General features: G+C 35.6%; 52 protein-coding genes and 4 tRNA genes (1 of these 56 only partly in view). 10 read left to right on the top strand and 46 right to left on the bottom strand.

From position 1 onward, the window contains the following. Positions 1-19: 19 nt before the first annotated feature. Together AC1W31_RS01755 and AC1W31_RS01750 are read right to left on the bottom strand one after the other, a co-directional pair. A complete protein-coding gene (locus tag AC1W31_RS01755) occupies positions 20-652 on the bottom strand; it encodes a hypothetical protein (protein ID WP_481732673.1) in 633 nt (210 codons plus the stop codon). Positions 653-1,070: 418 nt separating this feature from the next. Further along, positions 1,071-1,301, bottom strand: a complete 231-nt coding sequence (locus AC1W31_RS01750; protein ID WP_481732672.1) for a hypothetical protein — start codon at positions 1,299-1,301, stop codon at positions 1,071-1,073. Between the two features lie 156 nt (positions 1,302-1,457). Between AC1W31_RS01750 and AC1W31_RS01745 the strand changes: the two genes are divergently transcribed. From AC1W31_RS01745 to AC1W31_RS01725, 5 genes are all read left to right on the top strand, one after another. Next, the gene (locus AC1W31_RS01745; protein WP_481732671.1) at positions 1,458-3,281 is read left to right on the top strand and encodes an FAD-dependent oxidoreductase; all 1,824 of its coding nucleotides are present in this window, start codon (positions 1,458-1,460) and stop codon (positions 3,279-3,281) included. 131 nt (positions 3,282-3,412) lie between these two features. Beyond that, positions 3,413-4,117, top strand: coding sequence for a lipoyl(octanoyl) transferase LipB (gene lipB, locus AC1W31_RS01740; protein ID WP_481732670.1), 705 nt, complete (start codon positions 3,413-3,415; stop codon positions 4,115-4,117). A 2-nt stretch (positions 4,118-4,119) separates the two neighbouring features. Beyond that, positions 4,120-4,527, top strand: a complete 408-nt coding sequence (locus AC1W31_RS01735; protein ID WP_481732669.1) for a hypothetical protein — start codon at positions 4,120-4,122, stop codon at positions 4,525-4,527. Positions 4,528-4,627: 100 nt separating this feature from the next. Next, positions 4,628-5,353: a 3'-5' exonuclease gene (locus AC1W31_RS01730; protein WP_481732668.1), complete on the top strand. Its 726-nt coding sequence runs from the start codon at positions 4,628-4,630 to the stop codon at positions 5,351-5,353. A gap of 114 nt (positions 5,354-5,467) precedes the next feature. Further along, positions 5,468-6,637 (top strand): hypothetical protein, encoded by a 1,170-nt coding sequence (locus AC1W31_RS01725; RefSeq protein ID WP_481732667.1) that lies wholly within the window; start codon positions 5,468-5,470, stop codon positions 6,635-6,637. 83 nt (positions 6,638-6,720) lie between these two features. Here AC1W31_RS01725 and AC1W31_RS01720 read toward each other — a convergent pair whose 3' ends face one another. Then, a complete protein-coding gene (locus tag AC1W31_RS01720) occupies positions 6,721-7,158 on the bottom strand; it encodes a sterol desaturase family protein (protein ID WP_481732666.1) in 438 nt (145 codons plus the stop codon). Positions 7,159-7,289: 131 nt separating this feature from the next. Between AC1W31_RS01720 and crcB the strand changes: the two genes are divergently transcribed. The 3 genes from crcB to AC1W31_RS01705 are packed head-to-tail and all read left to right on the top strand — an operon-like array spanning position 7,290 to position 9,574. After that, on the top strand, positions 7,290-7,661 hold the full coding sequence (crcB, locus tag AC1W31_RS01715) for a fluoride efflux transporter CrcB (RefSeq protein WP_481732665.1): 372 nt from the start codon (positions 7,290-7,292) through the stop codon (positions 7,659-7,661). Positions 7,662-7,690: 29 nt separating this feature from the next. Then, entirely contained in the window at positions 7,691-8,938 is a 1,248-nt protein-coding gene (locus AC1W31_RS01710; protein ID WP_481732664.1) for a M14 family zinc carboxypeptidase, read from the top strand. A 3-nt stretch (positions 8,939-8,941) separates the two neighbouring features. After that, positions 8,942-9,574: a NeuD/PglB/VioB family sugar acetyltransferase gene (locus tag AC1W31_RS01705; RefSeq protein WP_481732663.1), complete on the top strand. Its 633-nt coding sequence runs from the start codon at positions 8,942-8,944 to the stop codon at positions 9,572-9,574. 35 nt (positions 9,575-9,609) lie between these two features. Here the strand turns inward: AC1W31_RS01705 and recF are convergent, their stop codons facing one another. Then, complete coding sequence (gene recF, locus AC1W31_RS01700) at positions 9,610-10,704, bottom strand: DNA replication/repair protein RecF (RefSeq protein WP_481732662.1); 1,095 nt, start codon at positions 10,702-10,704, stop codon at positions 9,610-9,612. Positions 10,705-10,985: 281 nt separating this feature from the next. Here recF and pdhA point away from each other — a divergent pair, with 281 nt between their 5' ends. Further along, entirely contained in the window at positions 10,986-11,993 is a 1,008-nt protein-coding gene (gene pdhA, locus AC1W31_RS01695) for a pyruvate dehydrogenase (acetyl-transferring) E1 component subunit alpha (RefSeq protein WP_481732661.1), read from the top strand. Between the two features lie 122 nt (positions 11,994-12,115). Here the strand turns inward: pdhA and rplL are convergent, their stop codons facing one another. The 15 genes from rplL to AC1W31_RS01620 all read right to left on the bottom strand — a co-directional run bounded on the left by rplL (position 12,116) and on the right by AC1W31_RS01620 (position 21,521). Then, a complete protein-coding gene (gene rplL / locus AC1W31_RS01690) occupies positions 12,116-12,502 on the bottom strand; it encodes a 50S ribosomal protein L7/L12 (protein WP_481732660.1) in 387 nt (128 codons plus the stop codon). Between the two features lie 103 nt (positions 12,503-12,605). Then, entirely contained in the window at positions 12,606-13,139 is a 534-nt protein-coding gene (gene rplJ / locus AC1W31_RS01685; protein ID WP_481732659.1) for a 50S ribosomal protein L10, read from the bottom strand. 2 nt (positions 13,140-13,141) lie between these two features. Next, positions 13,142-13,840 carry a 50S ribosomal protein L1 gene (rplA, locus tag AC1W31_RS01680; protein ID WP_481732658.1) on the bottom strand — a complete coding sequence of 233 codons (699 nt, stop codon included), beginning with the start codon at positions 13,838-13,840 and terminating at the stop codon, positions 13,142-13,144. Between the two features lie 118 nt (positions 13,841-13,958). Next, positions 13,959-14,396, bottom strand: coding sequence for a 50S ribosomal protein L11 (gene rplK, locus AC1W31_RS01675; RefSeq protein WP_481732657.1), 438 nt, complete (start codon positions 14,394-14,396; stop codon positions 13,959-13,961). Between the two features lie 240 nt (positions 14,397-14,636). After that, positions 14,637-15,602, bottom strand: a complete 966-nt coding sequence (gene hemB / locus AC1W31_RS01670; protein WP_481732656.1) for a porphobilinogen synthase — start codon at positions 15,600-15,602, stop codon at positions 14,637-14,639. 109 nt (positions 15,603-15,711) lie between these two features. Next, positions 15,712-16,263 (bottom strand): transcription termination/antitermination protein NusG, encoded by a 552-nt coding sequence (gene nusG / locus AC1W31_RS01665; RefSeq protein ID WP_481732655.1) that lies wholly within the window; start codon positions 16,261-16,263, stop codon positions 15,712-15,714. Positions 16,264-16,309: 46 nt separating this feature from the next. Continuing rightward, on the bottom strand, positions 16,310-16,501 hold the full coding sequence (gene secE, locus AC1W31_RS01660) for a preprotein translocase subunit SecE (RefSeq protein ID WP_481732654.1): 192 nt from the start codon (positions 16,499-16,501) through the stop codon (positions 16,310-16,312). A 161-nt stretch (positions 16,502-16,662) separates the two neighbouring features. Next, a tRNA-Trp gene (locus tag AC1W31_RS01655) sits at positions 16,663-16,736 on the bottom strand. A gap of 147 nt (positions 16,737-16,883) precedes the next feature. Then, a complete protein-coding gene (gene tuf, locus AC1W31_RS01650; protein ID WP_481732653.1) occupies positions 16,884-18,071 on the bottom strand; it encodes an elongation factor Tu in 1,188 nt (395 codons plus the stop codon). A 131-nt stretch (positions 18,072-18,202) separates the two neighbouring features. Next, a tRNA-Thr gene (locus AC1W31_RS01645) sits at positions 18,203-18,274 on the bottom strand. Between the two features lie 99 nt (positions 18,275-18,373). After that, a tRNA-Gly gene (locus AC1W31_RS01640) sits at positions 18,374-18,449 on the bottom strand. Positions 18,450-18,545: 96 nt separating this feature from the next. Continuing rightward, positions 18,546-18,628, bottom strand: a tRNA-Tyr gene (locus tag AC1W31_RS01635). A 211-nt stretch (positions 18,629-18,839) separates the two neighbouring features. Continuing rightward, on the bottom strand, positions 18,840-20,033 hold the full coding sequence (locus tag AC1W31_RS01630) for an outer membrane beta-barrel protein (protein WP_481732652.1): 1,194 nt from the start codon (positions 20,031-20,033) through the stop codon (positions 18,840-18,842). Between the two features lie 121 nt (positions 20,034-20,154). Then, positions 20,155-20,916: a hypothetical protein gene (locus AC1W31_RS01625; protein WP_481732651.1), complete on the bottom strand. Its 762-nt coding sequence runs from the start codon at positions 20,914-20,916 to the stop codon at positions 20,155-20,157. A 59-nt stretch (positions 20,917-20,975) separates the two neighbouring features. Then, on the bottom strand, positions 20,976-21,521 hold the full coding sequence (locus AC1W31_RS01620; RefSeq protein WP_481732650.1) for an RNA polymerase sigma factor: 546 nt from the start codon (positions 21,519-21,521) through the stop codon (positions 20,976-20,978). Positions 21,522-21,734: 213 nt separating this feature from the next. On the opposite strand from AC1W31_RS01620, the gene murI reads away from it, so the two are divergent. Next, positions 21,735-22,538, top strand: coding sequence for a glutamate racemase (gene murI / locus AC1W31_RS01615; protein WP_481732649.1), 804 nt, complete (start codon positions 21,735-21,737; stop codon positions 22,536-22,538). A gap of 9 nt (positions 22,539-22,547) precedes the next feature. Here murI and AC1W31_RS01610 read toward each other — a convergent pair whose 3' ends face one another. The 27 genes from AC1W31_RS01610 to AC1W31_RS01480 all read right to left on the bottom strand — a co-directional run. Then, positions 22,548-22,835: a hypothetical protein gene (locus AC1W31_RS01610; RefSeq protein WP_481732648.1), complete on the bottom strand. Its 288-nt coding sequence runs from the start codon at positions 22,833-22,835 to the stop codon at positions 22,548-22,550. 71 nt (positions 22,836-22,906) lie between these two features. Further along, on the bottom strand, positions 22,907-23,446 hold the full coding sequence (locus AC1W31_RS01605; RefSeq protein WP_481732647.1) for a DUF420 domain-containing protein: 540 nt from the start codon (positions 23,444-23,446) through the stop codon (positions 22,907-22,909). Positions 23,447-23,452: 6 nt separating this feature from the next. Then, positions 23,453-24,181, bottom strand: coding sequence for an SCO family protein (locus tag AC1W31_RS01600; RefSeq protein ID WP_481732646.1), 729 nt, complete (start codon positions 24,179-24,181; stop codon positions 23,453-23,455). A gap of 97 nt (positions 24,182-24,278) precedes the next feature. After that, a complete protein-coding gene (locus tag AC1W31_RS01595) occupies positions 24,279-24,590 on the bottom strand; it encodes a cytochrome C oxidase subunit IV family protein (protein WP_481732645.1) in 312 nt (103 codons plus the stop codon). 70 nt (positions 24,591-24,660) lie between these two features. Next, a complete protein-coding gene (locus tag AC1W31_RS01590; RefSeq protein WP_481732644.1) occupies positions 24,661-25,413 on the bottom strand; it encodes a cytochrome c oxidase subunit 3 in 753 nt (250 codons plus the stop codon). 135 nt (positions 25,414-25,548) lie between these two features. Next, positions 25,549-26,142: a cytochrome c oxidase subunit 3 gene (locus AC1W31_RS01585; RefSeq protein WP_481732643.1), complete on the bottom strand. Its 594-nt coding sequence runs from the start codon at positions 26,140-26,142 to the stop codon at positions 25,549-25,551. 4 nt (positions 26,143-26,146) lie between these two features. After that, positions 26,147-27,034: a heme o synthase gene (gene cyoE, locus AC1W31_RS01580; RefSeq protein WP_481732642.1), complete on the bottom strand. Its 888-nt coding sequence runs from the start codon at positions 27,032-27,034 to the stop codon at positions 26,147-26,149. Positions 27,035-27,039: 5 nt separating this feature from the next. Beyond that, positions 27,040-28,002 (bottom strand): COX15/CtaA family protein, encoded by a 963-nt coding sequence (locus AC1W31_RS01575; protein ID WP_481732641.1) that lies wholly within the window; start codon positions 28,000-28,002, stop codon positions 27,040-27,042. 208 nt (positions 28,003-28,210) lie between these two features. Then, the gene (locus tag AC1W31_RS01570; RefSeq protein WP_481732640.1) at positions 28,211-30,097 is read right to left on the bottom strand and encodes a cytochrome c oxidase subunit I; all 1,887 of its coding nucleotides are present in this window, start codon (positions 30,095-30,097) and stop codon (positions 28,211-28,213) included. A 39-nt stretch (positions 30,098-30,136) separates the two neighbouring features. Continuing rightward, positions 30,137-31,246, bottom strand: a complete 1,110-nt coding sequence (locus AC1W31_RS01565; RefSeq protein ID WP_481732639.1) for a cytochrome c oxidase subunit II — start codon at positions 31,244-31,246, stop codon at positions 30,137-30,139. Between the two features lie 170 nt (positions 31,247-31,416). After that, positions 31,417-32,745: a quinol:cytochrome C oxidoreductase gene (locus AC1W31_RS01560; RefSeq protein WP_481732638.1), complete on the bottom strand. Its 1,329-nt coding sequence runs from the start codon at positions 32,743-32,745 to the stop codon at positions 31,417-31,419. 152 nt (positions 32,746-32,897) lie between these two features. Continuing rightward, positions 32,898-33,521 carry a c-type cytochrome gene (locus AC1W31_RS01555; protein ID WP_481732637.1) on the bottom strand — a complete coding sequence of 208 codons (624 nt, stop codon included), beginning with the start codon at positions 33,519-33,521 and terminating at the stop codon, positions 32,898-32,900. A gap of 115 nt (positions 33,522-33,636) precedes the next feature. Then, positions 33,637-34,161 (bottom strand): DUF3341 domain-containing protein, encoded by a 525-nt coding sequence (locus AC1W31_RS01550; RefSeq protein ID WP_481732636.1) that lies wholly within the window; start codon positions 34,159-34,161, stop codon positions 33,637-33,639. A 129-nt stretch (positions 34,162-34,290) separates the two neighbouring features. Continuing rightward, positions 34,291-35,700: an NrfD/PsrC family molybdoenzyme membrane anchor subunit gene (gene nrfD / locus AC1W31_RS01545; protein ID WP_481732635.1), complete on the bottom strand. Its 1,410-nt coding sequence runs from the start codon at positions 35,698-35,700 to the stop codon at positions 34,291-34,293. Positions 35,701-35,733: 33 nt separating this feature from the next. Beyond that, positions 35,734-38,856 (bottom strand): TAT-variant-translocated molybdopterin oxidoreductase, encoded by a 3,123-nt coding sequence (locus tag AC1W31_RS01540; RefSeq protein ID WP_481732634.1) that lies wholly within the window; start codon positions 38,854-38,856, stop codon positions 35,734-35,736. 127 nt (positions 38,857-38,983) lie between these two features. After that, positions 38,984-40,195: a cytochrome c3 family protein gene (locus AC1W31_RS01535; protein WP_481732633.1), complete on the bottom strand. Its 1,212-nt coding sequence runs from the start codon at positions 40,193-40,195 to the stop codon at positions 38,984-38,986. Positions 40,196-40,677: 482 nt separating this feature from the next. Next, positions 40,678-42,936: a TonB-dependent receptor gene (locus AC1W31_RS01530; RefSeq protein ID WP_481732632.1), complete on the bottom strand. Its 2,259-nt coding sequence runs from the start codon at positions 42,934-42,936 to the stop codon at positions 40,678-40,680. Positions 42,937-43,071: 135 nt separating this feature from the next. Continuing rightward, positions 43,072-44,370, bottom strand: a complete 1,299-nt coding sequence (locus AC1W31_RS01525; protein WP_481732631.1) for a tetratricopeptide repeat protein — start codon at positions 44,368-44,370, stop codon at positions 43,072-43,074. 162 nt (positions 44,371-44,532) lie between these two features. Then, the gene (locus tag AC1W31_RS01520) at positions 44,533-46,566 is read right to left on the bottom strand and encodes a DUF4331 domain-containing protein (RefSeq protein WP_481732630.1); all 2,034 of its coding nucleotides are present in this window, start codon (positions 46,564-46,566) and stop codon (positions 44,533-44,535) included. Between the two features lie 94 nt (positions 46,567-46,660). Continuing rightward, complete coding sequence (locus AC1W31_RS01515; RefSeq protein ID WP_481732629.1) at positions 46,661-48,424, bottom strand: DUF4331 domain-containing protein; 1,764 nt, start codon at positions 48,422-48,424, stop codon at positions 46,661-46,663. A gap of 1,362 nt (positions 48,425-49,786) precedes the next feature. Next, the gene (locus AC1W31_RS01510; protein ID WP_481732628.1) at positions 49,787-50,926 is read right to left on the bottom strand and encodes a hypothetical protein; all 1,140 of its coding nucleotides are present in this window, start codon (positions 50,924-50,926) and stop codon (positions 49,787-49,789) included. Beyond that, complete coding sequence (gene yhdJ, locus AC1W31_RS01505) at positions 50,904-51,788, bottom strand: adenine-specific DNA-methyltransferase (RefSeq protein ID WP_481732627.1); 885 nt, start codon at positions 51,786-51,788, stop codon at positions 50,904-50,906. Before yhdJ ends, AC1W31_RS01510 begins: the two co-directional genes overlap by 23 nt. A gap of 718 nt (positions 51,789-52,506) precedes the next feature. Continuing rightward, entirely contained in the window at positions 52,507-53,406 is a 900-nt protein-coding gene (locus AC1W31_RS01500; RefSeq protein WP_481732626.1) for a toprim domain-containing protein, read from the bottom strand. A gap of 321 nt (positions 53,407-53,727) precedes the next feature. Further along, a complete protein-coding gene (locus AC1W31_RS01495; RefSeq protein WP_481732625.1) occupies positions 53,728-55,065 on the bottom strand; it encodes a primase-helicase family protein in 1,338 nt (445 codons plus the stop codon). Positions 55,066-55,203: 138 nt separating this feature from the next. Further along, a complete protein-coding gene (locus tag AC1W31_RS01490) occupies positions 55,204-55,494 on the bottom strand; it encodes a helix-turn-helix domain-containing protein (RefSeq protein WP_481732624.1) in 291 nt (96 codons plus the stop codon). Between the two features lie 335 nt (positions 55,495-55,829). After that, positions 55,830-56,786, bottom strand: coding sequence for a hypothetical protein (locus tag AC1W31_RS01485; RefSeq protein ID WP_481732623.1), 957 nt, complete (start codon positions 56,784-56,786; stop codon positions 55,830-55,832). Then, on the bottom strand, positions 56,786-57,671 hold the 3' portion of the coding sequence (locus tag AC1W31_RS01480) for a site-specific integrase (protein WP_481732622.1). It continues 281 nt past the right edge of the window; only the last 886 of its 1,167 coding nucleotides appear in the window; its start codon lies beyond the right edge, outside the window; it ends in the stop codon at positions 56,786-56,788. Before AC1W31_RS01480 ends, AC1W31_RS01485 begins: the two co-directional genes overlap by 1 nt.

Below are 57,671 nucleotides of genomic sequence, written 5' to 3'. Positions count from 1 at the left end.
TTTTGCTAAAATCTATTCCTTAATTCATGATAATTTTCTCCTTAAAAACAGGTTTCTCTTTCTCTGGAACGACGGGCTTGCCATTAATCAAAACCTTCTTCGTGGTGGTATCAAATTTGATGGGTTCGTGCTGTGGAAAATACATTGAGAATTCATATTTTCTCTTCTTTTCTACTTTCTCAATTTCAGGATTAGAAAAAATAGGAATTGTCTCCACCGCTGTTTGACTTCCATAAGTAATTCTTTTGCTATTTGGGCGTTGTTCTGCTACATGGTTAGCTGTATTATTTTCCTCAGCTCTTCTTATTACCAAAATTTTCACATTCGCTCTATTAACGCCCGTCAAACCTAAATCATGCGCTACACTATGCGTCAATTCGAGCGGTGTCGTTTGGCTTTTTCCATTCACTTCAACTATTTCCGAACGATTATTAACCATGTTTCTAACTTCTATCAACGAACCTATCGGCAAAAATTCATGCGAACAAGTGCGGTGACGACTACTTAAATAATCACCATTTACCATTTTTTTCCCGTAGCGACCAATCGTATAAACACTTGCTTCTTGCGTGTATTCTTCTTGGGCAAGCGATTCATTCAAACTTAAAAAAGCCAAAAAACTGAGGGTGAAAATTATTTTTATAAAATTCATATTTGCAAAATTTAATGAAGTCAAAAAAATAGTATTGATATCCAAAAGTAACATATTACGGATAAAAATTCATCTATAATGACGAAGAAAGTCCATAGAAGGTGATTCGATGGACTTTCTTTGGTAATAAAAATTGGTAAATTTAGTTTGTAATTAATTGATAATCAATATATTAACCGTTTACTCAATTCTTCTTTTGTTCGCTTGGTTTTACGTAGTCGTACTTTCGGAAATTGACTTTGAAATCGGGTTCTTTTTTAGCATTAATGGCAATATTTCCTTGATTTTTGCCCTAATTCACCACCGATATTCTAATATCAATCGTTTTCTGTCCACCCATACCCAAGGCATGAGCAACGGCATCAGTAAATTCAAGTACCAAGTCTTCATCCGAGACTTCGTTATCATTAATAATTACCTAAATTACCTTTTTATTTTTTAGATTTACAATCTCAACCACCGTCCCAATGGGAAAGTATTCGTGCGAAGACGTGAATGTTTTTGCGTTTAGTATATCACCCGAAGTTGTCGTATCTCCATAAGCTTCAATTGGATAGGAAGCCGCCTTTCCCTTGAAGTCTTGTGCGAAATTTTTTGTAGTGATTAGTAAATTAGCAATTAAAATAAGGGCAAATGTGTGTTTTAACATAAGCTAATAAATTGAGGAGCTATTAAAATAACAGAGCATTTTAGGGTTATGGGATTGCTGATATTCTTATAAAAATTAAGCATATCAATTTTCCTTATTTTGCGAATTTGACGAAAAAATGTTAAAATATATGAACATCTAAACAATATTTATGCCATGAAAATACTTTTGAGTGTATTTTTTCTCATTTTATCATTTAAAAATGCCTATGCTGATAAAAGTAGGTTCAATACCGACGTACTCATTATCGGTGGAGGGACCAGCGGAACGATGGCGGGAATCCAGGCTGCTCGCATGGGAGTGAAGACAATTATCGTGGAAGAAACACCGTGGCTTGGCGGCATGATGACCTCGGCGGGTGTGAGTGCCATCGACGGAAATCATCAATTGCTTTCTGGGCTTTGGGCAGAATTTCGGAATGAATTAGTTAAATATTACGGCAGTGAACCGGCATTAGCCACGGGTTGGGTCAGCCAAGTGATGTTTGAACCTGCCGTTGCCCAAAAAATCTTACGAGAAATGTGTGCAAAAGAGAAAAATCTGAGCGTAATTTCTTCGGTAAAATTTCAAAATATCAAGAAAAAAAATACAGGTTGGACGGTGGATTTTAGCGATAATATTGTTATCAATACAACCATCTTAATTGACGGAACCGAATTGGGCGATGTGGCCGCAAAAGTAGGCGTAAAGTACGACGTGGGCATGGAATCAAAAGAAACTTACAACGAAAAAGTTGCTCCTGAAAAAGCCTATAATATCGTCCAGGATTTGACGTATGTCGCCATCTTAAAAGAATGTAATAAAGAGGTAACAATCAGTAAACCATTGAATTACAAAAAAGAAGATTTCATTTGTGCCTGTGAAAAACTTTGTCCTGATAAAAAAATGCTCCGCCTTTGGGATTGTGATAAAATGAAAACTTATGGACAAATTCAGCAGGGTAAATTCATGATAAATTGGCCCATCAACGGTAATGATTTCTACGCCAATATGATTGAAATGAATGATGCCCAACGGCAAGAAGTAATCAAAAAAGCAAAGGAACATACTTTAGGGTTTATCTATTTTATGCAAACAGAATTGGGTTGGGAAACGCTTGGCTTATCGGATGAATTTCAAACGGATGATAAACTTCCTTTGATGCCTTATTATCGTGAAAGTAGGAGAATTCACGGCTTGGCTCGACCCAATATGAATCATTTGGAAAAACCTTACGACCAAGCCGAACCACTATACAGAACAGGCATTGCGGTTGGCGATTATCCCATCGACCAACATCATGGCAAAAACCCAAATGCTCCTGATTTGTATTACGTTCCTGTGCCTTCATTCAGTATTCCTTTAGGCAGTTTAATTCCAGAAGATGTTGATAATCTGATAGTTGCCGAAAAGTCTATCTCGGTTTCAAATATCGTAAACGGCGCAAGTCGCTTGCAATCGGTGGTAATGGGCATTGGACAGGCGGCTGGTACGCTCGCTGCCTTATGTGTGCAGGAGAGAATTTCGCCCAAACAGGTTTCTATTAGAAAAGTACAAGATAATCTTTTGAAATCGAAGGCATATTTATTGCCATTTTTAGATGTACCACCAACGCATCCAAACTTTGAAGCCATTCAAAGAATTGGGACAACGGGAATTTTGAAAGGAGAAGGGAAAAACTATAAATGGGCTAATCAGACGTGGTTTTATCCCGATTCGGTCATGACTAATGGAGAAGTAATAAATGCGTTAAAAATCATTTACCCAAACCTCAAAATGCAAGCGAATGAACAAGTAATATCAGAGAAATTAGTAGCTGATGATGCTTTTGAAATTCTTACTAAAATACAACCCGTACCCGCTGATTATTTGCAATCAATCATGAAAAATTATCCTAATAGAAATCAACCAATAACTCGTGCAATTTTGGCGGATTTGATTGATAAAATTATTGACCCATTTCATAAAAGAGAGGTGGATTTTAAGGGAAATTTTAGGTAATTATGTTGTAAAAATAGCTTTGTCCGTCGTCAATAAAATGATTAATTTTGTATAAATAAATGTAACACAAATTTTCCAATTCGTAGAAAAAAGTGCATCAAAATAAAACCACAATATTCCAAAATTTAGGATTGATAGATTACCAAACCGCTTGGGATTATCAAGAAGAACTCCACGCCAAAATCGTAGCAATTAAACTTGAAAATAGAAATTTGTTACCTGATAATCAGTTAGATACGCCTAATTATATTCTTTTTTGTGAACATTCTCATGTATATACTTTAGGAAAAAGTGGTAAACCAGAACATCTTTTATTGGATGAAAAAGGCTTGGAAAACTACGAAGCAAAATACTATAAAATCAATCGGGGAGGAGATATCACTTATCACGGAAAAGGGCAATTAGTGGGTTATCCAATTCTTGATTTAGAGAATTTTTTTACCGATATTCACCGATATATGCGCTTTTTAGAAGAAGCCGTGATAAGAACTTGTGCAGATTTTGGCATTGTGGCAGGTCGTATTCAAGGCCTCACGGGCGTTTGGATTGACCATATTGAACTCAAAAACCCAAGAAAAATTTGTGCGATGGGCGTAAAAGCAAGTCGCTGGGTAACGATGCACGGTTTTGCCTTGAATGTTAATACTGATTTGAGTTATTTCAATCACATTGTTCCTTGCGGAATTGACGATAAAGCGGTTACTTCCATGGAAAAAGAATTGGGGCAAACAATCAATTTTCAGGAGGTTTCGGATAAAATGTTGAACCATTTAAAAGATATTTTTGAGATAGATGCTTTAAAACCACATAACTCACAATTTATTGCTCAAAGTTAATTATGAAAAAAGATATAGAATTTCCTTTAGTTGAAGGCATAAAAATTACGATTGCCCGAAACATCAACGAAGACAATGAAGCCGAATGGGACGTTTATTTAATCAATCGCTCGAAGACCAATATTGATACGGTTTTGGTAACCTCTCGTGGTTACGGATTTGACAAGGAAGGAAAACACATCAAAACCTCCGAATTACGTCATTTTTATAAGCATTGTGTGGCGGGAGAAATTATTAAAATTGAGATGATAGCTCCCGAAGTTTTTCATTTGAATAATGAATATTGGGTGAGCTATTATATTGGAAATCAGATATTTGACAAAAAATTTATCTTCGTGCCAGATAGTATCCGAGAAGAAAATTTAATCTTCATCGAAAACTTAAATCTGGAAGGAGTTTTACATGAATGAGATTTAGGGATGAATTATGAAATATAAGTTATGAGGTTAAACTTAAATATTATAATTTCGATTGTTACAACCTCATAATTCATACTTAAATATCAAATACATGGATTTTAAAAAACTCGCCAAAAATTTATTATTTATAGATATCGAAACGGTTTCGGCAGAACGAGATTTTAATCATCTTTCCGACCGAATGAAGGCTCTATGGCTTCATAAAGCCAGTTTTTTGAGCAATCCAAACAAGTTAAATGATGAAGAATTTTACTTCGACCGTGCCGGAATTTATGCTGAATATGGAAAAATTATAACCATTGGCGTGGGTTTTTTCCACTGGAATGATGAGGATGAAATTTGTTTGAAGGTAAAATCAATTAGCAACGATAGTGAAGACGATTTGTTGAGAGAATTTAAAGGTTTAATTGAAAAAAAATATAAACCAACCGCTTTATCTTTGTGTGCGCACAACGGGAAAGAGTTCGATTATCCATATCTTTGTCGTAGAATGTTGATAAATAATATCGAAATTCCCAAAGCACTCCAAATTTCTGGGCGTAAACCCTGGGAAATTCCACACTTTGATACACTTGATATGTGGAAATTTGGCGATAAAAAACACTACACTTCGCTGGAATTATTAGCCGCCCTTTTTAATATTCCAAGTAGTAAACTTGAACTCAGTGGCAACCAAGTAAATCATACTTATTACGTCGATAATTCTTTGCCCAAAATAGCGCAATACTGTCGTGAAGACATTATTGTTTTAGCTCAATTATTTCTAAAATTCCAAAATCTGCCATTGGTAAAAGAGCTGAATATTGAAAGAATATAAGTATAAACACTTAAATTCGCCTTTCATTTTTTTCTTTCCTTCCAAAATCTGTCTAACAAAATATCGAATATTACATTTGTAATATTTAACCACAATCTTTGGATCACGAACCACATGAAACAATTTTGCCTAACCCTAATTTTAACGGCTATTTATTTTACTGGAAATGCCCAAACATTTACGCAAGTTAAAGCCGAAAATGCACTTCAAACTTACAGAGATAACTTAGCAATTCTCAGAAAAGACCATTTAATCGGTAGAAATTTACCCGCTGTCAGTTTCTTCTTTTTTGGTATGGGCGACCGCCTCAAAATGATTTATAAAGATGGCGTGCTTTATAATGCCAAAACAGGAAAAGCGTTGAGACGTTGGAAAGTAGAAACTGCCATCATTGTTCCTTCTGAATATTTAGTACACCTCGAACTTGAAAATGGCAAAGCCGTGGACATTCAAGAAGATACGCAAGGCGTGTATATTTATGAGAATAATATGCAGGTAATCATGGCAGAAAGCAAACTGAATTTGCCCACTTTTGAAGGCAAAAAATACGCTGCTATTTTGAGAGTATTGCATCACGAAATTTTGATAAACGTTGATGAAGGATTGCCTTTGGCCAACTTTTTAGTGTATCAAAAATCCAACTATCGCTCGGCTGCTATGATGACGATGGTGATGAAACAAACCAATAATTTAAGTCTAATCTCGAATTGGGTAACAAATTTAAAAGAGCCTTACGATAGAAGTCTGGAAGGATACGCAGAGATCGATAATTTGGGGCAAGTACTTTACATGATTTCGGCAGTTTCAAACAATAAACACCCTCTGATTGATAAAGTTTTGGAAGAAGCGGAAGGCTATAAAAATAGTGATTATATAGAAGGAAAAACGGAAGGTAGTTATCATCCAGTATATCAAACAAAATGGGTGAAATTTGGATTAAAGGCTCTGGGAATATCTGATAGCTACAAAATTCCACTAATTTACGATAATTATTCGCCCGTTTTTTGGGTAGACTATAAAATTGAGAATATTGGAGGAGATCAATTTGATGAATCCATAAATGTCAATTCTCCTTATCTAACATGGGCAGAAGACCATACTTTTAACCAAAAAAGAGCCATTGTTTCTTTGGTAGATTATCCGCTTTCTTGGGAATCCGAAAGTAAATCTGCCAATTACTCGCCCATGAATGTGGTTGACAAAGGATATGTACAAGGCAGGGTTTGTGCAACTCACGCATGGCACGCTTCGGAGATGTTTTTATTATTGACAGAACAGAAATAAGTAGGCAATTAGCAGTAAACTAAAAATTCCGATTCCGAACTTATAATTCTGAATCGGAATTTTGCTAACTGCCAACTGTGCAATTATTCATATTTCTTAGGGGCATACAAAAATCCAAATGCCTCAGCTCCTTCACGAGTATGCACCTTGTGATGCACGTAATGAGCTTTCATAATTCGTTTCATATACGGATGTTTTGCAATAAATTTTATTTTAATTCTGCGATGAACAATTACATCGTGAAAGACAAAATAAAATATACCATAAAAAGCAACACCCAAACCAATCCAAAACAAAAACCATAAGCCTTCAAAGTAAGTCCCCAAGGCAAAAGTAGTGATGGAAACGCCTGCAAAAACTATTGCAAAAAGGTCATTTTTCTCCAAAGGTTCGTTGTGATGCACGTGATGCGACTTGTGCCAAGTCCACATAACACCGTGCATGATGTATTTGTGCGTAAACCATGCCACTCCCTCCATGAAAAAAAATGTACCAACTGCCAACAAGATTTTTATTAACATGATTTAATATTTTATATATTTATCTATCAAATTTCGTAATTATTTATCCTTTTAACCAAACGTTTCGAGAATTTGTTTCATCAAAAAACCTTAAAAATCTCACAAAACAATCATTTCATTACCTTTGCATTATGAACCAATTATTACTCATCTTCATTGGCGGGGGACTTGGGAGTCTTACTCGCTTTTCAATCGGTAAATTTATTCAAGAAAATATTGATAAAACATTCCCTTTTGGCACCTTGGGCGTGAATGTTTTGGCAAGTATTGTTTTGGGGATTTTTGTAGGAATGGTCGAGGTAAAATCATTGACCAATCCCAACATCAAAGCCTTGATTGCCATTGGTTTTTGTGGTGGATTCAGTACATTTTCCACTTTCTCGAACGATACGTTACAATTGATTCAAAACAATAGAATTTTTGAAGCTTTGACCAATATTTTATTGAACGTAATCTTATGTATCTTAGCAACTTTTGCAGGAATAACTTTAGCAAAAATATGAAGCCAATATATTTTATACTCCTTTTTACAATGACTCTATTATCAAATACTAACGCTCAAGATTTAGGAAAAATTCTTCATTATTCTCACAATATTTTCAAAGAAAAAACCATCACTAAACGTCGTTTTGGGTATCAAACGCTGGTGAATAGAATTAAGGAATTGAAGAAAAATTCGATGTTTGAAGTATCCGTAGCCACAAAGTCCTCTGAAGGACGAGACATTTATTTAATTAAATGCGGAACGGGCAAAACTAAAGTCATGCTATGGTCGCAAATGCACGGTGATGAACCCACCGCTACAATGGCATTGGCAGATATTTTTAATTTTTTAGAAAATAAAAAAGACAGCGTAAAACGAGAAATTAACCCGATTTTAGATAATCTTAGAGAAGAATTACTGAAAAAATGCACCTTTTATTTCGTCCCAATGTTAAATCCTGACGGGGCAGAAGCATGGACTCGCTACACGACTTTAGGAATTGACATGAACCGTGATGCTTTGGCACTTCAAACCCCCGAGGGGCAGTTATTAAAGCAACTAATTTTTGAGGTAAAACCCGATTTTGGTTTCAATCTTCATGATAAAAACCGACGATATTCAGCGGGTCAGTCGGGTAATTTAGCCACGATGTCGTTCTTGGCAACGGCTTACAATCAATCCGAAGATATCAATCCTATACGCAAGCGAGCGATGCAAGTAATTGTGGGCATGAATCAAGCTGTGCAAACATACATTCCGAATGCCGTAGGAAGGTGGATGTCAGATTTTGAGCCAAGAGCTTTTGGTGATAATATCCAAAAATGGGGTACAACTTTGATTTTAATAGAATCGGGTGGCTATAAAAACGACCCTGAAAAACAATACATTCGTAAACTTAATTTTGTGTCCATCCTCACGGGTTTACAGATGATTGCGTCAAAAAAATACAAGAAACAGAGCATCAAAGAATACCAAGAATTACCGCTGAATAGTAAAGCAATTTATGATTTAATTATCAGAAATGTAACGATTAAAAAAGGCGAAACCACTTTCAAAGCCGACATTGCCATTAATCGAAATGAAAGACCCGTTACGGGAAAAGATTATTTCACTAATAGTTCTATTATAGAAGAAATAGGCGATATGTCAGTCTTTTTTGGAACGGACGAAATAGACGCAACGGACATGGAAATTATTTCAGAAAAAGAAATTGGCTTAGGCTCAAAAGCTGAGTTTCAATTAGTTAATAAAGAAGGGAAAATTGTTTATACAATTAAAAATGGAGTTATAGAATAAAATATGCAAAATCCAGTAATAATTTTTGGTGCAAACGGCTTAGGAGCTGTTGCCCTCGACATTTTCAAAAGAAATAACGTAGTCGTTTACGCATTCTTAGATGATAATAAAGAATTACACAATACAGAAATTGACGACGTAGTAGTTTTAGGAAGCACCGACGACGAAGGTTTTACCAAATTAATCGGCAAAAAATGCGAAGCCTTCGTGGCTATCGACGACCAAAAAGTGCGTAAAAATATCGTTGATATGATTCTGGATGTTCGTAAGGTGCAAGTAGTGAATGCTATTCATGAACAAGCAATTATTGCCTCAACTTCCGAAATCGGACACGGCAATTTAGTAGCCGCAGGTGCTATCATCAACGCCCGAGCGAAAGTTGGAAACAATAACATTTTGCATAGTAAAGTCTTAGTAGATTACGATGCAGAAATTGGTGATTATGTCCAAATTGGAGCGGGAAGCACCATTGGAGCGGGAGTTTCGATTGAAGATAACGTTTTTATCGGCTCAGGTGTAACCATTATTGGCGGTATAAAAATCGGCAAAGGCGCAAGAATAGGAGCGGGGTCTGTGGTGATTGAAGCGGTGAAAGCAAAAGAGACTGTTTTTGGAAATCCTGCTAAGAAGGTGTAGAGTATGGTCTGGTTCAAGTATCCACGCTTGAACCACTATTTCCCAATCTCAAAATACTTAACCTCAACACCCAAATCGCCCAACAATTGTCGTGTTCGTTCCGGGCGTGCATCCGTAATAAAAACCTGCGAAAAAGTGCCATCGACCATCATCGTGATGAGTTGTTGAATGCGACGGTCGTCAAGTTTATCAAAAATATCATCTAATAGTAGGAGAGGAGGAAAGCCCTTTACTTTAGTCAGCATTTCAAACTGAGCTAATTTCAAGGCAATCACAAACGATTTTTGTTGCCCTTGCGAACCAAATTTGCGGAGCGTAAACCCATTTATTTCAAAAATAAAATCATCTTTATGACTGCCCATAGTGGTACGTTGAGCTGCCAAATCTCGCTGACGATTTTTTCTGAAAATTTGCGTAAAAATCTCGGCCCCAACTTCTGATTCATAAATCATTTCAACTGCCTCTCGAGCATCCGAAAGTGTGTTATAATGTTTCTTGAAAATGGGTAAAAATTCTGTAACAAATTGATTACGAGATTGATAGAGTTTCAATGAAACTTCCACCAAAGGATCAGAATAAATGTCCAATAATAAGTCATCGGTATAATTTCTTTCAGAAAACTGTTTCAAAAGGGAATTTCGTTGCAATAAAAGCCGATTATATTGCAAGAGATTTTCCAAATATTCTGAATCCAATTGAGCCATTACACCATCAAAGAATTTCCGCCTTTCTTCGCTTCCATCACGAATAATATCCGTATCATTGGGTGACAACATCACTACTGGGAATCGCCCAATATGTTCCGAAATGCGTTCGTAGGCCTTTTTATCCCGTAAAACAGCCTTTTTTTGTCCACGTTGGAGGGATACAGTTATAAGTTGTGATTTGTGTAACTCGCCACTTATTTCAAAATCTCCTTCAATCATCATATATTCTGCCTCATGATTAATACTTAAAGCATCTTGATTAGAAATTGAACTCTTCGTTAAGGCCAAAAAATAAATGGCGTCCAATAAATTAGTTTTGCCCGAGCCATTTTCACCCACAATACAGTTTACCCGTTCCGAAAACTCAAAAGATTCGTATTCATAACTCTTAAAATAAGCTAAACTGATTTTTTGTAAGTGCATATTTTGGGTGTTTTATGGAATAGTTAACCGGTATGAGGTTAAGTGACAGATGAATTGTGTTTATTCTTGATAGATAATACCTAATACCTTGTAACTGATACCTAAAAATGTTTTGTCCATTATTCGTTTTGTCGTAATTTCGTATTGCAAAATAACAGTGGATTTGTGGTGATAACAAACCGCAGATGTCTATTTAAGATTAGATTTTAAGATTAGTAAGTAAATAATACTCGCTAAGATTACGCACCCCGTTAAAATTCACTCAATCACAATTGTTTAAGATGGCAAAGAAAGCTGAAAACAAAGTAAAATATTCGAAAGAAACCTATATGTACTGGTACGAGTCAATGGTTCTTCAACGCAAATTTGAAGAACGTGCTGGTCAATTGTACGGACAACAAAAAATCAAAGGTTTTTGTCACTTGTATATCGGGCAAGAAGCCTGTTCATCAGGAGCAAAATCTGCTTTGAAAGATGGTGATAAGTACATCACTGCTTACCGTGACCACGGAATTCCTTTGGCATTAGGTTCTGACCCAAATGCGGTCATGGCTGAATTATTTGGAAAAGCAACGGGTATTTCAAAAGGTAAAGGCGGTTCAATGCACATCTTTGATAAATCAGTTGGTTTTGTGGGTGGGCATGGTATCGTAGGAGCGCAAATTCCAATGGGTGCAGGTTTAGCATTTGCCGAAAAATATAACAAAACGGGTAATTTAGCTATTTGTTATTTTGGGGATGGTGCTGTTCGTCAAGGAGCATTACACGAAGCCTTCAATATGGCAATGATTTGGAAATTACCTTGTATTTTTGTGGTAGAAAACAACGGATACGCCATGGGAACGTCGGTAGCTCGTACTTCTAACGTAACGGATCTTTATACAATTGGAGAATCGTATGACATGCCATCTGAATCAGTTGATGCGATGTCAGTTGAGGCAGTTCATGAGTCAGTTTCACGGGCAGCAACCCGTGCGAGAGCAGGCGAAGGACCAACTTTCTTAGAATTTAAAACGTATAGATACAGAGGACATTCAATGTCTGACCCTCAAAAATATCGTACAAAAGATGAAGTTGAATCTTACAAAATGCGTGACCCAATCGAGCAAGTAAAGAAAGCTATTTTGGATAACGAAATTGCCACTGAAGAAGATTTATTAGCCATTGATGTTCAAATCAAAGCAAGAGTTGAAGAGTCGGTTAAATTTGCGGAAGAATCAGCTTATCCAGACCCAAAAGAAATTTATACGGATGTGTATGTAGATGATTATACTTTCCCAGTGGAATAATCGTAATTGATATATTAGAAAAGCCTTCTAAAATTCGTTTTAGAAGGCTTTTCTTGTTTAGAGCTACAAAAAAGAGCCATAACTTACGTCATGGCTCTTTTTTTAGAATTTGTTTCAGCTAATTACTTAACTTCAACTTCAGCACCAGCTTCTTCTAAAGATTTTTTCAAACCTTCAGCTTCGTCTTTAGAGATTCCTTCTTTAACAGCTTTTGGAGCGCTATCAACTAAATCTTTAGCTTCTTTTAAGCCAAGACCAGTTAAGTCTTTCACCAATTTAACTACTGCCAATTTACTTGGACCAGCAGCTTTCAAGATTACGTCAAATGCAGTTTGCTCAGCAGGAGCTTCAGCAGCATCACCTGCACCAGCACCACCGCCAGCTACCATTACAGCCGCAGCAGCAGCAGGCTCAATGCCATACTCATCTTTCAAAATTGCTGCTAACTCATTAACTTCTTTTACTGTTAAATTTACTAATTGTTCAGCGAATGCTTTTAAATCTGCCATTGTATTAAGATTTTATTTGTTTTACGAATTTGATTAATTAATTTTTAATTCTAAACAATTGATGGAATACAACGAAATTGTTAATTGTCAATTGTTAATTGTCTTATGCTTCTTTCTCTGAAAGAGTTTTCAAAATACCAGACAACTTCTGTCCACCACTTTGAAGAGCTGAAATAACATTTTTCGCTGGTGATTGTAACAATCCAATGATTTCTCCAATCATTTCTTGTTTCGACTTCACATTCTCTAAAGCTCCTAATTGGTCTTCACCAATAAATAAACTTCCTTCGATTGAAGCACCTTTGAACGTAATTTTTGTTTTTCCAGCTTCTTTCTTGAAATCTTTGATAAGTTTCGCAGGAGTTTTTGCGTTATCTGGAGAGAAAATAATTCCTGATAATCCTTTAAATACTGTATCATTGAATGCTGAATAGTCAACACCTGTAGTTTCCAATGCTTTTGCAATAAGCGTATTTTTAACAACACGATATTCAAAACCTCTCTGGAAACACATTCTTCTAAAATTGTTTACTTCTGCAACTGTTAAACCACCTGTATCAGTGATATAGAAGTATGGAGTTACCGCAAACTTTTCGCTTAACTCTTTGATGATTACACCTTTTTCTTCTTTTGTCATGATTACAATCCTTTAACTGTTCCTTGGTCAATTTTAACTCCTGGAGACATTGTAGAAGACAGATTTACTGACTTTACATAAGTTCCTTTGGCTGATGATGGCTTCAACTTCAACAAAGTGTTGATTAATTCCTGAGCATTTTCAGCTAATTTCTCAGGTGTGAATGAAACCTTACCGATTGAGGCATGAATGATACCTGTTTTATCAACTTTAAAGTCGATTTTACCAGCCTTCACCTCCGTAACAGCTTGTCCAACGTTCAAGGTAACAGTACCTGACTTTGGATTTGGCATTAAACCTCTTGGTCCTAAAACACGTCCCAAACGACCTAATTTCGCCATTACAGTCGGCATAGTGATAATTACATCAATATCTGTCCAACCTTTTTCGATCTGTTGGATGTAGTCATCCAAACCAACGTGGTCAGCTCCTGCCGCTTTTGCTTCCTCAACTTTATCAGGAGTACAAAGTACGAGAACTCGTACATTTTTTCCTGTTCCATGAGGCAAAGCAACTACGCCACGAACCATTTGGTCGGCTTTACGAGGATCAACCCCCAAACGAACATCGATATCTACTGAAGAATCGAATTTCGTATATGAAATCTCTTTCAAAATCTCTGCTGCCTTCGTAAGTGAATACGCTTGGGTTGCATCATATTTTAATTGAGCTTCTTTTTGCTTTTTTGTTAACTTAGCCATTTCTCTAATTTGAAAATTTGAAAATGTGATAGTTTGATAATTGAAAATCTAATAATTTGATAATTGATGGTTTGTTTAAACCTTAACTTTCAAAGGTAATAATTTTCAAATTTTCAAATTAAAACGGTTTTTCTCCTGTTACGTTCAAGCCCATTGAGCGGGCTGTTCCTGCTACCATGCTCATTGCTGATTCAATAGTAAAACAGTTTAAATCAGGCATTTTAGTTTCAGCAATTGTGCGAACTTGTTCCCAAGTTACAGCCCCAACTTTTTTCAAATTTGGTTGTGCTGAGCCTAATTTCACTTTGGCTGCTTCCAATAATAAGATTGGTGCAGGAGGTGTTTTTACTACAAATTCAAAAGATTTATCTTTAAAATATGTAATCAAAACTGGAAGGATAACGCCTGGTTTATCTTGTGTTCTTGCATTAAACTGCTTGCAGAACTCCATGATATTCAAACCTTTCGAACCTAACGCTGGTCCAATTGGAGGCGAAGGGTTTGCGGCACCACCTTTGCATTGCAACTTTACGTAGCCTGCTATTTCTTTTGCCATTACGGTAAATGTTTAAAATCTTTGAATTGATTTGAGATTTCTCTGCCAATAAGGCTGGAAGCTCCTTATCTGAGATTTCTCGGAGTAACGTGAAGAGATTATTCTGTAACGAAACAATCTGATTTACAGGACTTTGGTAGTTTTTACACTATTTAACAGAACCTGCTCCATGAAACGGACTGCAAAATTACGGCTTTGTTCTTAATATACAAAGCGTTAAAGAAAAAATTTTATAAATACCTACAAACTTGCGTACTCCTTTGCAAAATAAGTCAAAATTACTTTCGCTCCCGCTCTTTTGATGGATGTCAAACTCTCAACCATTGTTCTGGTTCCGTCCAACCAACCATTTTGGGCTGCTGCTTTTACCATCGCATATTCACCCGAAACATTATAAGCAGCAATTGGAATGTCGAAATTATCTTTTAACGCTTTTATGATATCCAAGTAGGCCAAAGCAGGTTTAACCATTAAAAAGTCAGCCCCTTCAGCATAATCCAACTCCGCTTCAATTAATGCCTCACGAGTATTGGCAGGATTCATTTGGTAGGTTTTTTTGTCGCCAAACTTTGGGGCAGAATCCAACGCATCACGAAAAGGGCCGTAAAATGCCGAGGCGTATTTTGCCGTGTAGGCCATAATACTGGTATTTATAAAACCTTCATCGTCAAGTATTTCTCGTAAATATCCAATACGGCCATCCATCATGTCCGATGGCCCAATGATATCTGCTCCTGCACGTGCTTGGGCAAGTGCCATATTTCCTAAAATTTGTAAGGTTTCATCGTTCAAGATATTTCCCTTTTCATCAACGTAACCATCGTGTCCATCGGATGAATAAGGGTCCATCGCTACGTCAGTCATTAAGGCAATATTGGGAAATTTATTTTTAATTTGATTTATTGACTCTAAATATAAACTACCCTGACGGTGGCTTTCAGAGGCAAATCTGTCTTTTTTATCTTCTGATAATAGTGGAAAAAGAGCAATTGAGCGAATTCCCAAGTCTTCTACTACCGTGATTTCTCCCAATAATTTATCTAACGAATATCTAAAAATATTAGGCATAGATTTTACTTCCGATGTCAAGTTATTTCCTTCCATGACAAACATTGGATAAATAAAATCATTGACTGAGAGGGTTGTCTCTTCCACCATCGCACGGATGGCTGCCGACTGGCGGTTTCTGCGGGGTCTTCTTAACATTAATTTAATTTTTAATTCAAAGTACAAATGTACCTATTGATAAAACAAAAAAATGAGTCCACTCGTTTGAATGTACTCATTTTTTATCTACTAAATATACAATTGATTTTTATTTCTCTACCTGCGAATAGTTTAACTCTACTGGTGTATTTCTACCAAAGATTTTAACCATTACATTCAATTTCTTTTTATCGTCAAAGATTTCTTCAACTGTTCCTTCAAATCCAGAGAAAGGTCCATCAATCACTTGAATGGTTTCGCCTTTTGAGAAACTTGTTGAAGATGCTTCCTCAACAGTTGCTGCTTCATCCATTTTTCCTAAAATACGAGTAATTTCACCTTGACGAAGCGGAATTGGTGTTTTAGATGTTTTACCATCATTCCAACTCAAAAAGCCAATTACACCAGGCATTGACGTTATTAAGTGGGCAACTTCACCGTATTTAATATCGGCTTCAACAAAGATATAACCCGAGAAAAGTGTTTTTTCACGAATGGTCTTTTTCCCATTACGCATTTCAAAAATCTTCTCAGTAGGAATCACAATCTGAGGAATATAATCTTCAAGTCCTTGTCTGGCAATTTCATTTTCCAAATAAGTTCTTATTTTCTTTTCTTGTCCCGAGACTGCTCTCAAAACGTACCAGCTTGTTTCTGCCATAATATTATTGCGGAATAGGGGATGCGGATTTTAAATCAATCTTATATTAGAATGATTGATAGAATAATTCTAAGCCTGATTTGAACAAAAAGTCAATCAAACCTACGACCATTGCGAATATCAATGATGCTACTAAAACAAGCGTAGATGATGCTTGTAGCTCAGAAAATTTAGGCCATGTTACGTTCTGTGTAACTTCAGTCCAAGAATCACCAAAAAGATTTTTAATTTTGTTCATGGTTGTTGTTTTAGCTATTAGTTATAAGTTTTAAATGGTTCAAAACTTATAACTGTTATTAAACTTTTAAGTTCCAGAATTTTAGAATTCAAATTTCAAGCCAGTTTACAATTTCTTGCAAAAATCTTAAAATCTGAAACCCAAAATTTGGAACTTAATATTGGCACGGGAACAAGGATTCGAACCCTGATCAAGGGTGTTGGAGACCCGCATTCTACCGTTGAACTATTCCCGTATTTAATGGATTGCAAAGATAGAGGTTTATCTTTATATTTTCAAAATACTTCGTGAAAATATAAAAGTAAAAATTTTAAATACGATGATAAACCCATGAAAAAAGCGTCTCTTTTAGAGAGACGCTTTTTTTATACTTGAGGCAATTTTACTCAACAATTTCAGTTACCTGACCAGCACCTACTGTACGACCACCCTCACGGATAGCGAAACGAAGTCCTTTGTCCATCGCAACTTTGTTCAACAAAGTTACATCAATTGTTAAGTTATCACCAGGCATACACATTTCAACTCCCGCTGGTAACATGATTTCTCCTGTTACGTCTGTTGTACGGAAATAGAATTGTGGACGATATTTGTTGAAGAATGGAGTATGACGACCACCTTCTTCTTTAGACAATATGTAAACCTCAGCCTTAAATTTTGTATGTGGTTTTACTGAACCTGGCTTACAAATAACCATACCACGACGGATAGATTCTTTGTCAATACCACGTAACAATAAACCTACGTTATCACCAGCTTCTCCACGGTCAAGGATTTTACGGAACATCTCAACACCAGTTACTACTGATTTTAAGCCTTCTGCACCCATACCTAAGATGTCAACTGTTTCTCCTGAGTTAATAATACCTGTTTCAATACGACCTGTTGCAACAGTACCACGACCTGTAATCGAGAATACATCTTCAACTGGCATCAAGAATGGTTTGTCAGTAGCACGTGGAGGAATTGGAATCCAGTTATCAACTGCATCCATTAACTCGTCAATTTTACCTACCCATTTTGGATCTCCATTCAAGCCACCCAAAGCAGAACCTTGAATTACTGGAATATTGTCACCGTCAAAGTTATAGAAAGATAACAATTCACGGATTTCCATTTCTACTAATTCCAACAATTCTGGATCGTCAACTAAATCGACTTTATTCATGAAAACAACCAATTGAGGCACACCAACCTGACGAGCCAAAAGGATATGTTCACGAGTTTGTGGCATTGGTCCGTCTGTTGCAGCAACCACGATAATGGCACCATCCATTTGGGCAGCACCTGTTACCATGTTCTTCACGTAATCAGCGTGACCAGGACAGTCAACGTGCGCATAGTGACGATTCAATGTTGAATATTCTACGTGAGCTGTGTTGATAGTGATACCACGCTCTTTTTCTTCTGGGGCTGAGTCAATTGAAGAGAAGTCTTTTTTCTCAGCAAGACCTTTATCTGACAATACTTTTGTAATTGCCGCTGTTAATGTAGTTTTACCGTGGTCAACATGACCGATTGTACCAATGTTTACGTGAGGTTTACTACGGTCGTAATTTTCCTTTGCCATGATATTTAGTTCTTAATTTGATTTTATATAAAAGAATGAAAAAATGTTACTTTCAATTTGAAGATTTGAAAATAGAATGATTAGAAAACTAATTGCCCAATTTTCTAATCTACACATCTTCAAATACTCAGAGCCTTTGAGCAGAATCGGACTGCCGACCTCTTCCTTACCAAGGAAGTGCTCTACCACTGAGCTACAAAGGCAAATGCCTTAAAACTATGAATGGTTAATTATTAACAGTTCTTAGCTAAACTAATAACTACTAACCAATTAACAACTAACCATGTGTCATAGTTCCTGATTGGAGCGGGAGACGAGGCTCGAACTCGCCACCTATAGCTTGGAAGGCTATCGCTCTACCAAATGAGCTACTCCCGCTTTTTAATCGATAGTATCAGGTATCAACTAATTACATTTAAACTATAATTGATTAATTATTATTATTTAAACATTCTTAATTGTGTACTGAAACTGTGGGGGCGGATGGATTCGAACCACCGAAAGAATACTCTAACAGAGTTACAGTCTGTCCCATTTAGCCACTCTGGAACACCCCCAGTTTTTCAATCACAACACTCTCGTTTAGTGTTCTGGTGAAAGAGTGTGCAAAGGTAATTGTATTTTTTATTATGTCAAAGTCTGTACCAAAAAAAAATGCAAAAAATATTTTTGATATGCTTTAAGGAATAAAAAAATGAATGGAATAAAAGGCTAAAGGTCTAAAAATAAACACTTTGTTCTTTTATTCCATTCAAAATGATTTTTTTCTTATAATCGTATTCCGAAACTTAATCCACCAACTTTTGGTCCTCTTCCATCCTGAAATAGATTATTCATGTCATAATTCACGAATAAATCGGGAAAGTTTTTTAAACCTAATTCAAATGCTAAGCCATAACGAACATTATTTAGGAAGAAACTGCTATGATTCCATTCTTTGTGTCCACTATCCGATTCTTTGATTTTTGTGTAACTATCAACTCTGTATCCCACGTATCCGCCTGCTGCTATGTAGGTAACGGTACTACCTTTTTTGAAGGCTATATAAGGCATTACGGGAATATTGATATTGGCAATTGTCAATTTGTTACGTGATAATGCTATTTGGTCGCCCGTGCTATTTTTAAAATCTTTAAATTCTACGTTGTCATTTCCTTTTATAAAAATTACACTATTTTCTAGCATAAAATTATACCATGAAAATTCTAAGCCGTAACTGATTTTAAAAGCTGCTTTTGTGCCTTTGCTTATCGTTCCGCTGCGTGTCCAACCAAAGCCGAAATATCTTGAACCAAAGGGACTTAATTCGTAATTTTTAGTATCAGCTACAGAAATACTTCCAGGATTGGTAAACGAATTTAAGCCCAAATAAATATTAAATCCAGAACGACTATTGAAGCTTCGGTCTTTATTAGCTCTATTTTTTACGGTATCTCTTAATGTTATACTGGTTTCTTTACCATTTTCATTGACATAAACACCGTTCCAACCCACTCTGACTTCATCGTTACCATCTTTTACAACAACGCCACCTAAACCAACTTTTACTTGTTTGTCTTTGCTTCCTGTTCTTTCGCTTTTATTATCGGTATTTATGGATTCATTGCCACCGTTTTTTGAATCTGTATTAATAACAACTTTGATGCTTTTATTGTCTTGGGTGATTACCAATAATGTATCTTTAATCAAATCACTATTGACAATTCTACGGATACCTCTCCACGTGTCATCGTCTAAGGTCATGCCGCTTTTTGTGAATAATTCTTGAAGATTTTCTCTTAAAGATTTATTGTTTTTCTGATTCAAAAGCGTTTGATTTCGTTTGTCGATACTAATTACGGTTGAGTCTACTTCTCTTCCGTTTGCCACAATTTGTGCGTTGAATGAGCAGATAAATGCAATTGTGGCGATAATTGAATAGCTAATTCCTTTTAGCGTTTTCATGGTGGTTTTTATTTTCATGACTGTATGTTTTTTAAATGTTTAGAGTTTCTGATTGGGAAATTTAGTGATTGTTACAGTGATTGAGGTTTGAATAACCCTTCATAAATTCAAGATGCAGGTTGTTTTATAATAGTTGCATCTACTTTTCATTATTCTCTCCTTTTGTCAAAACATTTTCAATTTTAGCATCAGCACGGGCTAACATTTTTTGCGGTTTAATCCCTACTTCACTCCAATTGACATTTTCTCCATTTTTAGCCCGTTTTAATTGCTGCCAAATTTTGCTCAAACGGGTTTCTTTTTTAGTACTATTATCATTTAAATCTGTTTGGGCTACTACTTCTGGTTTTGTTTCTACCATATTCAACACAATGGTTTCTTCTTCAACTTTGGGTTTTGTATTTTCGAGAACTAACACAATTGTATTTTGTTCTTCGATATTCTTGGACTCAATGGTGGGTAGCTTCGTAATTTGTTCTATATTTTCAACTTTAATAATTTGTTGATTTAGCAATTGAGCAAATTGATTTTTTGTCACTTTTTCACTTTTATGGTTTAATGTTAAATTTGTCTTGGGTTGATTATTTTCTTCAACTTTTACCATTTGCGGAATTGTCTTTTCCAAAATAGGTAAATGTTGTTTCTCAATAATTACAGCCTTTTTTGTAACCGCTACTACGTCATTTCGACTATTTTTCTGAAATGCAAACCAATAGCCTCCAGCACCCAAAAGCAAAGCCACCGAAGCAGCCGAGGCATATTTCCACCAAATTGGTAATACTTTTCTTTCTGACTTTTGTAATCTTGCTTCTAATTTTTCCCATGCTTGCGGACGTGGCTGACGCTCGTAATTTTGCAAACCTTCTGAGAATATTTTATCTATGTTTTCTAATTTTTTCATTTTGAATGTGCCAATATGGCGGTAAATCTCCAAGTTTTTTGTTAATAACCACTAACTAATTACGCCATTTCCATCACAGCATTTTGCAAAATTACTCTTGCTCGTGAAAGTTGTGATTTGGAAGTACTCTCGGTAATGCCTAATTTTTTGGCGATCTCTGCGTGCGAGTAGCCTTCAATGGCGTAGAGATTAAAAACTGTTCTGTAACCTAACGGTAATTTTTCTATCAATTTGAGTAAATCTTGGGTTTCTAAATCGGTTCTAAATTGTTCGGGTTCTGGTTCGTAAAGAATTTGATCGTAACTGGTTTCAAATTGTGATTTTTTGTTACTTCGTAAATACATCAACGATTCATTGACCATTATTCGACGAATCCAACCTTCAAAACTACCTTCTAATTTAAAAGTATCAATTTTTTCGAAAACTTTCACAAACCCTTCAATCATTATTCCCTCTGCTTCATAATCATCGTGAACGTATCTGAAACATATTCCAAGCATTTTGGTGGAATATTTTTCGTAAATACGTCGTTGAGCTTTGGGATCACCTTTTTGACAGGCTTTCACCAAGGCTTCTTCGCTTTGGAATAGATTTAATAGTTTCACGGTAAAGTTTTGGTTAAAATTTGATAGGTTTAAATGATTTTGAATTGTAGATGAAATAGATGAAGTAAAGGTTGCATAAGAATGTATGAATTTTCAAATTTGTACAAAATAAATAACTGTGAACTTGAAATTATGAATTTCCAATAAACTGATAATGAATTGTATTTTGGAAATATTCATAATTCATCATTCATAACTCATCATTAAAGATATATGAATTCAAATCCAATCGGAATTTTTGATAGTGGCATCGGGGGATTGACCATTGCCCATGCCGTTACAACGCTTTTACCCAACGAAAATATCACTTATTTCGGAGATACTGCACATTTACCCTACGGAGACAAATCTTCTTCGGCAATTCAGGCTTATTCCATCAAAATTTGTAATGTTTTGTTACAACAAAAATGTAAAGTTATTTTGATTGCTTGCAATTCTGCCTCTGCGGCGGCTTATGAATTGGTACGTGAATACGTGGGAAGCAAAGCGAAAGTGATCAATGTGATTGACCCCGTAATTGATTACTTATCTATAACTTATACAGAAAAAACAATTGGATTGATTGGTACAAAACAAACCGTTAATTCTAATATTTATAAAAAGAAAATTGATAATTTAGAGAAAGGAATTACGTTGAAATCGCTGGCCACACCTTTGCTCGCTCCGATGATTGAGGAAGGGTTTTTTAACAATAATATTTCAGAAAGTATCATTGAAGAATATTTACATCATGCAGAATTGGACAATATCGAAGCCCTCATTTTGGGTTGTACCCATTATCCATTAATCAAGAAACAAATTGAGAATTATTATCAAGGAAAGGTCAATGTGCTGGATACTTCAGAGATTGTAGCAAAGGCATTAGAAACATATCTCTCTAAAAATAAAATGCTTAATATGATGAATTCTCATATTAAGCATTTTTATGTCTCGGATTATACCAATTCATTTGAAACTTCTACCAAGATTTTCTTTGGCGAACAAATTCATTTGGAACATTATCCGCTGTGGGAATAATCAATGTAATTATCCCATGTTGACTTTGTTAAAGGCTTTTCTAATCCGTTGTCTCAACAAGGTAATGGGAGAAATATTCTTTTTTGAACTTCTCCACCACAAATATCCAATCACTGCAGTTAAAACATAAGGTGCCATCAATAAATATAAAATGGCAACATTCAGATTTGAAGCAATCTGACTTCTTCCGTTTGAAACCGTGCTTTCAACCGTCATTCTGCACATCGCACATTGAGCCATGCTTATGGATGTACTTAAAATGATTAATATGATGGATGCAACAAATATCTTTTTCATAAAGCTGTGAGTTATAGGCTGTGAGTTATACGAGATTCATTATCTCTTTGCTCAAAGCTGTTTGCTGATCACTAATTATAATATGGTGAAATCATTAAATATACAATCACGCCTGTAACCGATACGTATAGCCACAATGGAAACGTCCATTTTACAATCTTCTTATGTTCAGCAATTTGTCCACTCAAAGCGTAGTAAACGGCTCTAAGCACAAACCAAACTACTCCAATCGATAATGAAATATGAGAAATTAGAAGAACATAATAAATGGGTTTTAAAATCCCTTCACCACCGTAAGATGTTGAAGCATTAGAAACGTGATATAAAATATACAATAACAGAAATAATGACCCTTGTATAAACGAAAGACTCATCATTCTTCGGTGCATACTGATATTCTTGTTCTTGATGAATATAAAACCTGCAATTAATGTAATTGAAGTAGTTGTATTCAACAAACCAATTACGTGTGGTAATACTTTTGTCCAAGAACCTAAGTCTATTTTAGTCCTAATTCCAATTAAAATGGCAACCGCAACTGGAATAGCAATGGATAAAATATTAACTAATCGTTCGTTTTTTGTGTTTTTTTCTAATACTAATGAAGTCATTTTATGTTAATTTTTTGTGTCGTAAATTCTTAGTAATACTCTTATTTCTAATATTAATCTGTCCACATCTTTCTTGTCAGTTCCATCATAAAATCCTCTGATGTGTCCCTCTTTATCTATTAGAATTAACTTTTCTGAATGGATAAATGTTTCGTCAGGGGTTTTTACTGCTTTATCATAATCCGAAGCATCGGCCACTGGAATATAATAGCCTTTGACTGCCAATGGATATATAACTGATTTTGTACCCGTCAAAAAATGCCATTTTCCCGCTTTTGCATCATATTTTTTTGAGTATTCTTTTAGTTGTTCAGGTGTATCATGGGTTGGATCAACGGAAAAAGAGGCAATTTGCACTTCTTCATACGTATTAAAAGTATCCTGTAAACGGGTCAATTGACTCGAAATTTTTGGACAAATTGAACCACATCGTGTGAAAAAGAAATCCGCCACGTAAATTTTTCCTTTCAAAGATTCTCCATTGAATACTTTATCATTTTCATCGGTTAAAGTCCATGCCGGAATGGTATGGAAAACCGTATCCATATTTGGCTGATTCCATTTTGGATTTGGATTTTTACGCATCATTACATTGCCAGTCGTCGAATCAATTCGAGGAATCAAATAAGGCAGTTCATAATGATTTTCCCCAAAGCCTTTGAGGTATAAAAAAATTAAAGCTGGAACTACTAATGCAGCGATTAGAATTCCAGCTTTTATCATTCTTTGAGACATAATATTTGTTGCTTAAAACAACTTTTTTTAAATTAATTCTTTGGACATCAATACGTTAGTTACACTATTGCCTAACGCCTAATCCCCAATTTCTAACCTATCTATGAGCTCCTCCTTCAAGAAGTAAAGCTACTAACAACCAAGCAATTGTAATAACAGGGAATAAAACTGCCCAAATCAATACTTTAACTTCATTTTTTAAGTGCATAAATTCTCCCACGATAAAAAATGCTTTAACAATGGTCATAGTTGAGAAAATGCCTACTCTCCAACGATTATTTGGCATTGTAAACGCAATGGCAAATTCGATTGCGGTTAAAATTAGAAGAATCCAAAACGTTTTCCAAATAGCTGCTGTTTGCGCTGGAGCAATTACTTTTTCTTCGGTTACTTGTGAATGTGAAGCCATTTTTTTTAATATTTTTTGATTAACAAAATCTTTTCAAAGTATCTTCCAAAGGGAAGATTTACGTGGGTAATTACACTAAATAGAAAAATGTAAATACAAATACCCATACTAAATCTACAAAGTGCCAGTAAAGACCAACTTTTTCAACCATTTCATAATGTCCACGGCGTTCATAAACACCTGTTGCGGCATTGAAAAATATCAAGATATTCAAAATTACACCTGAGAATACGTGTGTTCCGTGGAACCCTGTGATAAAAAAGAATAAATCTGCAAAAGCTGGAGGTCCGTAAGGATTACGAACTAAATTAGCGCCATCAATAGCATTTCCAGCTACATCTTTTGCTGCTAAAGTCAATTCTGGTCCGTGTATAAAGTGAGACCATTCCCAAGCCTGAGAACCCAAGAAAGTAAAACCTCCTAAAATTGTCCACAACATCCATTTCTCTACATCAGCACGGTCGCCACGGTGTCCAGCTTCTACGGCCAAAACCATTGTTACTGAACTAAAAATCAAGATAAAAGTCATGATACCAACGAAAATCAAAGGAGCTTCAACACCATGTAAAAATGGTAATGCAGCAAATACTTTATCAGGAATTGGCCAGTGGGTTGTTGAGAAAAAGAACGCCTCATGAGCACCTGAATAGGCATTATTACTGAAACGTATCATTCCGTAAGTTACCAATAAAGCTGAAAAAGTAAAGGTATCCGAAAGTAAGAAAAACCACATCATGAGTTTTCCATAACTTGCTTTCATTGGTTCTGAACCACCCGTCCAAGTTAAATTTTCAGGTACGGCAGGAGCGTGTATTGCAGACATTTTTTAACGGTTTTAATTAATAAAATTAAGTTAACAGTTTATGAGTTTAAGGTTCATAAGTTTAGAGTTTATAAGTTTTTCGATAATTTAACGAAACCTATTCACTTTTAACTTATTCACTTTCAACTTTTTACTCTATCTATTGAAATATAAAAATAAGAACAAATATAACCAGAGAATATCTAAAAAGTGCCAATAAGTAGCACATAACTGGATTCTGGTAAGATTTTTCTTTTCATTCGTAAATCTAAATGACGAAACTAAGGAAATTAACAAGACAACTAATCCTGAAATTACGTGAGCAGCATGCAGTCCAATGAGTGCATATAACCAAGATGCTGCCACATCACTTCCGGCAAAATATAGTTGATTCTTGATTAAATCAGAAAAACCAATCACTTGAGTGGTCAGAAATCCTAATCCGAATACAAAAGTAATAGATATTGCTATTTTTAGGGTATTGAAATTGTTATTTTTTGCAGCTCTTACAGCGAAAAACATAAAAATACTGCTAATTAACAATATCCCAGTTGAATACCAGAAAATTGTTGGCATTTCAAACTCGTGCCAGCGTCCTTCGGCTTTACGAACTAAGTAACCTGATGTCCATCCTGCAAACATCATTAAGATAGATACGATGGCGAGCCAAAGCATGAATTTTTTGGGATTCATCGAGAGCGTTTCTTCCGGCTCATCGAGATTTATATTTACTAAATGTTCTGGTGTCATGGTTTTATATTTTATCCATTAAAAAGGCAATCTGTACAATTGGTAAGTAAATAAACGAACCAAACATCATCATTAAGGCAGCCTTATCGGTGGGTTTTGACATTAAATAAAAAGTTTGTGATAAAAATAATACGCCACAAACAACGGCTACAATGGCTGAATTAAATCCTGTCATTCCTAATAAATGTGGGATAAATCCGCAAGGCACAAGGAAAATAGTATAAATCATCATGGTGATTGCTGTACGCAAATCTTTGTGTCCATTATTTGGTAACATTTTGAAGCCCGCACGTTGGTAATCTTCATCTGCTACCCAAGCAATTGCCCAAAAATGAGGAAACTGCCAGAAGAATTGTATCGCAAATAAAATTCCTGGTTCTAAGCCAAATGCACCCGTTGCTGCCACCCAACCAATCATTGGAGGAAATGCTCCAGGAAATGCACCCACAAATACAGATATTGGTCCAACTCTTTTCAGAGGCGTATAAACGAATCCGTATAATAGAAATGACAGCACGCCCAACAAACCTGCTTTATAGTTGAATTCAATGAATAGAATATAAGTGGCAATTGTAAAAAGAATCATGCAGAATATTGATGCTTCATATACGCTCAATCTACCAGTTGGTAATGGACGATTTTGCGTGCGTTTCATCAATTTATCCAATTCAATTTCCTTAATTTGATTGACAATATTGGCAGCTCCTGTAATACAAAAACCGCCGATGCTAATCAGAAATAATTTCCACCAATCAATTCTATCAACGGCTAAAGAATATCCAAAAGCTCCCGAGAATGCCACCAAGGCTGAAAGTCTGAATTTTAATAATTCATAATACGCTTTTGTTTTTGAAACGGTACTGATTGAGATGTTTTCGTTTGTCGTAATCATTTTTTTCACGATTGAGATAACCGTGTTACATTTTTAAAATTCAATAATAATAAAATTACAAACTGTATTCCCAGTGAAATGATTGCCAAGGTCAAATGAATGGGTTGCATATAGGGTGGTACTCCAAAATACGCCATCACTGTTCCTGACAAAATTTCAATAATTATTATCAAAACCAACACTTGCATAAACTTATAAATGATGCCTTGTTGTTGGATATTCTTTCTGAGTTGCCAAATTAGATAAATGTGTAAACCCAAAATTAATAGAGAATAGGAGCGATGTATATAAAATGGCAAACCCATTTGCTCAATCCAAGCCTTACGATTATAACCAAAAATCGGACTGGCAATCACTTGATCAATTGCTTCTCTTACCTGCGTCCCCAAAAGTACTTGCGAAGTTGAAAGCACCAGTACAAGAATTAATATTTTATTCAAAAACGACTTTTTCTCCACGTATTCTATGCGAATTACTTTTGACCATGCTCTTGCGATAGCGTATAGTAGAACAAATATCACCAAAACTGCCAATATCATGTGTAAAGTAACAACGCCAGGTTTTAGGAAAGAATCTACTACATATTTACCTAATGCACCATTAGCTCCGATTAAGAGTACTCCTAAAAATGACAAAATGGTAATTGTTTTGTCTTTCTTCCAATAAGCAAAAGAAGCTAAAAAGGTTGCAAAAACGATAATTCCAGTTAATGCTCCCAACAAACGATTTGCGTATTCAATCCAAGTTTTAGTAACATTAAATTCAACTTCACCATGCAATTTTGCTGCATAAATTTGTTGATAATTCGTGGGTAATTGACTGGCCTCTGTCGGGGGAATTAGCATGCCAAAACACTTAGGCCAATCTGGGCAACCCATTCCTGAACCCGTACTACGTACTATACCTCCTGCTAAAACTAACAGATATACGGTGATGATTGTGGCGATGCCTAATTTTCGGAATAGCATTTCTAAATATGTAATTACTAATTTTCAGTTCACAACATTAATACGAATTTGCTCTATCAACAACAAGTACTAATTGTCATAAAAAATGATACAAAACTAATTTTTTCTTTAAAAAATTAAACTTCAAATTCCCTTTAAACAAAATTGAGAATATATTAACCAGATTTTTCTTAGTTAATATATTCTCAAAGTTAGAGGTATTTATTTCTTAGTGATTGTAAACTGAATTTTGGCTGTCTAACAATCCTTCGATTTCTTTCTCTTTCGCCATTTCTTCATTTTCTTCTGGGAAGTTCGATTCAGGAGTTGCTGAATACGGTACATTCTGAGGAATGAAGTCGGTTGCTGACCCTGGTTTGCTATAATCGTATGGCCAACGATAAACGGCTGGAATTTCTCCCTCCCAGTTTCCGTGTCCTGGATTAACAGGTGTTGTCCATTCTAAAGTATTTGAACTCCAAGGATTTTGAGGTGCTTTTTTACCCTTAAAAATCGAATAAATAAAGTTTACCGTAAAAATAGCTTGTGCTGAGAAGGTAAGAATTGCCGCAATTGAGATAAACATATTCATATCAACAAATGCTTCCATTCTACCGTTTCCAAGTGCTGTAAATGAATAATAACGTCTTGGAAAACCAGCTAAACCAATATAGTGCATTGGGAAAAACACGCAATAAACACCTACGAATGTAGCCCAGAAGTGAACATAACCAGCGGTTTTATTCATCATTCTACCAAACATTTTAGGGAACCAATGATAAACCCCAGCCATCAATCCGAAGAATGATGCAGCACCCATTACTAAGTGAAAGTGAGCTACTACAAAGTATGTATCATGTAAATTAATATCCAGAGCAGAGTTACCAAGAATAATACCTGTCAAACCACCTGAGATAAATAATGAAACTAATCCAATTGAGAACAACATTGCTGGTGTGAAAATGATATTTCCCCTCCATAACGTAGTGATATAATTAAATGATTTTACTGCCGATGGAACTGCAATAATTAGGGTCAAGAACATAAATACTGACCCTAAAAATGGATTCATACCCGTTACGAACATATGGTGAGCCCATACAATGAAAGCAAGTAAGGTAATTCCCATCAATGAACCAATCATTGCACGGTATCCGAAAATAGGCTTACGAGAGTTAGTAGCAATGATTTCTGAAGTAATACCCAAAGCTGGCAACAACACAATATAAACCTCTGGGTGCCCTAAGAACCAAAATAAATGTTGGTATAAAATTGCTGAACCACCAATATTTGGTAAAGCTTCTCCGCCAATATAGATTTCTGATAAATAGAATGATGTTCCAAAGCTACGGTCAAAAATTAACAATAATGCCGCAGATAACAATACAGGGAATGATAATAAACCTAAAATAGCGGTAAAGAAAAACGCCCAGATTGTCAATGGTAATTTTGTGAATGACATTCCACGTGTACGCAAGTTGATAATTGTACAGATATAATTAATACCTCCCATTAACTGCGAAACAATGAACAATGCCATACTTGATAGCCATAAAGTCATACCTAAACCTGAACCTGGCATTGCTTGTGGCAAAGCGCTCAATGGTGGATAAATTACCCAACCCCCTGATGCAGGACCAGTTTCAATGAATAACGAAGCAAACATAATCACAGATGCTGCAAAGAAGAACCAATACGATAACATATTGATAAATCCGGAGGCCATATCTCTTGCGCCAATTTGTAATGGAATCAAGAAATTTGAGAACGTTCCTGAAAGACCTGCCGTCAATACAAAGAATACCATAATGGTTCCATGCATTGTTACAAGTGCTAAATAAAATTCTTTTTCTAATTTTCCTTCTACAATCCACTGACCTAAAATTGGCTTTAACCAAGTTAAATCCATATTAGGAAAACCTAATTGTAAACGAAAGATGATTGACATAGCACCCCCGAAAAACGCCCAGATTATACCAGAAATTAAATATTGTTTTGCAATTGTCTTGTGGTCTTCTGAGAAGATATACTTTTGAACGAAGCCCAACTCGTGATGCTCATGCTCATCGTGTGAATGTGCGTGAGTGTCGATTGCGTGTAGTGTTTCAGTTGCCATGATTTATATTAATTTATTCTTTGTTGAATAGCTAAATGTTTATCTTAATGAAGTTGCTGCTGCTGGTGTAGCACCGCTTGCTTGGGTGCTATCTGATGCCGTAGGGGCTGATACTTCAATATATTTTTGTGCTTTTGATTTCAATTTCTCCGGTACTTTTGCTAAGTAATCAGGATTTTGAGTCAAGAACGGTTTTTGTTGCTTACACCAAGCTGCATATTCTTCTGGTTCATCCACAAAAACGGTAATTGCCATTCCAAAGTGTCCACGACCACAAATTTCTGTACAGTTTAATTTAAAGTTAAATTCTGGATTACCAGTAATATAACGCATTTCATCTGTTGACTTATTTGGTATAAACCAAAATTTTGTTGGCATTCCAGGTACAGCATCCATTTTAACACGGTGGTAAGGTAAATAAACCGAGTGTAAAACGTCTTGTGCATTGATCTTTAGTAATACAGGAACACCTTTTGGGAGGTGCATTTCATTAGCTGTAAAATCATCAAAACAATGTTCATCCGTAAAATCCATGCCCAAGGAATTTGTTTCATTGATTAACTTATAATTATGATTTCCTAATTTTTGGTCATCATTTCCAGCGTAACGTACATACCATCCAAATTGATGACCTGTTAATTCAATGACAACAGCATTATCAGGAGCTTGTGAAGTAATATCTCTCCAAGTTCTCCATCCTGAGAATACCAAAACTGCCATCACAACAGCTGGAACAACCGTCCAGATAAGTTCTATTTTATGATTTACCGGGTAAAATGCTGCAACTCTTCCTTTTTTGTAACGATACATAAATGGAAAAATAAATAGTAACGCATTAGTTACAAAGAATGCAAGCGTAATTACCCCCATTGATATCCAGAACATTCTGTCGGTGATTAAACCATGGTCTGAGGCTGCTACTGGTAGTAAATCAGGCTTTGAATGGAGGAATGACCAAGTTGCACCAATTGATCCCAAAACTAAGAACACAAGGAATCCGATGGCATTTATGTTATTGGCACTATCTACTGGTGAATCGGTGTCTTCTTGAACTCCTTTGATTCCTTTGGATAGAGTCATACTCTTATTGACAATCATGATTGCCAATGCTAAGAATATTACCGACAAAAGACCTATTAAATATGTCATTTTATTAGCTAATTTTTTGGTTATAAATTCTGTTTTGTAAAACTACTTGTTAAATATTGCAAGTAGTGAATTACTTACTCCTATATAAAAAAATGTTGAATAGAAATGTTTTTAACTACTTGCATTTTTTATGGAAAATTATCGAAAGCTTTTCAATAAACATTCAATTACTAAATATCGTGATGAAGTGCTTCTTCTAAGAAAGGATGATTTTTCGCTACTAAAGATGCTTTCGTTAATTGTACTGAAACAATATATACAAATGCTGAAGCAAACATCGCAACCATGCCAAATTCTACTAATCCATATCCACCATGTTTACCCACTGTCCCTGGCATAATCATTTGGTAAAAATCTAAGTAATGCCCTACGATAATAAATGCACAACAGATTTTCAAGAAAATTGGTGTACGTTTTGCATCACGAGACATCATTACTAAGAAAGGGAAAAAGAAGTTGAAAAATACATTCAAAATCTCAGTAGCCTTATAAATTTTGTCGTGTCCTTCCCAACGCTCTAAAAAATAAATTGTTTCCTCAGGGAAGTTAGCGTAGTAAATCAATAGAAATTGTGCAAACCATACGTATGTCCAGAAGATAGAAAATGCAAACATGAATTTACCTAAATCGTGTAAATGGTTGAAATTTACATATTGCATATACCCTTTATCTTTCAACAACAAAACGGTTAGTGTGATAGTAGCTAAACCAGTTACGTGCCATGAAGAGAACATATACCAGCCAAACATGGTTGAAAACCAGTGAGTATCAATTGACATAACCCAATCCCAAGCTGACATTGAACTTGACACACCCATTAACAGAATAAAGATTGTGCCAATCTTTACCATTGAATAGAAGTTATCCGTTCCTCCATCCAAATCTTCGGCTATTGATTTTTTACGCATCCAGTTCCAAAGAACTAACCAACCTCCAAAGAAGAAGACCATACGCCCCAAGAAGAACCATTTATTCAAATAGCCTGATTTTCCTGCGATAACTTTATCGTAATTTTCACTACCTTTTACCGATATTCCTTCGTGCATCCAGTGGAAAAGTACATCTCCTTTATATAGAAAAACAAAAGTTAAGATTGAACCTGTAACGATCAAAAATGGAGGGAATGCCTCTGCAACTCGTTTCACTACCGATGACCAACCTGCTTTTGATAAGTACTGTAGTGAAACAAAGAACATACCAATTACCGCAATACCCGTAAAAAATACACCGTTCAACCAAAGGTTTGCCCAGATTCGAGTTGTCCAGTCATAGGTTTCATGATGAGAAACTGCTCCGCCTGATTCATGACTTCCATGTTCTGCACCGTGCCCTGCTACCGCATGAGCAGCATCGTGTTCTCCACGAGATAACAAAAATATTCCGACAATTAGTGCTATTGTTCCTGCTAAAAAAGCATAAATAACTCTTTTGCGACCTTCCGCCGTGAACTCAAAATGTTCTTCGACATTAGATGGGGAAAAATGTGAATGTCCCGCCATTAGTGTAATTTGATAATTTGAAAATTAAATAATTTGAAAATTAGTTGATATTTTTAACTATAATTTATCAGCCTTTGTAAATTTATTCTATTGAAAAATCGGAATCATTAATCATTTTCAAATTAAAAAATTCTCAAATTCTCGAATTTGAATTAAGGTGCTTGTTGTAATTGATGCACATAAAGTACAATTTTCCAACGGTCGGATGGTGAAACTTGCGAGCCATGAGCCCACATACGTCCTTTTCCGTGTGTTATAGTGTGGTAAATATGTCCATCATTCAAGTTTTTTAAAGCATCCGATGAATAGATTGGTACACCTTTGTACATTTTAGCTACTAATCCATCGCCTTTACCAGCTTCACCATGACAGTGTTGGCAGTATCTTTCATACTGTAATTTTCCAGCTTCAAGATTTACTTCTGTTGGTTCAAAAGGATTCGTCAATAAGGCTTCTGATGATGCCATATCTCCTGATTTGATGTTGCGAGAAACTAACTCCATTTCTAACAAATCTCCATCAATAGAATCTGTTTTTGCCACTTGTCCGTAATATTTACGTGGAACAGTGCCTTTTACTGGCAAACGCATATTCATTCCGTAAGGATTGATATGATTGGTATCTCCTTCTGATTGTGAAAGTGGCTCATATCCAACAGAATGATACATATTTGGCGCAAATTCTGTACCTTGATCGTTATGTTTATCCGCACAAGATGTTATTGCAAAAGCAACAATTCCAGATAGGATGAGACTGTTTGTTTTATTGGTAAACATAATTTTTGATTATTAGTCGTAAGTTATGTTAGGTTTCTGGTTTTGGGTTTTAGGGTTTAGTGAAGTCTTTTATGAAATACTAATACCTAATACCTAACAACTATTACCTAATCAACTAAAATTGTTTAACATTTACTTCGATTGCACCTGATGCTCTCAAAATTGTTTCGATTTCAGATTCAGATTTTCTATTATTGGCCATATTTACGGTCATAATAAATTTATCATCTGTACTTCTCAAATCAAACGTTCTTTGTTTTTTACCAGGCCATAGACTGTTTGATACTAAAAAAGTTCCAACCATTCCGAAAGCAGTAAATAAAACGGTTCCTTCAAAAGATACTGGAATCCAGTCTGGCAAGGCAAAATAATCTTTACCTCCAATAATCATTGGCCAGTCAAAAACCATTGTATAGTTAATCAAAGAGAAAATAGTGATTAACCCTAAACAACCAAACATAAAGGCTGCAATTGGAATACGTGTACGTGGGTGTCCAATTGCAACGTCTAATCCGTGAATTGGGAATGGCGTATAGACTTCTTCAATCTTCACACCGGTGTTTTTGACTTCGGTAACGGCAGCGACTACTTCTTCATCATCGTCGTAAACTCCTACTAAATATCTTTCTGTTGAATCCATTGTTTTTTGGCTTTCAGCTTTTAGCGATGAGCTTTCAGCTTTTAAAAAATTTCTATTGAGAATTTTCTTATTTATCTTTTTAATAACTTATCTAAAAGCCGATAGCCAAAAGCTAACAGCTGAAAGCTATTAATGAATTGTTTCTTTTTCTTTTTCTCCCGATGGTTTTTTCTTGAAAGGATAGTTTGTTGAAACACCTTTCATTACTGCTTTCACTTCGAACATATTGATTACTGGTAAAAACTTGGCAAACAAGAAGAATAAAGTAAAGAATAAACCGAATGAGAAAATATAATCACCAATGTCAAACATCGTTGGCGTAAACATCGCCCATGAAGATGGAAGATAATCACGGTGTAAAGATGTTACAATAATTACAAAACGCTCGAACCACATACCCACGTTTACTACTATCGACAAAATAAATGATACCAAAATACTGGTACGTATTTTCTTGAACCAGAATAATTGTGGAGATACTACGTTACAAGTCATCATCATCCAATATGCCCACCAATATGGCCCAGTGGCACGGTTAATGAAAGCATAAGACTCATATTCAACGCCTGAATACCAAGCAATGAAAAATTCAGTTAAATATGCAATACCTACAATTGAACCTGTAACAGTGATAATGATGTTCATCATTTCAATGTGTTCAATGGTAATATAATCTTCTAATTTGAATACTACACGAGTAATCAACAAAAGACTTTGTACCATGGCAAAACCTGAGAAAATTGCTCCTGCCACAAAATATGGAGGGAAGATTGTCGTGTGCCATCCCGGGATAACAGACGTTGCAAAGTCCATTGATACGATTGTGTGTACTGAAAGTACAAGTGGTGTTGAAATACCCGCTAAAATCAGAGAAACGTATTCGTAACGAGCCCAAGTTTTTGCTGAACCTGTCCAACCTAAACTGAATGCACCATACCAGAATTTTGAAGCTTTTGTTTGCGCTCTATCACGGATAGTTGCTAAATCAGGAACAAGACCCATGTACCAGAATACTAATGATACGGAGAGATATGTTGAGATAGCAAAAACGTCCCATACCAGAGGAGAGTTGAAGTTTACCCACAACGAACCGAATGTATTTGGCAAAGGTAATGCCCAGTGAAATAACCAAGGACGTCCCATGTGAGCTAAGATAAACGATGCTGCACAAAGTACGGCAAAGATGGTCATAGCTTCAGCAGAACGGTTAATGGATGTTCTCCATTTTTGACGAAATAATAACAATACGGCTGAAATTAGTGTACCTGCGTGACCGATGCCTACCCACCATACAAAGTTGGTAATATCCCATGCCCAGCCTACGGTCTTATTCAAACCCCAAACTCCGATGCCTTGCCACCACGTGTAGCCTAAGCAAAAAGCGCCATAAGCGAATACTAAGCAAGAAACTCCAAAAGCGATTTTCCACTCTTTGGTAGGTTCTCCCTCAACTTGCTTACAAATATCATTTGTAACGTCATGATAAGATTTACCGCCTGAAACAAGGGTTTCTCTTATGGGTGATACTACGTGCGACATATATTTTTAATTTAAGATTTTAGTTTCTATTTACTATACGTGTTCTTTTGATTCTGCAACAGCTCCTTCCTTACTTACTTTTTCATCCTTATTACGGATTTTAACTAAGTAAGAAATACTTGGCTTAACGTTAATTTCTTCGATCACTCCGAAAGCACGTCCCTTTCTCTCATTAGATAATAATTTCGAGATGGCAGTTGTTTCGTCATTCATATCTCCAAATGTAATCGCATCAGTTGGACAAGATTGAGCGCAAGCTACTTGGATTTCTCCATCAATTGGTCTTCTTTTTTCTTTCTTGGCTTCCAGTTTACCCGCTTGGATACGTTGAATACACATTGAACATTTTTCCATAACACCACGTGAACGAACCGTTACATCTGGGTTAATCACCATACGACCTAAATCGTTGTTGAATTGAAAATCATATTCGTCTGTTTGGTAGTAACGGAACCAGTTGAAACGACGTACTTTATATGGACAGTTGTTGGCACAATAACGTGTACCGATACAACGGTTATAAGTCATTTGGTTCAACCCTTCCGTTGAGTGAGTTGTTGCTAATACTGGACAAACAGTCTCACACGGAGCGTTGTTACAGTGCTGGCAAAGCATTGGTTGGAACACAACTTCTGGGTTTTCAGAAGCATTTTCTAATCCTTTTACATCTTCAACGTCAGCATCAGAAGAATAGTAACGGTCGATACGCATCCAGTGCATTTCACGACGATTAATTACTTCTTGACGACCTACCACTGCAATATTATTTTCAGCATTACAAGAAACTACACAGGCTGCACAACCAGTACAAGTGTTCAAGTCGATGACCATTCCCCATGCGTGATTATTGTATCTGTGTCCGTTCCATAATGAAACTTCTTTATCGCTAATTTCTTGCTTGTTTCCGTTTAAGGCAGAAATCTCTTTCTTACCTTCCGATGTTACAACCGATGGCTTGAAACGACCAGCTTCTACATTTTTCTTATAAGCACTAAGAACGGTTTCTTGAACAACTGACTCACGAGCCATTACGGTATTGTGCGTTTGTGTACGAGCAATTTTAGCAGTTTCACCTGTGGCTTTCACTTGAACATCACCCGTATTTGAGAAGGCAATATTTCCGCCAATCGTTGAAGCAAAAGGATAAACATTTGCACCAACACCATTGGCTGATTTACCTGCTTTTGTACGGCCGTATCCAATAGCTATGGCTACGGTGTCATTTGCTTGACCTGGTTGAACAATGAATGGTAATTTTATTGATTTACCATTTACTGAAACTTCAACTTCAAGCGTATCTAATTCTACTTCTTGATCTAAACCTAATTTCTTAGCAGTCGCTAAAGAAACGGTAGCATAATTGCCCCAACACGATTTAGAAACTGGTTCTGGGCATTCTTGTAAGAATGGGTTATTAGCTTGTGAACCAGTACCCATCGTTACTTTTTCATAAATAGCTAACTCCATTTTATCACCAGTATTTGCTTTGTAGTTTTTCGATATCGAAACCACTGCATCAGCTAAATCAGTTTGAGGAACATTGAAGGCAACAATAGAACTTGGCTCGTAAATACCATCATGCAATGCTTTCGACCATGCTACATTACTTCCCAAAGTTGCTACCCACCCATTTTCAAGGTAAGTTGCGTAGTCTGAATCCAAACCAGCCCATTTTAAAAGACTTGATTGAGTTTGACGAGTTTTGAAAATAGTTGAGATAGTTGGTTGTGTGAAAGAGAAGTGACCTCTTTTAGGCTCAGCATCGTTCCATGATTCTAAATAATGTGAATCTGGCGTGTTGTATTTACAAAGTGATCCTGTTTCGTCAGCACGGTCATTGGTTGAAATGGTCAACTCAATTTTTGATAATGCTTCTCCTAATTCTATTCCACGTGGGTGATTATAAACTGGGTTTGCATTGTAGAAAATTACTGCACCAATTTGTCCTGCCTTTGCTTCATTAATAAACATTGACATTTCAGCATCAAAACCTTGACGGTAATTTGATATAGTTCCTGCATCAATTGTAGAACCATAAGCACCTAACATAACGTTGATAGCAACTACTACGGTTTGAACGGCTGGGTCATTTGATCCTGAAACTACCAATGATGCTCCTTTTGTTGTTACTAAATCAACAGCAGCTTTATCCAAATGGTCAATCTTAACGGATGCAGATGAAATAGCTACACCACCAATTTTTCTTGCAATGGCATTATAAAGAGCCGTTACTACTAAACCTTCCTGTGAAGGCTTGTAAGTTGCACGATAATCAGCGTTTGCACCAGTGTTAGACATGATTGTCTCAAACTGATAATGACGAGACATTTCTCTATTTCCACCTTCGCCTGAATTTACTCTACGGGTTTTTGCCCATTGTCCAGCGAATTCAGTTGGAGCAATCCAAGTACCTAAGAAGTCAGCTCCGATTGAAACGATTGTTTTTGCTTTGCTGAAATCAAAACTTGGTAATATCCCGCCATTGGCTTGTACCAAGCCTGATACCGAATTGGCATCGTAAGTAACTAATTTTGTGGTTGGGTATTTAGCAATAAATTCACTTATAACTTTCTTTGTGGTTGGTGAAAGAATGGTATTTGATACAATTCTAATTTGACCTCCACGAACGGCAACTTTACTTAACTCAGCAATAATTTCTTTATCAGCTAAAGTCCAATCAGCAGCTTTACTACTAATTGTTGCTCCTTTTAATTTTTCGTTATCATAAAGACTCAATACAGATGCCTGTACACGAGCAGATAATGCCCCTTTACTTACTGATGAAGCCTTATTTCCTTCAACTTTGATAGGACGACCTTCACGAGTTTTTACCAATATCGAAGCGTATTCACCACCATCCACGAAGGTTGATGCGTACCAGTTGGCAATAGTTGGCTCAACGTCTTCTGGTTTATTTAAGTACGGAATTGCTTTTTTGATGGGCGCTTCGCAAGCGGCTAATGCCACGGCAGATACGCCAAAACCTAAAACTTTCAAGAAGTCACGACGAACAGTATTTGTTCCATCAATGATTAATTCTCCTTTATCGTCCGCTGTTGGAGCATCACCAAATTCACGATGTGCGTGTTTGACAAACTCTGAACTGTTTGTCAATTCCTCAATTCCTCTCCAATACCGCTTTGTATTATTTTCCATATTTGTAATATGTGATTAGCTTTTTGACTTTCGGCAATCGGCTTTTTTTAATGTCTTGATTAACGTTTTTGCTTTTGGGGAGGTCATTTAATAATCACCAATCACCAGTCACTAATTCACCAATTTCTTAATAGTGGCACTTTGAACATTCTAAACCACCAATGTCTTGTACTTTTAATGGTTCTTTGTTTTCGCTATTGTGCAATTCTACTAATTTATCATAGTAGGCATTCCCTTTTGCATTTACGTTTGTCTTTCTGTGACAATCAATACACCATCCCATTGTTAAAGATGAACGTTGTTGAACAACTTCCATTTTAGCAATCTCTCCGTGACAGTTTGTACATTCTAAACCGCCAACGTTTGTGTGTTGAGAGTGATTGAAATAGGCCAAATCTGGAAGGTTGTGTACTCGCACCCACTGAATTGGCTCATCTTTTTCAAGAGAACGATAAATTTTTTGAATTTCTGGAGATTCACGTTTAATCGCATTATGGCAGTTCATACAAATGTTTGCCGAAGGAATATTTGCACCTTTTCCTTTGTAAACGCCTGTGTGGCAATAGGTACAATTAATTTCGTATTGACCAGCGTGAAGTTTGTGAGAGAATTGAATAGGTTGTTCGGGAGCGTATCCTTTATGAATACCGATTCCGTAAGCCGCATCAATCGTTGCTTTTCCAATTAATAATGTAATTAACAACGCTGCACCCGTTTTGAAAGCACTATTTGCCGTTAATTTCTTAACGTTTTCGGTGATTCTTTGAAGTAAAGGGATTTTTTGAGCTTCCTCAGAAGTAGCATCAATCGAAGCCAATTTTGTTAAACTCGAAACGATTGATAATAAAGCAATTAATACTAAAACCATTACTGCTAATAGGGCAATCATGATGTATTGCATCATTCCACCGTTTGAAGAACCTTCTGAGGGAGTTCCAGTAGAGGGAGTTCCAGCAGTAGGAATCGGCACTACAACAGCTTGAGCATCGACATAAGCAATGACACTGGTAATTTGTGCTGCTGAATATCCTGGATAGGCAGTCATCTGTGCCTTATTCATTTTGTTGTATAAATCAACGGCGTATTTATCACCAGAGGCAATAACTGCTTGTGGATTATTCACCCACTTTATAATCCAGTCAATTGGTCTTCTTTGCAAAATGCCTTTCAAGCCAGGGCCTACAACTACTTCATCCGTTACAGCGTGACAAGTTGAGCAGTTATTTTTAAAGATTTGTTCACCTTCAGCAATATCTTGGGCGTTCACGCTTGCGAATGAAGCGAAGAATCCTAAAATTGCTATTAAAGAAACATTTTTCAAGCGTTTCATGATTGTCATAATCGTTTTATTACAGAACATTTATATAAAATTACGCTAATTAAATTTAATTATTCAAGAAAGTTAGTGTTTGATTTTTAATCGCAACAAAAACATTTTTTGGTTTAAAAACTCAAATTTACCCCTTTTTCGGGTTACAAAAGTACAATCGGAAAAATTACGAACCAATTATATTTTTGTTCATTTTCGATACTTTTTCTTATCAAGGGAACTATTTAGACGTTTTCTAAATAGCAAAAACGATAAGTTTTTACTTTAAACAGATTGTATTGGACTTTATTAAGAAAGAGATTTAGAAAGAGTATCACGTACAAAACTACGAAAGGAATTAATACCAATGTATGTTTTTAGTGTAATGTTAGAAGGTTTTGTGTCAAAAAAATGTTTGATAGTGTATGTATTTTAAATCAAATGGGTAGATTTCTAACAAAATAGGACGTGTTCGCTTTAAGCGAACACGTCCTTAGAAATTGTTTTTAAAATCAAAAGTTATAAGCTAAACTCAACCGCCCGAAGAATGGTGTTCCTGGTGTAAAATGAATTTCTTCAATGGGTGATACTTCTCCTTTTAATCTACTTTCTGTGGCAAATTGCGTTTCTTTCCAACGAACATCAAAAAGGTTTTGGATTGATAAACCAAAGTTGTAATGCCCTTTGGTGTAATTGATTTGTAAATCATTCACAAAATAGCCTTTTGCTACGATTGAATTATCTTCATTGGCTGGGCGGTCGGCAATGTATCTGTAACGAATTGAACCACTCAATCCAAAAGGTGTTTTTAACGATAATCCGCCAACCGTTGTGAATGTAGGAGCGAGGGGTAAATAGTTTTTCCCAGCCTCCGCATCCATTGAACGAGGGGTTGCCGTATTCAAATCAATATCTGCGTAAAGTGCTTTTGTTAATTGATACCTTACTGAGACATCAATTCCGTACCTGCGTGAGCGTCCGCTCGGTTCAACAACACCTTCATCACCAACATAAACAAACTCTTGTTGTGAGAAAATATACCACGATGCGGCATTGATTAATAATTTTGGAAATGGTTTATAAATTATTCCTAAATCTGAACCATACGTTGCGGGCAAAATTTGTAATCCGCCTTGTGGAACTACCACTCTGGTATCATTCGAGTGAAAGCCTTTTCCAGTATTCAGATAAAGTTGAAACCTTGGATTAAAGGTGTAATAAAAATTCAATTTTGGCGAAATAATCGTTGCTTCTGCCGTTCCGATATTGTTACTCGGATTCAGCAATAAATCTTCGTATTTATTATGAAAGTAATCAAATCTAATTCCCGCATTGATGGTAAATTTATCCGAAACTTTGATGAGTTCATCGGCATAAATAGCCGCATTTATTTCGTTGATATTTCCTAATTTTAAGGCATTAGTCGTAATGACACGGTCTTTTGTTCTTGATAATTCCGTTCCGTTGGTAATATCCTGACGATATTGGATGCCAAATGTAGTCGTGAAATCTTTTTCTCCAATTGAGGTATTGGTTGAATAACTACCATTATAACCGAACAAATTACGGTGTTCTTTTTGGCGAATTTGGTCGCCATTGATGGAATCTTCTCTGAAGAATGTAAAATTAGAATACAACTCAAAATTATAGTTGCTGTAAAAAAGCTGATTTTTGATGACGTGATTTCTGGGTGTAATCGTCACAAATTGGGCATTTACGTTTGTTCTGCTGGTTTCTCCGCCTTCGGTTGGGTCAATTGAGCCGAAGAAATCTGTCAATCCTGAAGCAATGGCACGGTCGGGAATTTGTCCTGAATGATTCCATTTACTCCAAAAGGTTGAACCCGTTAAAGTTAAGTTGGTATTATTGGTAAGATGTCCGTGAAATTTACCAATTATATTTACTCGTTTAAAATTTTGTGGATTATCGAAATAAGAATCACTGTAAGAATATTCTGAGGCTAAATAAGCAGATTGATTTTTTTGTTTTCCTTTTTCACCCAATAAATCTAATCCACCAACGGCACGGTAAGTATTATATTGACCGCCTTCAACTTTCAAAAATGAGTGTTCTATGGTGTTTTTTGTACGAAAATCTACCCATCCTGCGGTGGCTAAATTGCCTTTTTCGGCATTGTAAGAACCTTTTTTAAAGTCCACGCCTTGAATTAATTCTGGAATGACAAAATGCAAATCGGCGTAGCCTTGCCCGTGGGCGTGGGAGACCATATTTACGGGCATTCCATCAACGGTTAAGCGAATATCAGTTCCGTGGTCGAGATCGTACCCCCGCAAGAAAATTTGTTCTGCTTTTCCTCCACCAGCGTGTTGCCCAATGAAAAGTCCTGGCACCATCCTTAAAACTTCTTGGGAATTGGTGATGGGGCGTAATTTAAGGTCTAAACTACTGATAAGTTGCTGGTCGTGAGGGCGTTGGGAAGGAACGACGATTTCAGTTAATTCAATGGATTTATAACCCATCGAAACTTTCAAAAAAGTGTTTTCATCATCTTTTACGACCGCAGTAATTGCTTGTGCCTTGAAACCAAGATGTAAAAATTCGATTTTATAAGGTGCTGCAACTAAATTTTCAAAGTGATATTGTCCTAATTCGTTGGTCAAAATTGCTTTGTTCAAACCCGTCAATTGTACACTCACGCCTTGTATTGGTAGATTTGTCTTCTCATCGAAAACCGTTCCAGAAATACTTCCTAAATGGGCGAAAGCCTGCGTTGAAATGAAAAATATAATCAGCGGTAAGAGTTTTTTCATGATTTTGTAAAGGTAAATTTTTACGGAAACTTTTAAAAATTATTCCAAAAATAAGCGTGCCACAAAATGTGTATTTTATTCTTCTTCAAGAACACACAAATCGTGAACACGCTATTACTAAAAAAATCGCTTAATTTATTTATTAGCTACAATAATTGGTTCATAACCAAATTGTGCTTTTGCTAAGGTTCTATCAATTTTACCAGCATCATTCAATAATTCTGGGTCTTTACTGCCCGTACTCATGGCTACTGAAAGATATTCTTTTGCTTTCTTGAAATCATTCATTTTGAAAGCTACAACTGCCATTGCGTGGTTTACGTCAATATTTCTTGGTCGTTTTTTGTATTCAATTAAACCATGTTTCAAGGCTAAACCCATATTGCCCGCTTTGGTATAAAGTTTACAAAGTTCCAAATCAACAGCGTGTCCAGATTTTGCATCTTGGTCTAACATTTTAGCTACTTCTTTGTATTTATCCAAGGCTTTTTCGTGATTTCCTTGAAGGTCATAAATCTCTGCCATTTCTTCGTGGAATGAAAATTCAGGCATTATTTTCGTTGCTTTGTCTAAAACTTCCAAAGCTTTATTGTATTGTTTCTTTGCTTTCAAGATTCTTGCTTGTCCACCATAAGCAAACGCATAACTTGGACGAACCACTAAAATATCATCGTATTGTTGTTGCGCTTTACTCAATTCCCCCGTTGATTCGTATAAATGCCCGAGCGTTTTTTTGCTCCAACAAAAAGGTTCAGAACCTGGCATTCCAGCTTCTACGGCTAATTTCATGGCACTGATTGAACCTTTAAAGTCTCCATAAATCTCCCGTAGATAAGATGCTCTTGAATAAGATTCTAAAGATGGTTTTAAGGCTTGCATTTTGTCAGACATCGCAATGGCATCTTTATAAAAACCCAATTCCACATTAGCATCCACCAAAACACCGTAAACATACGCATTATCTGGATTGATCTTGCGAGCTGCTTCCGCCAATTCACGGGCTTCGGCAAATTGATGCTGAGACATTTTTACGGATGCTTTGAAGGTGGTAGCTTCAAAATTATCAGGCGACAAATATAAAATTCCGTCTAATATTTTTAATACCGCAGGATAATAATAAGGATGTTCGCCCGTAATTCTGGCCTCGGATAAATAGATGGTTGCAATCTGTAAACGGACTTTAATATCGTTGGGGTCTTTGGCAAGTTTCGTCTTTAATTCATCAACTTTCTCTCTCGTTTTTTGCCATTCCTCGGCTTTTGCTAAATCGCCAGTACGCTCGAAAAGAGCAGGGATTTCTAAATTTGAGGAGCCGTTTTGAGCCGTTGAATTGTCAGATTTGTGCGTTTTATTACAGCTAATTTGAGCCACTAAAATCGTTAAAATAAAGAGGTATTTAATCGCTTGTTGCGCAAATGTAATGGATGTTTTCATGACGAATGATGGTTTGAATAATGTTATAGTTAATTGACTTTCAATAATTTAACATACGAAAGTTTAAAGTTTTTGGATTTAGAGATAAAAAATTATGAGTGATGAGTTATGAATTTTTATCGAAATATCAATTCACAACCCATCACTCATAATTAAAAAAACTTAATTACGAATAATCTTCACCGTACTACGTTCAGTTGGAGAAACTGTTCTAAGAAAATATGTTCCTACTTCTTTACCCAATTTGAAAGTTTTAGTTTCATAATTGCCCGCTTCATCAACTGATTGATGACCAATAATTTGTCCTTTCATATTGACTAAATCCATCTCCAGATTCTCACCTTTTGCTCCTCTGATTTCAACGGTAACTTCATCACCACTTACTGGATTTCCTAAAACATTTACTGACAATTTTGCGGTAATTGGTTCAGATGAAACACGCTCAGCTTTGTTAGTCGAATTAGTTTGTTTCGTACCCGCATATTGTCCTCCACGGAAACCTCTCCATGGTGATTGCTCGTAAGGGAAAACCGCTTTCAAGGTTGTATCGTTTTTCGTTACACCAGCATTGAATCCTAAAGTACCCAATAATTTAGGCGTAACTGGACTTGCTGTAACACCTGGCGTGAAATCGTCATACCACAAACCGATAGCGGCTAATACAACTCCACCAACTGCTTGCAATTCAATGGTTGTAACGTCATCTTCTAAACGACGACCGTTAGGGAAACCATCCATATTTGGAATCATTTGCAAAGCCGTTGAGCCATTGAAACGACCATCCGTTAATCCTAAAACTGCGGCATAAACTAAGCCTAATGAATTGAAATCTGCACTATTACGTGGCGTTGCAGGAACTGCCATATTCAAACGTAACAAATCGCCCAAAGTAGGTAAGAAGTTATTGATGAATGGTTTACCTGGTGCTAATGGATTTCCACCTTTGCCCGTTGCTAATTGATACGGAGCTAAGTTTGGAACACCTGTATAGAAAATTGGTAAAATATCAACCGCTCGTGGACTGGTTGGATTTGGTAATAAAATACTACCAAAAGCTGCCTCAGAAAGTGCAGTTCCGTTTAAGGCTGCATTACCTTTCAAGCTGTATAAACCTGCTTTTCCATTACGGAAATCAAATGAACCCAATGATTTTGATTGAATTCTTAAAGCTGATAAACCTGGAACTGCTGTGCCAAATTGTGAATCATCCATGTATAATCCTAATTCTGGATTCGTGAAATATGAAGCAAATTGTAAGTCTTTATCTGGACCTACTGCATTCCATTTGTCTTTCAAACCAATCGGGATAATGGCTTCGTTGGTCAAAGGCATTCCCAAACGTGAAACTTGTACATATTCACCGTCCATTCCTACATCACCACCATTATAAAACGTTCTAATTTTTTGACGACTTGCCGAAGCATAAACGCCAATTACATAGTCAGGGTCAAGAATATTACTTGCCATGGCTACAGATTTACCGCTTTTCTGCAAAGTAGCCACTGGCACTTCAATTACGATTGAGTGACAATTGAACTTCGCAACGCCATCTTTTCCACTTCCGGGACGAACATTTCCTACATCAAAAATGCCCCCTAAATCAACAAAGAATGGGTCATCAACAGGACCACAGAAGATTTTTTCACCCGTTGAAGCTGTCATAATTGACTTTTTCGCTAAATCATCGTAAGAAGCTGCACCCAAACCAACCGTTGTGTTTTCGATTGAACGTGGTCCAATATTTGGCGGAGGCACACTTCCGTTTGAAATAATGGTGGTGAAACTTCTTCCACCGTCTGTACTACGCTCGCAATTGTAAGTTGTCTTCAAATTTTCTTTTCCTAATCTAATCGCAAAGAAAGTCGAAGGGTCTTCGTTTGTTTTCATAAAAGTGAAACGGTAAACGATGTCATCGCCTGGTGTTCCAGCATTATTATCCACGTGAATTTCGTAACGTATTCTTTCTCCAAAAGAATACCAATTTGGTCCTCCCGCAGGATGTTCAAAGGGAATATAGTTGGCAATTAAAACGATATTCTCTGGGTTTGTTGGACTCTTAAAGGCATACACGTCCGTATTATCTGCCAACGGGTCATTTGAAATTAGCGGGGCTTCTCGATGAGAGGATGCCAAGATTTGCGACGGGAACTGGCATATCAAAGCCAGCAATCCTATCATATATATTAGTTTTTTCATTAGTATCTTTAAATAAAAGTGATGAATTATAAGATTAAGATTTAAGAGTTTTATCTCTGTTTTCTCTGTCTCCTATATACTTATTATGGTTGCATTAAAAACGAGCTTTTTCTGGATAATCAAATCCTCTCCACGGACTTGCCATGTAAGGGAAACCTGTTTTGAATTGAGCGTCATTTTTAGTTGGTCCAGAAGTGAAACCTAAATTAGAAAGTAACTTTGGCGTAACTGGACTGGCTGTTGTACCTGGAATAAAATCATCGTACCATAAACCAACGGCTGCCAAAACAACGCCACCAACTGCCTGCAATTCGATGGTTGTAACATCATCCTCTAAACGTCTTCCGTTGGGGAAACCATCCATATTTGGAATAAATTGAATGTCTTTTGTTCCGTTGAAACGTGCATCAGTCAATCCTAAGACTGCAGCATAAACCAATCCTAATGAATTGAAATCTGCACTATTACGTGGTGTTACGGGTACTGCCATATTCAAACGCAACATATCACCCAAAGTAGGTAAAAAGTTGTTGATGAAGGGTTTACCTGCTGCCAATGGATTTCCTGCTTTGCCCGAAGCCAATTGGTAAGGAGCTAAATTTGGAACACCTGTATAGAAAATTGGAAGAATATCAACCGCTCTTGGGCTTTTCATATCTGGTAATAAAACACCTCCGAAGGCAGACTCTGCCAAAGCCGTTCCGTTCAAAGCCGCATTTCCTTTCAAACCAGCTAAACCAGCTTTTCCATTACGGAAATCGAAAGAACCCAAAGATTTTGATTGAATACGAAGCGCATTTAACGAAGGAACAGCACCACCAAATTGTGAATCATCCATATATAGAGCTAATTCTGGATTGGTGAAATATTGAGCAAATTGCAAATCAGCACCACCATAAGGCATGGTTGCATTCCAACGGTCTTTCATGCCCAATGGAATAATTGCCTCGTTTACTAATGGCATTCCTAAGCGTGAAACCTGTACGTAATCACCATCCATTCCTACGTCACCATCTTTGAATAAAGTTTGAATTCTTTGACGACTTGCCGAAGCCCAAACACCGATTACAAAATCAGGGTCAAGGATATTTGATGCTGCAGAAACCATTTTGCCATCTTTTTGCAATAAATTGATTGGCACTTTAATGGCAATTGTATGAACATTAAAACGGTTCAAACCATCAATTGGCGCATTAGTAGAATTACCTTGTGGACGGAAATTGCCCACATCAAAAGCACCGGCTAAATCCACAAAGAATGGATCATCAACGGGACCACAGAACACTTTTTCACCCGCTGCCGTAGTCATGATAGACTGAGCCGCCAAAGCATCGTAAGAACTGTTCAAACCAAGCACAGGGTTATCAATCGAGCGAGGCCCAATATTAGCTGGAGGAACAGTACCATTCATAATAATTGTTGTGAATGTTCTACCGCCGTCCATACTTTTCTCACATATATACGTTGTCTTTTGGTTTTGTTTGCCAAGACGAATATTGAAGAAAGTTGAAGGATCTTCATTAGTAGTCATGAATGTAAAACGGTACGTAATATCATCCCCAGGTGTATTGGCCTTATTTTTTACGTGGATTTCGTAACGTACTCTACTACCAAATGTATAATAATTTGGACCTCCTTCGGGAGATTCAAAAGGAATGTAATTGGCAATAATCGTAATCATATTTGGGTCATCAGGGCTTCGGAAAGCATACACATCGGTGTTGTCAGCCAATGGGTCGTTAGAAATCAGCGGAGCTTCTCTGTGGCTGGAAGCATAGCCAAAATTGACTATCGACAGAGAAACGAAGAAGGTAAGGCACTTTAGCCATCTTCTTAATGGTAAACCATTTCTGTTCATAAGGTTTAATTTTTAAGTTTGAAAAAATGAAAAAATACTGAGGTTATTCTGTTATCCATGAAACATATAGTTTCATTCAGGCTATTTTACATAACCTGACTTATATACGCTTAAAACGGTTGGTTGGATTTACTTTATAAATTTTTGGTCAGAAAATATAATATTAACAGGCTTAATAAGGATTTGAAGCTGTTTATTGCAATAATTTTTTTGGAATTTGTAGGGAATTGCAAAAATATTATGCGTTTTATCTTCATAATATTTAATCGAAAAGGGAATTAAATCGTCACTATTTGGGCATTGAAGAAAAGTTAGTGAGTTAAGGTTTAGAACTAAAATTTTAACGAGTTATCAAAAACGATAATTAATTAGATTTATTCGGTTTAAAGGTTTTGTGTTTTTAATAATTCTAAGAAATAGATAATTTCTTATTGAAAGATTGCATTACAAATTTCAGTAATTAAGATAAATTAATTGTTACACAATTTTCATTAATTATTTCATAATTCGCATATTATCAATAAGTTAATAAGATAGTATGAAACAAAAAACGTCCTCTGTAACCAGAGAACGTTTCCGAAATACCTAACCACTAATTTACCTTTTACTATCTTTATATGAATTAAAAGGCTCTTAAAACCTTCATCTTTGTTGTTTTTGTAATAATTACGCAACAAAGATAAAATCACTTGGCTTGATAACAATTATAGTATTTTTGAAAAAAATTACAACATTCACACATTTTAGAATGTAAGGCAAAAAAAAAGCTCCTAAAATAGGAGCTTTTAAAAATTTGGAGGTCTCGAGCGAACTACATAACGTGTTGGCTTATAGATATTTATGTCTTTATGAAATAGAAAGTAACAAAATGGTAACAAAAAGGGCTTATTTCAACCTCCCACCTCATAATCGTAAAACAAATTATTATCTTTGATTTTTTCTTTCCTGTATTTGCTAAAAAATGATTTTGTCAAAAACATGTCTGAGATTTCAGTTAAGGGAATAATGAATAACTCTTCTGGAGCTGTGGCAATGCCACCAATGCCTATTGCGACAAAAACGGGTATTCCTTTATCGGTGGCAAAGGTTTTATAACTTTGTAACTGTTTATTTTGAAAATCATTCTACACCACTTTTATAATAGTCACTTCTGCATTTACACTCAACAGCAAATTTTTTGTCAATATCTTTCATCTTGAATCGGAATATTAAATCAGGGTTAGTGTTGCTCATGGCATATATTCCTTCAATGTATTTTTCAAAATCATTACCTTTTCATTTCTTAGTTTGCTCAGTTTCATTCTTCTATACAGTAGTTTCGTTCCCGTGGTTTCAACAGTATCAATTGCAAAATTGTTTTTGTTATACGCTTTCTTCTTCTTCTTCGTCTAGTTGCTCTGTCTCTGTGTAGTTAAATTCAATTTTACTTTGTGTGATAATTTCCTCAAGAATGTTATTCAAATAGCCTAACTGTATTGTTTCACTGAAACGTTGATTTAAGGTTGGAATATTTATTACTTCTTCAATACATGACATGTATTTGTCAACAATTGCAGTGACCAAATACATCTTGTTGGCATTAGTCTTAATTTTTTTTAGAAGTTGGTCAACTGGTTCGTCAGACTTAACGACAAAAGTTATTGGGAATTTCTGAATTTTGTCAATATCAAGAAAGTATTTTTTAAAATCTAAAGTCTCTGTTACTTGAAAAAACCTTCCAAGGGGCTTCATAACAAAGTCAATTCCTCCATCGTTTGCATTTGTTCTTCCTGTTTTGTAAAGTTTTAAAGTCTCTTTTGTTAAGTTGTCAATTTCAAAACCCCAATAAACATTTTGGTCGTGATAAAAATACTTTAGAATTGAATAGCTTACGATTTCAAAAAGTCTTGCATCAACATTTGGTGCAAGTAAGCCGCTGATAAATTTGATAACCTCTTCGGATTTTGAGGCTTCTATTTCTTGTAATTCCTCACATGTTTTTATGAAACGTTGAAAAGAATCTTGCTTCGTTTTAGTATAATCAACAATTATCTCAATAATTACTGAAGCCAAGTTGTAATCTGTTTGGCCAACTTTGGTTTTTAGTAAGTTTTCATTTATCCAATACCTATTTGTATCAAGCTTTCTTAAAATAGGGATAATGTCAGATGTTGGAAAATATTTTTTAAACTCCGCATTCATTCGATTGTTCAAAGCATGATTTTGAAGACTACCACCAAAAGGAAGTTGGCGTTGACGAGTAAACAACTTATTATAAATTGAACCTTCGTACTCAGAATATGTTCCTGATTGGTCAAACTTATTCTCAAGATAATCTTCCACCAAAACGTAAATAGCATATAAATTAGCAAAACTTGAACGGGCTTTTGAGCCTTTGTTTGCTGAACGTGTCTTGAAATTTATATATTGGATTAAATTGCTGTTCTTGAATATTTCTTCCGCATCAGCTTTAAATTTATTAAAAAGTATTTCTTTTATATTAGCCGTGAATGTATGTTCCATTAGGTTCTTCAAATAATTTAAGGTTTCGAATTGTTGCCATTTTTTCCGTTTCAAAGGTTCTTATTTCTTTTTCAAGTTTTTCCCCTTTATATTCTTCAGCTAATTGTAATCTTCTTAATCCAATTTTTACGTATTCATCTTGCATTTCAATTCCAATACATCTTCTATTTAGTTCTTTTGCAACTGAACAAGTGGTAAAAGTACCTGAAAATGGGTCTAATACTAAATCACCTTCTTTAGAACTTGCCTTTATTATTCTTTCCATTAAAGCAATTGGTTTTTGGGTTGGATGATTTTCATATTCGTTCATACGATAACGAACCCTTGCAAAATCCCAAACATTACCAGGAACTTTCTCTGTGTTGTAAAGAGTAGGTACGGCTTTTCGATAGTCAATTAACTTTCTTTTTGAACCTGTTTTTGCTTCTACTAAAATGTCATTTGCATTGAAAGTATAATTGTTTTTGTCTTTCACGCAAAACAAAATAGGTTCGTACATTGAACCAAAGTATTTTTTTGCCTGCACACCTGAACTGTCATAACTCCAAACAACTCTTGAAAGAATATCTAATTTTTTGCGAAGGAAAATGTCAAAATAAGGCAAAAACTGTGTCGCTGTCATTACATAAAAACTGCCATTAGGTTTAAGTTTTTTGATACACAAGTCAAGCCATTCGTAGCACCATTCCAAATAGGCTTCTTCAGTCTTCCATTTTTCTATATGTCCATTAAAATTTTTGCCAATGTTGTAGGGTGGGTCAGCAAAAAGAAGGTCAACAGAATGGTCTGCAACTTGTGTTCGTAATGCCTCTAATGCGTCACCGTGTATTATTTTGTGATTATTTGTTCCAAATATTTCCATTGTCAAATGATTACGCTAATTATGCTAATAAATTTAGACAAAGTTACTCATTGTCAAGCAAGAATGTAAAAAAACTTGCAACATTAAAGTGTCTCAAAAAAATGAAGTATAACGGTTTGGGCTTGGTACAGATGGGAAATCAAAGGGAAATTTGATAAGAAAACAAAAAAAACATTGTGCCTACAACGCTCTTTCTTTGTGCCTACAATTGGGGTTGGGGTTACACAATGATTATCGAAAATTCCCGAACTCGTAGCAATTCCCGAACAGAACTCGTAGTTATCGAAAATTCCCGAACTCGTAGCAATTCCCGAACAGAACTCGTGAGATTATCGAACAGAACTCGCAGTTATCGAAAATTCCCGAACTCGTAGTAATTCCCGAACAGAACTCGTGAGATTATCGAACAGAACTCGCAGTTATCGAAAATTCCCGAACTCGTAGCAATTCCCGAACAGAACTCGCAATTATCGAAAATTTCCGAACTCGTAGCAATTCCCGAACAGAACTCGCAGTTATCGAAAATTCCCGAACTCGTAGCAATTCCCGAACAGAACTCGTGAGATTATTGAACAGAACTCGCAGTTATCGAAAATTACCGAACTCATGGCAATTCCCAAATAGAACTCGTAAGATTATCGAACAGAACTCGCATTTATCGAAAATTACCGAACTCGTAGAGATTCCCGAACAGAACTCGTGAAATACTCGAAATACCTTAATTTCCATCGGGTGTTTTGCTTGATGCCGTCCAATATTCGTTAAAATCGTTGAAGCCTTTGTAAATCGTGGATTTGTCTGAAACATTCAATCCTGCATCTCTCATTTTTTGGGTTGCTTTTTTCCCTGCTGGGTCGTTATCCAAGTAGCTGTAAATCGTGGTTGCTCCTGTTAATTGTGGCATAGCTTGGGATAAATTCGAGACTGAATTTAGAATAATAGCCGTGCATCGTGGCGGACGTTTGTAATGTTCAATACATGATAAAAAATCAAAGAGACCTTCAAATATTGAAACATTTTTACTGTCAGAAATTGCAAAAGTTTTGATTCCTGACTTACCTAAATTGATAGGCTTTTTCATTATTTCACTTCGTAGAACATACCCACCAACATCATTTTGATAACCAACTCCAAAAAATTGCCCTTTGGCGTTTTTATAGTGAATTTCTTTGAGATAACTAAACGCTGTGTGTAGGGTAATTTTACGGTTCTCCACATAGCGGATTAGGGCGGGGTGTTGTAAATTCTTCACGGCTGTAACTTCGTAGTTCTTAATCTCATTAATAGGGTTTTGACTTAATGAAAGAGAAAGAGAATTTTCATTTTCTTTCTCTTTCATTAAGTCCTGACTATCTAAATATTTACACGCTTCTACAAAACTTACACGCTCCATTCTCATTACTAACTCAATGATGTTTCCTTTGTCGCTGTCATTGCCTAAATCATAAAATGTATTCTTGGTAGGACTTACAGAAAATGACGGTATAGGGTCGTTTCTTAGCGGTGAATGATACATAAAATAATTACCACTTTTTGAGATTGGATTTATTCCTTTTCCTTCCAAATATTCAACTATGGAAACTTGCTTTAATTCCTTTATTTGTTCTTGATTTATCATGGTTTTAAAATCTTAAAATTGCAGTGCTTTTTTTTGTAACCTTCAAAAGTCCCGATTTTGAGAAGTAGCCTTTTTTTTGGAACATGGAACATTTGGAACACTTGGAACAGGTTTGGAACATTTTTGGAACAGTATAAATACTTGATATGTAGATAATTATATACCATGTTCCAAATGTTCCAAAAAATAAACACTTTTTAAAAAAGGGACTTTTATACTAAAAAACTTCATTTTTTGCGTTTTTACTGTTCCAAAAATGTTCCAAACGTTCCAAAACGAAATTATTAGTTATATACCTAATTGTACTTTTCTAAGAATCCATTATTTTAAGAATTGATAGGTAATACTATTACTTTCCATTGATGAAGTATTACCACGCTCTGCACTTGAAAGGCTTAAATAATCGTAACGACCTTTCTTTTCGGATTGCTTTATTTTTAGTTCAATGTCGAGGGCTTTACGAACTTTCTCTTTCTCCAAAAATCTAATATTACCCTTCAATTCATCCATGATATTTGTAATTGAAAATCTTAATTCTGTTTCATCTGGAAACATGGCAAAAGTATCTTTCACTAATTGTTTGATTGCTTGAGCCACTAACGAAATACTGTTATCATAATAAAGCATTAATTGAGATGTACGGTAAACTTCTGGTGCAAAATACATTCGAGATTCTAAGGAATGTACTAACTTTCTATTCATTAGAAAATGCAGAAAAGCGGGAATTTCTTGCTGTATTTTTTCGCTAATTTTTGGGTCGTCTTTATATCCCTTCTCTGCAAACGTTGGGGCTTTGAAAACTGCCCAACGAGGGTCTCCTCTCTCGATTTGTAGGGCTTTGCCTTCATCATTTGATAAGAAGATGAATTTACCGATAAAGTCCACTTCACGTTGAGCCTTGTTTTTTTCATTGGAAGTAACCTTTCCCGTTTCCGTTGAAAGTCGTTTCAGCATTTGGGTAACGCCTTGTTTTTCAAGACTTGTTTCGTCCACTATAATTAAAAGACGTTGCAACCAAAAACCGCCAAATTCACTTTGTAAATCACTATTACCAAGTTTAATGGCGTTGTACTGAAATATCCAATAGAATAAATTTGATACGGTTGTTTTACCTGTATTTTTATCAGAGGATTCTATCAAGATGATAGGTAAACATTGATTTGGATTGGTGTATAAAATTTGGAGATAATCCAAAATAAAATCAATATGACTTTCTCCGAAAATGTGAGTAAGGATATGAAAAATATTTACGCAGTCGCCTTGTGTTGGCTTGTGGGTTACTTCGTGGTATTGGTTGTAAAAACCGTTGATTGATTGCTGATAATTGATGTGTGAAGCAACTAAGGTAAAATCATCATACTTGTTTATGTACTTTAATATGCCCTTTGTATAGTCGTCTGTGATAGTGGTTTTAGATAGTCTAAGGAGGTCTTTATATAACTTTCCTGACTTGTCGGGACGAAAGACAATTTTATAATAATCGTCTCGGATTCTGATATATTTAAGAGCGATTTGCTTCAACTTTCGCTTTTTCTCTTCCTTTATAATTTCATCCTCATCACTATCACCTTGTAGTTTTGGTAAAACTTGTTTTAGAGGAAAACCTTCTAATTTTATTGCAGTTTTGTTCTTTGAAATTTCTTGATTTTCTAGTATCATTTTTGTAATTTTGCTCCTGTTCAAGAAGCATTTAAAAATTATTTTAGCCGTTGTGTTAGTCGCACAACGGTTTTTTTATTGCTAAATTCAAAAAATAAATTCCGTCGTGAGGTCATTAAAATGACTCCACAACGGAATTTATTTTTTTAGGAAATCTTTTGGGAATAAGTTTTCAACTTGGGAGCGTAGCACATAGGTTTTACGCCCTCTTGGGTCTGGTTTGATGGTAGTTAAAACTTCATCAGCTACTAACTGATAAAATTTACCTTTAGAGATTTTTAGAATGGAACAAACCTCAACTGGAGTAAGATAGTCTCCTGTGGGAATGGTATTGGAGTTGGGAAGTTGGCGTTTAATTTCTGCCAAACTTGCGAGTACAAACTTCTCAAAATTTGTGCTTGGGCTGTACTCTTTTGTTGCGTTTTGCATATAGTTGAACTTTGTTAAGTTTAATTTTATATGCAATTTTACAAAAATGTTTCAATAATTAAAACATTTTTCATAAAATGTTTTAATTATTGAAACATTTTATTCTTCTATTGAGTATTTCGTTTAAAATGGTTCTTCGTCAATTTTAGTAAAAAATATTCTCTTAGGTAGTTTTAGAAAACAAATTTTACTAAAAATCCGCCCATATAGAAACAAGGAGAGAATATGAGAATTTAAGTATTTGTGATTTTAAAGGAGGAATAAACTTTCATCAAAATTGAAGAAGAACCAGTTTGCTCCGCCAAACATGGTTCAGATTAGTCTGCATTTCTCCCTTATTTCTCCACAAGAAGTTTAGAATTCACAATTTGATTGTAAAACGAACCAAAATCGTAAATGGAGTAATAATCTGCAAATAATATGTCAATATCTTTATAAATAATGTCCTTATTTCCCACACCCTCTAAATCAAACCATCCTTTAGAAAAAACATTTTTTTTGAATACATTAATAAAAAATTTTCTTTTGAGTACATTAGTAAAAAAATCAAAAACAGTTATTGATGTCGGTGGTATTGTAATATAGCTATATTTTTCATGACCTTGTATATCCATTTGAAAATCATTGTTTAATGTGAAATTTTCTAAATACAAGTTTAAAAACCAAATTTGAGAACCATATTTATCTTTCAAATTTGATAATTTTAATTCTGGATATAGACTTTTGAAATATTCTAAGTTTTGTAAAGCCGATAGTTTAGGATTAGACAATAAAGATCCAAGTAATTCTAAATCTAACTTTTTTATTTTTGTCTTTAATTCAGATTCAATATACGAATTTAAGCTAAACTCTACAAAAGTAATTAATTTGTATTTTGGACTTTGATAAATGTCTGGGAGTGCTGAAATATCAAAATTTGGATTAAACTTAATCTCATGCTCCACTATCCATTTTATATAATTAGCGTCCCTTAGTAAGCCACGAATCAAGTCATTATTTTCATTAAAATAGTAATCTTCAAATTCATCAAATTTGTCCAAAACAGGAATCTCTGGAATATTATCAATGTAACATTCTCGAATTTCACTTCTAAATTTTGTACTTTTTCTGTTGTAAGTTACTTGAACATAAATAGTACTAACAATATGAGCTAAGTTTATTTGTTTAATAACATTGCTCTCATTATCAAAAAGATTACTTTGAGAGACTGTATGTTTGGGTATTAAATAGTGCTTAACAGTAATCTTCTTCTCCGTTTTATGCTTCTGATATTTCCGTTTTGTTTCTTCCATTACCATTTGATTTTCTTTAGTTCCTGTTTTTTCATTGAGGGTGTTAGGTGTAAATATTTCTGTGTTGTTGTTATAAAACTATGCTGCATTTCGTCTCTAACTACGTTTATCGGTGCTTTGCTAATCAAAATTGTTCCAAACGTATCTCTTGAATCTTTAAACCGCAACGGCTTGTTGATATTGGCACGTTTCGCCAACGCTTTAAGATTTAGGTTTACTTTCGGGTTTGTCAGTCCCTTAAATAAAGCATCGTCGTTATTTGGCATATACTTGGTGGCTATGGTCTGGGGTTTTCCATTGAATAAAGAAAACAAATACTTTTCTCCAAATTTATTAGTCTTATTGGCTTGGTATTCAAGTATTAAGCCTTCGTTTGTGTGGTGAAAGTGCTTTGCTTTGAGTTTATATACATCGTTGAACCTTAGCCCTGTATAGCACCCAAAAAGAAACATATCTCTGCATCGTTCTAACATTTTTTCGTTTGGCTCAAAAGTCAGTTCCTCCAATCGTTGTAATTCCTCTTCCGTACAAAATTGAGATTTAAAAGGAACTTTGTTTATAGGAAAATCTATATAGGGGTTATCCTGTGGCAATATCAAACGGCTCTTGATAGCTTGAATAATATACTTTCTAAAATGCTTATGATGTTTGGCTATCGTGTTGGTGTGGAGCTTCTTTGTATTCAAGAATAAATCAAATTGATGTACTAATAAATAATTCACTTCATCAAAACGAACCTCTGGACGGAACTCTTTAAAATATTGAAATGATAATCTTCGAGTTCTCCAAGATTCTTGTTTTAGTGCTTTTTCCCCTTCGAGTTGGTCAGCATAGAATTTTGTAAATGATACGTTCTTAGGTTGTGGTATCGGTTCGGGTGTATGT

The organism is Arcicella sp. (assembly GCF_964672035.1).
This window is presented reverse-complemented; position numbering and strand designations above follow the sequence as displayed.

Coding starts and splice junctions, on each gene's coding strand:
- AC1W31_RS01755 (WP_481732673.1), bottom strand. CDS start 652: ATGAATTTTATAAAAATAATTTTCACCCTCAGTTTTTTGGCTTTTTTA.
- AC1W31_RS01750 (WP_481732672.1), bottom strand. CDS start 1,301: ATGTTAAAACACACATTTGCCCTTATTTTAATTGCTAATTTACTAATC.
- AC1W31_RS01745 (WP_481732671.1), top strand. CDS start 1,458: ATGAAAATACTTTTGAGTGTATTTTTTCTCATTTTATCATTTAAAAAT.
- AC1W31_RS01735 (WP_481732669.1), top strand. CDS start 4,120: ATGAAAAAAGATATAGAATTTCCTTTAGTTGAAGGCATAAAAATTACG.
- AC1W31_RS01730 (WP_481732668.1), top strand. CDS start 4,628: ATGGATTTTAAAAAACTCGCCAAAAATTTATTATTTATAGATATCGAA.
- AC1W31_RS01725 (WP_481732667.1), top strand. CDS start 5,468: ATGAAACAATTTTGCCTAACCCTAATTTTAACGGCTATTTATTTTACT.
- AC1W31_RS01720 (WP_481732666.1), bottom strand. CDS start 7,158: ATGTTAATAAAAATCTTGTTGGCAGTTGGTACATTTTTTTTCATGGAG.
- crcB (WP_481732665.1), top strand. CDS start 7,290: ATGAACCAATTATTACTCATCTTCATTGGCGGGGGACTTGGGAGTCTT.
- AC1W31_RS01710 (WP_481732664.1), top strand. CDS start 7,691: ATGACTCTATTATCAAATACTAACGCTCAAGATTTAGGAAAAATTCTT.
- AC1W31_RS01705 (WP_481732663.1), top strand. CDS start 8,942: ATGCAAAATCCAGTAATAATTTTTGGTGCAAACGGCTTAGGAGCTGTT.
- recF (WP_481732662.1), bottom strand. CDS start 10,704: ATGCACTTACAAAAAATCAGTTTAGCTTATTTTAAGAGTTATGAATAC.
- pdhA (WP_481732661.1), top strand. CDS start 10,986: ATGGCAAAGAAAGCTGAAAACAAAGTAAAATATTCGAAAGAAACCTAT.
- rplL (WP_481732660.1), bottom strand. CDS start 12,502: ATGGCAGATTTAAAAGCATTCGCTGAACAATTAGTAAATTTAACAGTA.
- rplJ (WP_481732659.1), bottom strand. CDS start 13,139: ATGACAAAAGAAGAAAAAGGTGTAATCATCAAAGAGTTAAGCGAAAAG.
- rplA (WP_481732658.1), bottom strand. CDS start 13,840: ATGGCTAAGTTAACAAAAAAGCAAAAAGAAGCTCAATTAAAATATGAT.
- rplK (WP_481732657.1), bottom strand. CDS start 14,396: ATGGCAAAAGAAATAGCAGGCTACGTAAAGTTGCAATGCAAAGGTGGT.
- hemB (WP_481732656.1), bottom strand. CDS start 15,602: ATGTTAAGAAGACCCCGCAGAAACCGCCAGTCGGCAGCCATCCGTGCG.
- nusG (WP_481732655.1), bottom strand. CDS start 16,263: ATGGCAGAAACAAGCTGGTACGTTTTGAGAGCAGTCTCGGGACAAGAA.
- secE (WP_481732654.1), bottom strand. CDS start 16,501: ATGAACAAAATTAAAAATCTTTTTGGTGATTCTTGGACTGAAGTTACA.
- tuf (WP_481732653.1), bottom strand. CDS start 18,071: ATGGCAAAGGAAAATTACGACCGTAGTAAACCTCACGTAAACATTGGT.
- AC1W31_RS01630 (WP_481732652.1), bottom strand. CDS start 20,033: ATGAAAATAAAAACCACCATGAAAACGCTAAAAGGAATTAGCTATTCA.
- AC1W31_RS01625 (WP_481732651.1), bottom strand. CDS start 20,916: ATGAAAAAATTAGAAAACATAGATAAAATATTCTCAGAAGGTTTGCAA.
- murI (WP_481732649.1), top strand. CDS start 21,735: ATGAATTCAAATCCAATCGGAATTTTTGATAGTGGCATCGGGGGATTG.
- AC1W31_RS01610 (WP_481732648.1), bottom strand. CDS start 22,835: ATGAAAAAGATATTTGTTGCATCCATCATATTAATCATTTTAAGTACA.
- AC1W31_RS01605 (WP_481732647.1), bottom strand. CDS start 23,446: ATGACTTCATTAGTATTAGAAAAAAACACAAAAAACGAACGATTAGTT.
- AC1W31_RS01600 (WP_481732646.1), bottom strand. CDS start 24,181: ATGTCTCAAAGAATGATAAAAGCTGGAATTCTAATCGCTGCATTAGTA.
- AC1W31_RS01595 (WP_481732645.1), bottom strand. CDS start 24,590: ATGGCTTCACATTCACAAGTAACCGAAGAAAAAGTAATTGCTCCAGCG.
- AC1W31_RS01590 (WP_481732644.1), bottom strand. CDS start 25,413: ATGTCTGCAATACACGCTCCTGCCGTACCTGAAAATTTAACTTGGACG.
- AC1W31_RS01585 (WP_481732643.1), bottom strand. CDS start 26,142: ATGACACCAGAACATTTAGTAAATATAAATCTCGATGAGCCGGAAGAA.
- cyoE (WP_481732642.1), bottom strand. CDS start 27,034: ATGATTACGACAAACGAAAACATCTCAATCAGTACCGTTTCAAAAACA.
- AC1W31_RS01575 (WP_481732641.1), bottom strand. CDS start 28,002: ATGCTATTCCGAAAATTAGGCATCGCCACAATCATCACCGTATATCTG.
- AC1W31_RS01570 (WP_481732640.1), bottom strand. CDS start 30,097: ATGGCAACTGAAACACTACACGCAATCGACACTCACGCACATTCACAC.
- AC1W31_RS01565 (WP_481732639.1), bottom strand. CDS start 31,246: ATGACATATTTAATAGGTCTTTTGTCGGTAATATTCTTAGCATTGGCA.
- AC1W31_RS01560 (WP_481732638.1), bottom strand. CDS start 32,745: ATGGCGGGACATTCACATTTTTCCCCATCTAATGTCGAAGAACATTTT.
- AC1W31_RS01555 (WP_481732637.1), bottom strand. CDS start 33,521: ATGTTTACCAATAAAACAAACAGTCTCATCCTATCTGGAATTGTTGCT.
- AC1W31_RS01550 (WP_481732636.1), bottom strand. CDS start 34,161: ATGGATTCAACAGAAAGATATTTAGTAGGAGTTTACGACGATGATGAA.
- nrfD (WP_481732635.1), bottom strand. CDS start 35,700: ATGTCGCACGTAGTATCACCCATAAGAGAAACCCTTGTTTCAGGCGGT.
- AC1W31_RS01540 (WP_481732634.1), bottom strand. CDS start 38,856: ATGGAAAATAATACAAAGCGGTATTGGAGAGGAATTGAGGAATTGACA.
- AC1W31_RS01535 (WP_481732633.1), bottom strand. CDS start 40,195: ATGACAATCATGAAACGCTTGAAAAATGTTTCTTTAATAGCAATTTTA.
- AC1W31_RS01530 (WP_481732632.1), bottom strand. CDS start 42,936: ATGAAAAAACTCTTACCGCTGATTATATTTTTCATTTCAACGCAGGCT.
- AC1W31_RS01525 (WP_481732631.1), bottom strand. CDS start 44,370: ATGAAAACATCCATTACATTTGCGCAACAAGCGATTAAATACCTCTTT.
- AC1W31_RS01520 (WP_481732630.1), bottom strand. CDS start 46,566: ATGAAAAAACTAATATATATGATAGGATTGCTGGCTTTGATATGCCAG.
- AC1W31_RS01515 (WP_481732629.1), bottom strand. CDS start 48,424: ATGAACAGAAATGGTTTACCATTAAGAAGATGGCTAAAGTGCCTTACC.
- AC1W31_RS01510 (WP_481732628.1), bottom strand. CDS start 50,926: ATGGAACATACATTCACGGCTAATATAAAAGAAATACTTTTTAATAAA.
- yhdJ (WP_481732627.1), bottom strand. CDS start 51,788: ATGGAAATATTTGGAACAAATAATCACAAAATAATACACGGTGACGCA.
- AC1W31_RS01500 (WP_481732626.1), bottom strand. CDS start 53,406: ATGATAAATCAAGAACAAATAAAGGAATTAAAGCAAGTTTCCATAGTT.
- AC1W31_RS01495 (WP_481732625.1), bottom strand. CDS start 55,065: ATGATACTAGAAAATCAAGAAATTTCAAAGAACAAAACTGCAATAAAA.
- AC1W31_RS01490 (WP_481732624.1), bottom strand. CDS start 55,494: ATGCAAAACGCAACAAAAGAGTACAGCCCAAGCACAAATTTTGAGAAG.
- AC1W31_RS01485 (WP_481732623.1), bottom strand. CDS start 56,786: ATGGAAGAAACAAAACGGAAATATCAGAAGCATAAAACGGAGAAGAAG.